41 protein-coding genes and 3 pseudogenes (2 of these 44 running past the window's edge) are annotated in these 57,671 nt (G+C 59.4%); 22 read left to right on the top strand and 22 right to left on the bottom strand.

What is annotated here, in order from left to right:
* The 9 genes in view from hutH to CKW32_RS23195 are tightly spaced (at most 9 nt apart) and all read right to left on the bottom strand, a layout consistent with a single transcriptional unit that may run on beyond the window.
* A protein-coding gene (gene hutH, locus CKW32_RS23235; protein WP_095186113.1) for a histidine ammonia-lyase crosses the window boundary here: on the bottom strand, positions 1-84 show its beginning. The gene continues 1,458 nt to the left of window position 1, outside the view; only the first 84 of its 1,542 coding nucleotides appear in the window; its start codon is at positions 82-84; its stop codon lies off the left edge, out of view.
* Complete coding sequence (locus CKW32_RS23230; RefSeq protein WP_032890320.1) at positions 68-1,003, bottom strand: glycosyl transferase; 936 nt, start codon at positions 1,001-1,003, stop codon at positions 68-70. Before CKW32_RS23230 ends, hutH begins: the two co-directional genes overlap by 17 nt.
* Complete coding sequence (locus CKW32_RS23225; RefSeq protein ID WP_095186112.1) at positions 1,000-1,734, bottom strand: glycosyltransferase family 2 protein; 735 nt, start codon at positions 1,732-1,734, stop codon at positions 1,000-1,002. Before CKW32_RS23225 ends, CKW32_RS23230 begins: the two co-directional genes overlap by 4 nt.
* Positions 1,727-3,397, bottom strand: a complete 1,671-nt coding sequence (locus CKW32_RS23220; protein WP_095186111.1) for an acyl-CoA synthetase family protein — start codon at positions 3,395-3,397, stop codon at positions 1,727-1,729. Before CKW32_RS23220 ends, CKW32_RS23225 begins: the two co-directional genes overlap by 8 nt.
* A complete protein-coding gene (locus CKW32_RS23215; protein ID WP_032890326.1) occupies positions 3,394-3,939 on the bottom strand; it encodes a membrane protein in 546 nt (181 codons plus the stop codon). Before CKW32_RS23215 ends, CKW32_RS23220 begins: the two co-directional genes overlap by 4 nt.
* Positions 3,936-4,190, bottom strand: coding sequence for an acyl carrier protein (locus tag CKW32_RS23210; RefSeq protein ID WP_003187949.1), 255 nt, complete (start codon positions 4,188-4,190; stop codon positions 3,936-3,938). The genes CKW32_RS23215 and CKW32_RS23210 overlap by 4 nt, the downstream gene beginning before the upstream one ends.
* A gap of 9 nt (positions 4,191-4,199) precedes the next feature.
* Complete coding sequence (locus tag CKW32_RS23205) at positions 4,200-4,469, bottom strand: phosphopantetheine-binding protein (protein ID WP_010563239.1); 270 nt, start codon at positions 4,467-4,469, stop codon at positions 4,200-4,202.
* Positions 4,447-5,259 carry a 1-acyl-sn-glycerol-3-phosphate acyltransferase gene (locus CKW32_RS23200; RefSeq protein WP_032890329.1) on the bottom strand — a complete coding sequence of 271 codons (813 nt, stop codon included), beginning with the start codon at positions 5,257-5,259 and terminating at the stop codon, positions 4,447-4,449. Before CKW32_RS23200 ends, CKW32_RS23205 begins: the two co-directional genes overlap by 23 nt.
* The gene (locus tag CKW32_RS23195; RefSeq protein ID WP_032890331.1) at positions 5,235-5,954 is read right to left on the bottom strand and encodes a beta-ketoacyl synthase chain length factor; all 720 of its coding nucleotides are present in this window, start codon (positions 5,952-5,954) and stop codon (positions 5,235-5,237) included. Before CKW32_RS23195 ends, CKW32_RS23200 begins: the two co-directional genes overlap by 25 nt.
* A gap of 337 nt (positions 5,955-6,291) precedes the next feature.
* Between CKW32_RS23195 and CKW32_RS23190 the strand changes: the two genes are divergently transcribed.
* Complete coding sequence (locus tag CKW32_RS23190; protein WP_032890333.1) at positions 6,292-7,062, top strand: ParA family protein; 771 nt, start codon at positions 6,292-6,294, stop codon at positions 7,060-7,062.
* Between the two features lie 470 nt (positions 7,063-7,532).
* Complete coding sequence (locus CKW32_RS23180; RefSeq protein ID WP_095186109.1) at positions 7,533-7,748, top strand: DUF6124 family protein; 216 nt, start codon at positions 7,533-7,535, stop codon at positions 7,746-7,748.
* Between the two features lie 88 nt (positions 7,749-7,836).
* On the opposite strand, the gene trxC is transcribed toward CKW32_RS23180, so the two are convergent.
* Positions 7,837-8,271, bottom strand: a complete 435-nt coding sequence (gene trxC, locus CKW32_RS23175; RefSeq protein WP_065925687.1) for a thioredoxin TrxC — start codon at positions 8,269-8,271, stop codon at positions 7,837-7,839.
* Between the two features lie 81 nt (positions 8,272-8,352).
* Between trxC and CKW32_RS23170 the strand changes: the two are divergent.
* From CKW32_RS23170 to CKW32_RS23160, 3 genes and pseudogenes are all read left to right on the top strand, one after another.
* Positions 8,353-8,753, top strand: a pseudogene (locus CKW32_RS23170) (type II toxin-antitoxin system HigA family antitoxin).
* Positions 8,754-8,972: 219 nt separating this feature from the next.
* Complete coding sequence (locus CKW32_RS23165; RefSeq protein ID WP_095186108.1) at positions 8,973-10,226, top strand: putative phage abortive infection protein; 1,254 nt, start codon at positions 8,973-8,975, stop codon at positions 10,224-10,226.
* Positions 10,219-12,561, top strand: a complete 2,343-nt coding sequence (locus CKW32_RS23160) for a DUF262 domain-containing protein (RefSeq protein ID WP_095186107.1) — start codon at positions 10,219-10,221, stop codon at positions 12,559-12,561. Before CKW32_RS23165 ends, CKW32_RS23160 begins: the two co-directional genes overlap by 8 nt.
* 144 nt (positions 12,562-12,705) lie before the next feature.
* Here the strand turns inward: CKW32_RS23160 and selO are convergent, their stop codons facing one another.
* From selO to CKW32_RS28920, 5 genes and pseudogenes are all read right to left on the bottom strand, one after another.
* On the bottom strand, positions 12,706-14,169 hold the full coding sequence (gene selO, locus CKW32_RS23155) for a protein adenylyltransferase SelO (protein WP_095186106.1): 1,464 nt from the start codon (positions 14,167-14,169) through the stop codon (positions 12,706-12,708).
* Between the two features lie 48 nt (positions 14,170-14,217).
* Entirely contained in the window at positions 14,218-17,601 is a 3,384-nt protein-coding gene (gene mscK / locus CKW32_RS23150) for a mechanosensitive channel MscK (protein WP_032890337.1), read from the bottom strand.
* Positions 17,602-17,653: 52 nt separating this feature from the next.
* Positions 17,654-19,396 carry a potassium/proton antiporter gene (locus CKW32_RS23145; protein WP_032890339.1) on the bottom strand — a complete coding sequence of 581 codons (1,743 nt, stop codon included), beginning with the start codon at positions 19,394-19,396 and terminating at the stop codon, positions 17,654-17,656.
* A 233-nt stretch (positions 19,397-19,629) separates the two neighbouring features.
* Positions 19,630-20,229, bottom strand: a pseudogene (locus CKW32_RS28925) (methyl-accepting chemotaxis protein); the annotation flags it as partial.
* Positions 20,230-20,532: 303 nt separating this feature from the next.
* Positions 20,533-21,189 (bottom strand): annotated as a pseudogene (locus tag CKW32_RS28920) (MCP four helix bundle domain-containing protein); the annotation flags it as partial.
* Between the two features lie 344 nt (positions 21,190-21,533).
* On the opposite strand from CKW32_RS28920, the gene CKW32_RS23135 reads away from it, so the two are divergent.
* Positions 21,534-21,764, top strand: a complete 231-nt coding sequence (locus CKW32_RS23135) for a hypothetical protein (protein ID WP_032890343.1) — start codon at positions 21,534-21,536, stop codon at positions 21,762-21,764.
* Entirely contained in the window at positions 21,761-22,051 is a 291-nt protein-coding gene (locus tag CKW32_RS23130) for a cell division protein ZapA (RefSeq protein WP_032890345.1), read from the top strand. Before CKW32_RS23135 ends, CKW32_RS23130 begins: the two co-directional genes overlap by 4 nt.
* On the opposite strand, the gene CKW32_RS23125 is transcribed toward CKW32_RS23130, so the two are convergent.
* Both CKW32_RS23125 and putA read right to left on the bottom strand, forming a co-directional pair.
* Positions 22,048-23,850 carry an acyl-CoA dehydrogenase gene (locus tag CKW32_RS23125; protein ID WP_095186105.1) on the bottom strand — a complete coding sequence of 601 codons (1,803 nt, stop codon included), beginning with the start codon at positions 23,848-23,850 and terminating at the stop codon, positions 22,048-22,050. The genes CKW32_RS23130 and CKW32_RS23125 overlap by 4 nt on opposite strands.
* 228 nt (positions 23,851-24,078) lie before the next feature.
* Positions 24,079-28,032 (bottom strand): trifunctional transcriptional regulator/proline dehydrogenase/L-glutamate gamma-semialdehyde dehydrogenase, encoded by a 3,954-nt coding sequence (gene putA, locus CKW32_RS23120; RefSeq protein ID WP_095186104.1) that lies wholly within the window; start codon positions 28,030-28,032, stop codon positions 24,079-24,081.
* Between the two features lie 461 nt (positions 28,033-28,493).
* Here putA and putP point away from each other — a divergent pair, with 461 nt between their 5' ends.
* The 3 genes from putP to CKW32_RS23105 all read left to right on the top strand — a co-directional run bounded on the left by putP (position 28,494) and on the right by CKW32_RS23105 (position 32,904).
* Complete coding sequence (putP, locus tag CKW32_RS23115) at positions 28,494-29,978, top strand: sodium/proline symporter PutP (RefSeq protein ID WP_032890351.1); 1,485 nt, start codon at positions 28,494-28,496, stop codon at positions 29,976-29,978.
* A gap of 169 nt (positions 29,979-30,147) precedes the next feature.
* On the top strand, positions 30,148-32,163 hold the full coding sequence (locus tag CKW32_RS23110) for a type VI secretion system tip protein VgrG (RefSeq protein ID WP_095186103.1): 2,016 nt from the start codon (positions 30,148-30,150) through the stop codon (positions 32,161-32,163).
* A gap of 15 nt (positions 32,164-32,178) precedes the next feature.
* Positions 32,179-32,904, top strand: a complete 726-nt coding sequence (locus CKW32_RS23105) for a DUF4123 domain-containing protein (RefSeq protein WP_095186102.1) — start codon at positions 32,179-32,181, stop codon at positions 32,902-32,904.
* Here CKW32_RS23105 and CKW32_RS23100 read toward each other — a convergent pair.
* Positions 32,890-34,167 (bottom strand): O-acetylhomoserine aminocarboxypropyltransferase/cysteine synthase family protein, encoded by a 1,278-nt coding sequence (locus CKW32_RS23100; protein WP_032890357.1) that lies wholly within the window; start codon positions 34,165-34,167, stop codon positions 32,890-32,892. The two genes, CKW32_RS23105 and CKW32_RS23100, sit on opposite strands and share 15 nt — an antisense overlap.
* A 174-nt stretch (positions 34,168-34,341) precedes the next feature.
* Between CKW32_RS23100 and CKW32_RS23095 the strand changes: the two genes are divergently transcribed.
* The gene (locus tag CKW32_RS23095; protein ID WP_016975658.1) at positions 34,342-35,178 is read left to right on the top strand and encodes a 23S rRNA (adenine(2030)-N(6))-methyltransferase RlmJ; all 837 of its coding nucleotides are present in this window, start codon (positions 34,342-34,344) and stop codon (positions 35,176-35,178) included.
* A 125-nt stretch (positions 35,179-35,303) separates the two neighbouring features.
* Here the strand turns inward: CKW32_RS23095 and msrA are convergent, their stop codons facing one another.
* The 4 genes from msrA to aceE form a co-directional block, all read right to left on the bottom strand.
* Positions 35,304-35,951 carry a peptide-methionine (S)-S-oxide reductase MsrA gene (gene msrA / locus CKW32_RS23090; protein WP_032890360.1) on the bottom strand — a complete coding sequence of 216 codons (648 nt, stop codon included), beginning with the start codon at positions 35,949-35,951 and terminating at the stop codon, positions 35,304-35,306.
* A gap of 72 nt (positions 35,952-36,023) precedes the next feature.
* Positions 36,024-38,717, bottom strand: coding sequence for a bifunctional diguanylate cyclase/phosphodiesterase (locus CKW32_RS23085; protein ID WP_032890362.1), 2,694 nt, complete (start codon positions 38,715-38,717; stop codon positions 36,024-36,026).
* Between the two features lie 303 nt (positions 38,718-39,020).
* Complete coding sequence (gene aceF / locus CKW32_RS23080) at positions 39,021-40,679, bottom strand: dihydrolipoyllysine-residue acetyltransferase (RefSeq protein WP_095186101.1); 1,659 nt, start codon at positions 40,677-40,679, stop codon at positions 39,021-39,023.
* Positions 40,680-40,690: 11 nt separating this feature from the next.
* Entirely contained in the window at positions 40,691-43,336 is a 2,646-nt protein-coding gene (gene aceE, locus CKW32_RS23075; RefSeq protein WP_095186100.1) for a pyruvate dehydrogenase (acetyl-transferring), homodimeric type, read from the bottom strand.
* A 383-nt stretch (positions 43,337-43,719) separates the two neighbouring features.
* On the opposite strand from aceE, the gene glnE reads away from it, so the two are divergent.
* The 11 genes from glnE to CKW32_RS23020 form a co-directional block, all read left to right on the top strand.
* On the top strand, positions 43,720-46,659 hold the full coding sequence (gene glnE / locus CKW32_RS23070; RefSeq protein WP_095186099.1) for a bifunctional [glutamate--ammonia ligase]-adenylyl-L-tyrosine phosphorylase/[glutamate--ammonia-ligase] adenylyltransferase: 2,940 nt from the start codon (positions 43,720-43,722) through the stop codon (positions 46,657-46,659).
* A 54-nt stretch (positions 46,660-46,713) separates the two neighbouring features.
* Positions 46,714-47,748, top strand: a complete 1,035-nt coding sequence (gene waaF, locus CKW32_RS23065) for a lipopolysaccharide heptosyltransferase II (RefSeq protein WP_095186098.1) — start codon at positions 46,714-46,716, stop codon at positions 47,746-47,748.
* 1 nt (position 47,749) lies between these two features.
* Complete coding sequence (gene waaC, locus CKW32_RS23060; RefSeq protein WP_032890371.1) at positions 47,750-48,811, top strand: lipopolysaccharide heptosyltransferase I; 1,062 nt, start codon at positions 47,750-47,752, stop codon at positions 48,809-48,811.
* Positions 48,811-49,935 (top strand): glycosyltransferase family 4 protein, encoded by a 1,125-nt coding sequence (locus CKW32_RS23055; protein WP_032890373.1) that lies wholly within the window; start codon positions 48,811-48,813, stop codon positions 49,933-49,935. Before waaC ends, CKW32_RS23055 begins: the two co-directional genes overlap by 1 nt.
* Complete coding sequence (gene rfaP / locus CKW32_RS23050; RefSeq protein WP_032890375.1) at positions 49,932-50,738, top strand: lipopolysaccharide core heptose(I) kinase RfaP; 807 nt, start codon at positions 49,932-49,934, stop codon at positions 50,736-50,738. Before CKW32_RS23055 ends, rfaP begins: the two co-directional genes overlap by 4 nt.
* On the top strand, positions 50,738-51,472 hold the full coding sequence (locus CKW32_RS23045; protein WP_095186097.1) for a lipopolysaccharide kinase InaA family protein: 735 nt from the start codon (positions 50,738-50,740) through the stop codon (positions 51,470-51,472). The genes rfaP and CKW32_RS23045 overlap by 1 nt, the downstream gene beginning before the upstream one ends.
* Positions 51,469-52,221, top strand: coding sequence for a lipopolysaccharide kinase InaA family protein (locus CKW32_RS23040; RefSeq protein ID WP_095186096.1), 753 nt, complete (start codon positions 51,469-51,471; stop codon positions 52,219-52,221). The genes CKW32_RS23045 and CKW32_RS23040 overlap by 4 nt, the downstream gene beginning before the upstream one ends.
* Complete coding sequence (locus tag CKW32_RS23035; RefSeq protein WP_095186095.1) at positions 52,221-53,663, top strand: lipopolysaccharide kinase InaA family protein; 1,443 nt, start codon at positions 52,221-52,223, stop codon at positions 53,661-53,663. The genes CKW32_RS23040 and CKW32_RS23035 overlap by 1 nt, the downstream gene beginning before the upstream one ends.
* A gap of 573 nt (positions 53,664-54,236) precedes the next feature.
* Positions 54,237-55,223 carry a sugar ABC transporter substrate-binding protein gene (locus tag CKW32_RS23030; protein ID WP_032890384.1) on the top strand — a complete coding sequence of 329 codons (987 nt, stop codon included), beginning with the start codon at positions 54,237-54,239 and terminating at the stop codon, positions 55,221-55,223.
* The gene (locus CKW32_RS23025) at positions 55,223-56,746 is read left to right on the top strand and encodes a sugar ABC transporter ATP-binding protein (protein ID WP_095186094.1); all 1,524 of its coding nucleotides are present in this window, start codon (positions 55,223-55,225) and stop codon (positions 56,744-56,746) included. The genes CKW32_RS23030 and CKW32_RS23025 overlap by 1 nt, the downstream gene beginning before the upstream one ends.
* On the top strand, positions 56,739-57,671 hold the 5' portion of the coding sequence (locus CKW32_RS23020; protein ID WP_095186093.1) for an ABC transporter permease. Its footprint extends 18 nt past the window's final position; 933 of the gene's 951 nt are visible here — the first part of the coding sequence; the start codon lies at positions 56,739-56,741; its stop codon lies off the right edge, out of view. Before CKW32_RS23025 ends, CKW32_RS23020 begins: the two co-directional genes overlap by 8 nt.

The following is a 57,671-nucleotide window of genomic DNA, read 5'->3' as shown; positions in this document are numbered from 1 at the left end:
CGCCTGGCGGTTGGCCAGGGCCAGCACGTCTTCGATGCGCAGGGGGCGTTCGCCAAAGGTTACCGGCTCAAGATGCGTCGTCATCGGTCTTCCAGAAAGGGTAAAAGTTGAACCATTGTTGGGGCGCTTCCAGGCAGAACTGGCCCAGGCGTGCGGCGTAGCGTGAGGTCCACTGAGCGATGACCTGCTCGCGGGTGCTGCGCTTCCATTCGATCAAGGGTGTGAACGGTTCGATAGTCAGGCGATAACGCCCAGTGTGCTTGAGGCACATCAGCAGGTTGACCGGGCATTTGAGCAGGCCGGCCAGCAGCCACGGGCCTTGGGGGAATGCGGCGTCATGGCCGAGGAAATCCACGCGCACCGTGCGCCCGCCGTGCAGCGGCACGCGGTCGCCCGCAATCGCCAGCCACTCTCCCTCGTCCAGGCGCTGGCTCAGCAGCAACATCGTCGCCGGGTCCAGCTCGCTGACCTGGATCAGGCGCAGATGACTCGCCCCGGCTTCGCCCAACAGGCGGTTGAATTGTTCGGCGTGCTTGGTGTGCACCAGCACGTTCATGGTGACCTTTTCGCCGATTTCCGCCAGCGCGCGGCACACTTCGAGGTTGCCCAAATGTGCGCCGACCAGCATCTGGCCGCGCTCGCCGCGCAGTTGCCCGCGTAGTTTCGCCGGGTCGTTGATTTCGATTTGTTCCAGGCGCAGCTTGCCGTTCCACACGTCGAGTTTGTCGAGCAGGGAATCGGCAAAGGCCATGAACTGGCCGAATACTTTGCGGTGGCTGGGGCGTAACTCATCGCGCCCGCTCCATTCGGCCAGGCGCTGCTGGTATTGCCAGGCGCTCTGGCGCGCGCTTCGGCCGAACAGGAAAAAGTACAGCACGATGCCGTACAGCACCGGGCTCAGCAGGCGTCGGCCGAGGACTTTGGCCGCGAAGGCGGTGAATTTCATCAGCCAGTAGCTGCCGCGTTCTTCGCGGTCGGCCCAGTGTTGCGTGTTGTCGCTCATGCCTTCCACCGTCGCCACAGGATCATCGGCGCGCGCACCAACATGCCGAAAAACAGCCGCGTATGCATGGCGCTGATACGCACGTTGTCGTGGAACAGGCGAAAGTGCGACAGGCCGTCGGTGGGGTAATGCACTTTCGTCGGCAGCCAGCGCATCGGCTGATTACGCCATGCCAGGCGCACCAGGATGTCCGAGTCGAAGTCCATGCGCGTGCCAATGTAGGCCGAGTCCATCAGCGCCAGCACCGGTGTCAGCGGGTAGACGCGAAAGCCGCACATCGAGTCGCGGATCTGCAGCGACAGCGTGTTGATCCACACCCACACGTGGGTCAGGTAGCGCGCGTACAAGCGGCCTTTGGGCACGCTTTCATCGTATTCGGGGTAGCCGCAGATAATAGCGTCGGGGTGCCTGCGCGAGGTATCGACAAACGTTTCGACTTCGCGCAAATCATGCTGACCGTCGGCGTCCACTTGCAGGGCGTGGGAATAGCCAAGGCGTGCAGCTTCGCGGAAACCCGCCATGACCGCGCCGCCCTTGCCTTGGTTGTGTGGCAGGGTCAGCAGAGTCACGTTATTGAGGGTCGCCAATTGCGCCAACACCGCCGCGCACGCCGGGCTGCTGCCGTCGTCGACCAACAGGCAGGGCAGGCCGCTGTTCAACAGGCTTTGGACCACGGCGGGCACGGCGGCTTCGTGGTTGTAGACCGGGATCAGGGCGCAGGGGTTATGCATCGACAGTCTCCAGCAGAATCCGCCCACTGGAGCAGGCCGCGACGCCGTTGCGGTAGGCGAAATACAGCTTGCCGCGCTCTTGGTCGAAGCGCAGGTGCAATTCGATACGATCGCCGGGGCGTATCAGTTGCTGGAACTTGAGCACTTCCATCCCGGCAAAGGTCGCGGGCAGGTCGAGCAGGTGCTGGCCCAGGTTGAACGCCCATTCCACTTGCACCACGCCCGGCAGCACGGGGGTGACCGGGAAGTGCCCGCTGAAGTAGGCCAGGTCCGGCGGCACACTCAGTTGCACGGTCCATTCGCCATCGGCTTCGATCTGCCCCAACACCTCCGGCGCCTTTGGCCGTGGCGCCAGCAGCAGCGCGGCCACATCGGCCTGGGGCAGTTTGCCCTGGGCGTTCAACGGCAACTGTCGCAGCAGGCGCCAGCGACGGGGCAGGGCCAGGGCTTCGCAATGCTGGCTCAGATGCTGGCGCAGGGTTTGAGTGAGGCTGCGGCGGCCCTGGTTGCGCAGGGCGTGTAGGCCTTCGGCGCTCAATACCACTAGGGCACCGAGTGACGCGCGGTTTTCTTGCACCACGCCCAGGCGCGTTTCCGCGACCCATGGGTGGGCCATCAGCGCTTGTTCCAGCATCGGCAGGGAGATGCGTTTTTCTTCCAGCTTGACGATGCGGTCCAGGCGACCCAGCAGCTCGAAGCGACCATCGGCATGGATATGTGCAGCGTCAGCGGTCTGTTCAATATGCCCTGCTGGCAGGTAAGGCGAGGCGATGCGCAGAGCGCCGTCGGCGTCCTGGCTCAGTTGCACATCGGCAAACGGCTGCCAGGGTTGCGCGCCCTGGCGCCAGGCGATGCCGCCGGTTTCCGAGCTGCCGAGAATTTCCGTCGGCCATTGGTGCAAACGCTCGTAAAGACTGGCGGCGGCTTCGACGGGCAAGGCGCCGCCGGAAGAGAACACTCGCGACACCTGGCTCAGCGCGGGCCAGTCGAGGTTGTCGCCCATGCGTTTGAGCAGTGCCGGGCTGGCCACCCAGGCAAATTGAGGGTGTTCGCGGCTGGCGCGTTGCAAGTCTTCGGGAAAGGCCAGTTGCTTGCGCACAAAGGTACGACCGGCGCACAACGGCCACAGCACCCGGAACAGCAACCCGTAGATGTGCTGGGTGGCGACGCTGCCGATGATGCAGGCGTCTTTAAGGTCCGCACCCCACAAGGCTTCCAGCGCTTGAACCTCGTTGGCTAATTGGCGCAGGGTTTTGTCGATACGCTTGGGCTCGCCGCTGGAGCCGGAGGTGCACAGGCTCAGTTGGCACGTGTCCAGGTCGAGCGCGGCAGCAGGCAACGGCGCCTGGTACAGCGCGTCGAGATCGGCGGGTTCGACCAGCCAGGCGTCGACGGCATCGGCCCAGCGTTGGCGGGTCTGGGGCTGCAGATCGGCGGGAAGCAGTACGCTGACCCCTGCGCGCCAGGCGCCCAGCAGGGCGATCGCCAGCACGCCGGCATCTTCCAGATGCACCGCCAGACGCCGAATACCGCGCGCTTGCAGGCCCGCGGCCAGGCCGAGTGATTGTTCCCACAGTTGGGCGTGATTCATTGCAGGTTCGGTGGTCACCAAACGCTGTTGCAGCGGCTCAAGCAGCAAGTGCTCAAGTTTCAACCCATTCATATGCGGCCTCGAACCCTTTGTCGTACAAGCCATTCCACGGCAAACAACAGCCCCATCAATCCGTAGGCGATCAGGCCGTTGTACAACGTCCACCAGCTCAGTGGCGCCCATAAGGTTAGGGCGGCAGCGAGCAGGCCATTACACAGAAAAAACACGCTCCACACCACGGTGACCTGGCGGGTATACACAATCGCGTTGGGCGGTAACTCCGGGTCGGTCATGCGTGCCAGGCGCTCCACCATCGGCGGGCCGTATTTCAGGCTCAGGCCAAACAGCGCGAGCATGAAGGCACTGACCAGGCTCGGGTACCAGCGCAGCAAGTGCGGGCTGTCGAACCAAGCCAGTAACAGGCAAAACACGATCATCGCCAACGCCATCCAGCGACTGCCGGGACGTGGTGCGCCGATGAACGCGCGCAACAGCCAGAGGCTGCCCAGCAGCAGCCCGAATTGCCACGGCGCAAAATGCTCAGTGCCGTAATACACCGCAAAGGGGTACAGCAGCCCCGCCAACAACAGGCCAAGGCCGATCAGCCGGCTCATGCGGCGGGTTGGACCAGACGGTACACCGCCTCTACCACGTCGTTCACTGTGCGCACGGCCTTGAACTCTTCGGCGGCAATCTTCTTGCCGGTCTGGCGCTTGATATGGTCGATCAGGTCTACGGCATCGATGCTGTCGATTTCCAGGTCCTGATACAGGTTGGCGTCAAGGGTGACGCGCTCTGGGGGTAGTTCAAACAGTTCCACCAAGGCATCGCGCAGGGTGTTGAAAATATCGTCACGAGTTTGCATGGTCCGGTCTCAAGCTGCCTGTCTGGCCGTAACGAACGCCGCAAGGCTCGCCACGTTGGTGAAGTGATTACGGGTGTCCTTGGCGTCGGCATCGATTTTGATGCCGTATTTTTTTTGAATCGCCAGACCCAATTCCAGGGCGTCTACCGAATCCAGGCCCAGGCCTTCGCCGAACAGGGTTTGGTCGCTACCGATGTCGTCGGCGCTGATGTCTTCCAGACCCAGGGCCTCGATGATCAGCGTCTTTATGTCGTGCTCAAGGCGGTGTTGGTCGCTCATCTTCGGCGAGCTCCTTAATGAAATAGTGGTGCAGGTGATCGTTGAGCTTGCGTGAAGCCTGAGGCGCGGGCCCCAGTGCTGCGAACGCCTGTGGTTCTATATCGGCACCCACCCGCAAACTGAAGTGAAAGCGGCGTTTCGGGATGCGATACCAGGGTTCGGCTTTGGTCAAGGTGGTTGGGCTGACCTTGATCACCACGGGGGTGATGATTGTCGCACCCCGCAGCGCAATGGCGGCGGCGCCGCGATGAAAGGCGGGCGCCGCGCCGGGTGTGGTACGAGTGCCTTCAGGAAAGATGATCAGCGTCTGGCCTTCGCGCAGGGCGTCGGCGGCGGCATCGAGCATCTCCGCGCTGCCGTCATTGCTGATATAGCCCGCATCGCGTATCGGCCCCCGGGTGAACGGGTTCTGCCACAGGCTTTGCTTGACCACGCAGTTGGTCTGGCGCATCAGGCCGATCAGAAACACCACATCGATCAGCGACGGGTGGTTGGCAACGATCATCTGGCCGGGGCGGCCGAGTTTCTCGGCGCCTTCGACGCTGTAGGTCAGCACGCCAGCGCGATGCATCATGCGGATAAAGAACCAGAACAGCTTGCTGATGGTGTGACGGGCACGGCGCTGGTGCTTGTCGGCACTGCCCGGCAGGCAACTGAGCACCGGAAACACCAGCAAACGCAGGCACAGCCCGCCGACACCAAACAGGAAGAAGCTGGCGGCGGTGGCAAACAGGCGCCAGTAGTAGGCGTCCCGTGGCTTGTCAGTCAGAGCTTGCGTTGCCAGTTCCATACACGGTTCTTCCAGGCATGTTGGCAGGCGCCCTGTTCGGTGAGCAGGGTGCGCAGCAGGTTCAGGGCGTGGGGCCACTGGGTTTGATTGGCTTGGACAGTGCCGGGTGTGAGTTCCAGTTGCCACTCGTCGCCTGGTGTGAGCAACAGGCCGAGGGCGTAGGGGAAGGGCACGTCAACGATCCAGCTGGCGTAGGCCTCGGGCGGCTGTTCTTCGGTGATCACCAGCAATACCGCCGGGGCGCCTTCATTGAGCAGCGCGGCGGCTTCGAGCATGCCGTGCTCCAAGCCATCGCCGGCGGCGGCGAGGGCGGTCATTTCACTGGTTTCATTACGCAGAATCGACCAGAGGCCAATCACTGCGTTATGCACAGACAGGCTGAACTGGGTCGGGGACAGCGGCTGCTCGTTGGCCAGGTCGCTGAGGATGTCTAGAGTGCGTGGGGTTTCGCCGTGCCGGGAAATAAACACCAGCGGAAGGTCTTGCAGGCCTTCTGCAAGGGGCCAGCCCACGCTGAAGGCCATGCGCGCCAGCCGGCTCAGGCGGCGGCGCTGCATGGCGGGCAAGAAGGATACGTCGGGCGAGGCATCGCTGGCGGGCAGCAGCACCGGCGCCTGGCACCATGCGCGCCATTCGTCCGCACTTTCCAGCCCTGGGGCCCAGGCACGCCATTGGGCAATGTTGAAGTTGATCACTGAGAAGTTATCCCGCCCCTGCGGGCTTCCATGTGCGGCTTTTGGCCCCGAATACCGGGACAGGGAGCAATAGCCGAATGGCGCGCATTATCCCGGTGCCGCGGGGTTCTAGCAAACTTTGGTAAAGATTTGTTCACGGCTGAATACAATTTGTTGGTAAGGATTTACAGATTGTCCTTTATCGATGGCTAAGTTGGATTGTCGGACCGTTCCTATTCGTTTGTGCGTGAGGTGCGACGACCTGTCTAGAGTGCGGCAATGGATGGATGAACGAGGTAGCTAACAGGCGCTTTTGCCCTCTACACTCGGACATTCATTGATACACGGAGGTTTTTCCATGCGGCGTGTGGTGTTCAATCAGAAAGGCGGCGTTGGCAAGTCCAGCATCGCCTGCAACCTGGCGGCGGTCAGTGCCAGCGAAGGCTATCGAACCCTGTTGGTGGACCTCGATGCACAAGCCAACTCAACCCAGTACCTCACCGGGCTGACCGGCGACGACATTCCCATGGGGATCGCGGACTTTTTCAAGCAAACGCTGTCTTCCGGGCCATTTTCGAAGAAGAACAAGGTCGATATCTACGAAACGCCCTTCGATAACCTGCACGTCATTACCGCGACGGCCGAACTCGCGGACTTGCAGCCCAAGCTTGAAGCCAAGCACAAGATCAACAAGCTGCGAAAGCTGCTGGATGAGCTGAGCGAAGATTACGACCGGATTTACCTGGATACACCGCCAGCCCTGAACTTTTATGCGGTTTCGGCGCTGATTGCTGCTGATCGTGTGCTGATCCCCTTCGATTGCGACAGCTTCTCGCGGCAGGCCCTGTATGGCCTGCTGGCCGAAATCGAAGAATTGAAGGAAGACCACAACGAAGGCCTCGAAGTCGAAGGTATCGTGGTCAACCAGTTCCAGGCCCGAGCGAGTCTGCCGCAGCAGATGCTGGAGGAGTTGATCAACGAAGGGTTGCCGGTGCTTCCGGTATACCTGGCCAGTTCGGTGCGCATGCGCGAGTCCCATCAGGAGAACAAGCCGCTGATCCACCTCGATCCACGGCACAAGCTGACCCAACAGTTCGTGGAATTGCATAACTTGCTGGAAAACGCCTGACCTCGAAGGCAACAAAGAATCCCTGTGGGAGGGGGCTTGCTCCCGATTGCGGTGTATCAGTCACGAATACTTTGACTGACTCACCGCCATCGGGAGCAAGCCCCCTCCCACATTTGAATTGCATTTCAGTCGGGGATTGGATTTTTCCCACAGAGGCTGTAGGAAGGGTCTGGCTAGAGGGGGTGTGGCTTGTATCGTTGCCTACAGGTACGCCAGAATCCGCCGGCTTGTGCGTCTGGATGGGCATCTCTAAGGTTCTGCGGTCACTGAATGTTCAGTGATCGGGTTTAGTAGCCCGAGGTGAGACGTACGGCAATTCGTCGATCAGGAGCTTCCTGAATTTGATGGTGGCTGTACGGAGGGCGCTTTCGAGCGCGCCGGTTGCGTCTCCCCGGTCTACTAACCTGCGTACAGCTGCCACCCTCCGTTTAGTAGCGGCCGGTTGCGGCTCCACTACTCGGAGACGATCCATGGTTAACCTCTATACCGTTACACCCAACCTCCCCACCGAAGCGCTCGTGCTCAACAGCTACGAAACCTTCTCCTCCGTCCGCACCCTGTTACTCAACCTGTCCAACGACCTCACCGGCGAACACCGCGACGTGGCCCTGGCTATCCACCAATTGAGCGAACTTGGCGTAATGCTGGTCGGCCAGATAATGGACCGCGAAGCCCCCGTGGCCTGAAGATAACACTCGGTCAAATGTGGGAGGGGCGGTGCGACGATTCGACTTGCCCCCTCCCACACTGTCCAGCCTTGTTCTCAAGGCCCGGTTACACCCCCTGGCTACGCAACCAACTCATCAACTGCGGCAACGGAAACGCCCCGCTCTGGCGCGCCACTTCGCGGCCGTTCTTGAACAGAATCAGACTGGGGATCGACCGGATCCCCAGTTGCGCCGACAGCTGCTGGTTGGCCTCGCTGTCCAGCTTGGCCAACCGGCACTTGCCTTCCAACTGCCCGGCCGCCTGCTCGAACACCGGCGCAAACGACTTGCACGGCCCACACCAATCGGCCCACACGTCCACCAGCAACGGCAAATCGCCCTTGATCTGACTGGCGTAGTCGCCTTGCTTCAGCTCGAAAGGCTTGCTCAGTAGAACCGGTTGCTTGCAACGCCCGCACTTGGGCGTATCACCCAGGCGTTCGCCGGGGATGCGGTTGAGGCCGTTGCAATGGGGGCATGGGATAACGAGAGGGTCGGACATAGGGGGGCCTCAAGGTGTAGCCGAAAGTTTCAATCTGGAGCCCACAATGCTGTTTATCAATAACAAAATAAAGGATGACTGATGGGCGACGACTTCAAACGGGCCATTGCACATTGGCCCTTTGTTTCACCACTGCTGACCAAACCTCAAACTGAGGCGGACTATGACAGGCCGGTCATGGCCCTCAATCTGTTACTGGATATCCTTGGAAAGGACGAAGCTCACCTACTAAATGAGCTTGAGGAAATCATCAACGACTGGATCGAAGCCTACGATCGTGAGCATCACCCAATGCCCCTCGCCAGTGGCGTCGATGTGCTGCGCTACATGGTGTGTGGGCATAATCTTACTCAAATCGACCTTCCGGGGGCGGCACGCAGCCGGTCGTTTCTGAGATCTTGAATGGGAAGCGCCAGCTCAATAGAGGGCAAATTCGCTGGTTGGCGGGACGGTTTGGAGTTTCAGTGAGAACGTTTATCTAGGTCTAAGGGCTAACCGGCGACGCCCATCTACTCATAACAAATCTGCCGCGGGGCGTGGCGGTTGCAGCTGGTAGCAAGCCATTGCGCGGTGTTCGAGTATGTCTTGCTAGCTTTTTGAGGTGTTGTGGCACTATATTGCCAGTATTCGGTGTATGTGGTCTGCATATATTCTGCTTATCACTAGCTCAGGTAATAAATTAGATAACTGGTGAAGCTTCCATGGATTTGGGTTCGGTAAACGTTGATAGGGTAGTTAAATTTGCACTTTATAGTTTCTTTTTAATTGTTCCACTGACGGTTTTATTTTTGTGGAAGATTGATTTGGATACTTCTCTTCAGATAGATAGTGCCAAGTTTGGCACATTTGGGGATTTTATTGGCGGAGTACTGGGCTCTATTTGGTCTCTTTGCGGTGTTTTAATATTTTATATTGCTTTGAAAGAACAGCGTGATGATTTTAAAACTAATAAAGATGCTTTTGTAAAGCAAGCTGAGGCCTTAGATCTTCAGATTGAAGAATTTCGTCTCCAGCGCGATGAGCTATACCAGTCAAGGCAGGTGTTTATCGAACAATCGCGGACACTTAAACAGCAGAGAATGTCGTCGATGTATTTTTCTTTAATCGATTTGTATAGAAAAATCGTGGATGGCCTAAATGAGCAATGCGCTGAAGGAAACTACTTTAAAACCCTTAGGCGGTCGATGTTAGATGATTTTGTTTGGTGCGTTAATCCTGATAGCTGTCATAAAAAGGCAAAAGAGCATTATGTGACGTTGTACTATTCACGAAAAGAAGAATTGTCGCACTATTATAAAATTATATATAGAATTTTTAAGGTTGTTGATGAGTCTGATTTGGATGAAAGTGATAAGTTTCAGTATATAACAATTTTGCGATCTCAGCTGTCGGAGAATGAGATGCTTGCGATATACTATAATTCACAGTCTCGGTATGGTGAACAGCTCTACAGGTTTATACTTAGATATAACTTCCTAAAGCATTTGCCATCAATATCAAAGCCGGAGTTTAAAGGCTATCTAACAGGTCAGATTAATTTTTCTGACTTGTTGGGGTTCAATACTACGTTATTTTCCGTAATATCGGAGGTCATCCAGAAGCTGGAGGTGTCGATAAGAGGTGAAGACTTTGAAGAGGAAAAGGTTTCTTTCTCTATTATAGAGCAGAATAATATTACGCTTTCGGTAAGGGCTAGTGAGTTGAATGAGATGCAAATTGATTTCTCATATCCATTACCTTCTTCGGAAATGCAAATATTGAACTTTAATGTTGAGGATTTCTCTTCTTACATGAGCTTTCTTTTATACGACTTTTTTGTTTGTTCTCGATATCAAAACGAACCGTTTTCTGATTTCGTAAAGGTCTGTGTTGGTGAGAATGATGTTTCTTTTATAATTGTTAGTCAAAATATTCTGCGTTTAAATGGCGATGCTGATGGGGTAAAAAATGTCTAATCCAAATTTGTATTTGAATAAAGATCAGTTTGAGAATGTATTTAAAAAACATATTAAGACAAGTGTATACTCCTTGTCCATCAAGACGTTGTTTGGCGAGCGGATGACTCGCAAAATAAATTATAAACCTTATTATCAGCGCAATTATGTTTGGGACTTAGCTAAAGCCTCGTTCTTTATAGAAAGCATTTTGCTTGGTACTGATATTCCTCCCCTCATATTTTTTCTAAGCGGAGCATCAATTGAGGTTATAGATGGTCGCCAACGCTATGAAACAATTAAGCGTTTCCGAGAGGGTGACATCAAGTTGAATCTGAATGGTTTGACAAAGCTTACCCAACTCAGAGATCAGACTTACTCTAAGCTTGATGAAGATATTAAGAGTATATTGGATAATGCGAAGATACGTATATTTGAGTTTGAAGTCATAAATGAACCGAAGCTCGAAACAATTTTAGAAGATAAAATAAAGAAAGAAATTTTCCGACGTTATAACTCTGGTATTACTCCGCTAAATAGTGCGGAAATTGATAATGCTACATACGATGATGATGATATTACTAATAGACTAAAGGAGCTGTTAGGCACTGATAAAGAGCTAATTAGTGATGTGGCGGAGAAATTTATTGGTAGGCAATTGTCAGATATGTCGCCAAATAACGCGACGGTTCTCCAATTTCTACGTAAGTATTTAGTGTTGTCCTCGTTTCCAATAAACACCTATGCGACAGGTGTGAATAGATCTGAAATTATCGATCTCTTATATAATGTGAAGAGTAGTAATACCGATGATGTGAATGAGCTTTGTGAGTTTTTGGCTTTGAATTTGAAAGCCTGCGCTTCGTTGATTAATTCTTTTGCTGATGAATCAATCAAAGCTAACAAGCTTGTAAATGAATCACTACTTTGGGGGCTGTGTATTCTTGTTGAAAATGATATTCCCCGAGAGGCTATTCTCGAAGAGTCCAAGTCAAAAATTATCGAGGCGTCCATAAAAAAGCTACTTCCGGAATTTATTTCTGAAAATAGCCATCATTACAAGTCAATAATAAATAGGCATCAAGCTGCTGCTAAAGCTTATGAAAATGCTTTTTCTTTCAGTTTTTCTTCGTTTTTTAAAGATGAAAATTTCAAAGGCGTCGTTAAAACTTTAAGGCAGAGTGAGAAAGAAGCTAAGCTCAAAATCGCAGAGTTATCCTCACTTCGCGTTCAGAAGCCAGAGCCCTCTCTTATCCCGATTGAAGAAATAATTAGCGAGATTAGTACGAATAAGTACCAGTTGAGGCCCACTTACCAGCGGCAAGAAAAAATAAATCTGTATAAGGCCTCTGCAATCATCGAAAGTGTCATATTGGGGATTAATTTGCCACCAATATTTATTTTTAAAAATAAGTCTGGTGTGAAAGAAGTTATCGATGGGCAACAGCGCTTGCTATCTATTCTGGGTTTTTTAGGGAAGCAGTATCAGAATGAGGTAGGGGATTTTGTATATCCTAAGAATGTTAATTACAAATTAAATCGTTTGAAAATTTTGAGTGAGCTAGATGGGAAATCTTACACCGCTCTAGATGTGAATACTCAAGAAAAAATTCTTGACTTTAAACTTAGTGTTATTGAAATTGACTATGCTCTAAACAATAATTTCGAGCCTGTAGATTTGTTTATTCGTTTGAACAATAAGCCTTATCCCATCAAAGAGAACTCCTTTGAAATGTGGAATTCTTTCATGGATCGAGATGTGATAAAGAAAATCAGAGACATAACAGATGAAAATATCTCTTGGCTTTTTATTAAGCAAAGGGATACGAGCTCTGGTGTGGATCGGATGCTGAATGAAGAGCTTATTGCTCTGCTGTCTTACATCGCACACTGCACTGAGCACCGGAAGGACTTTAAGAGTATCGGATTTTATCTTCGTGATAAAAAAATCAACTGCCGAATTAGTGAGAAGAAAGATGTCTCTAACCTGCTAGAGCGTATCTCAATGGATGTAGAACTTAAACGTTCTTTTATGGGCAGTCTTGAAAGTATTGAAAAATACATTAATTTGCTAAAGTCTAAGCTTGACCCGGCCGATTTTAAGGCATCGCTTAATTCGTTGATTAATAAAGAGCAATCAACGTATAAACGCTATTTGGTTGATTTTTATATATTGTTTCAAATACTGCAAAGATACTCTTACGAGGATTTAAGTCAGATATCTTTCAATGAGATAAAGGGGAAAATGGCGTTAGTTCAGAAAGAAATTAAAAATCCGTCAAAAATCGACGATGCGCAAACCTATCAAGAACATTTCAGTGAGCTATTGAACTCGGCCACTAAAATTGAGGTTTAAGAGCAGCGGTTTTTGATTTTTATGTGGCCATGGTATCGAAAGTCCTGGCCATTTATCATATAAGCGTAAATTTTAGGGGCGTGCGGATATTTTAAATTTCAAGGATGTATATCCTATTTTAATTAGCCCCTCATATGCATAAGTCTACGACGAACAACTGATCTCCAAATGCTTGCCCCAATCCGGCGGTCGCTGGGCATATTGCTCCATCCCCGCCTGCTCCTCGAACGGTTTGGAAAGCACCTCATGCAACCGCTGCACTTCGCTGTAGTCGCCTGATTCGGCGGCAGCGATAGCGTTCTGTGCGAGGTAGTTACGCAGGATGTACAGCGGGTTCACTGCGTGCATCCGCTCACGGCGCTGTTCCTCGCTGTAATCCCCATCCCGCTCAACACGAGCCTTGTAAAGTCCTGCCCAGGCATCAAAGCCGGCGAGGTCGACAAAATCATCGCGCAGCTTCGCCACCGCCATCTCTGCCGATTCGTCGCCCAGGCGCCGGAAGAACAAGGTGTAATCCACACCGCTGTTCTGCATCAGTTTCAGCAGGCGCTCCACCAGTTGCTGGTCGTCGTCTTCGGCGGTGGTGAGCCCGAGTCGGCGACGCATCAGGTCCAGGTAGTGCGCCTGGTACAGCGGCAGGTACAGGCCGAGGGCCTCCTTCAAGGCATCGACGCTGATAAACGGCGTGAGCGCCTGGGCCAGCGCACTGAGGTTCCACTGTCCAATCGGCACCTGATTGCTGAAGGAGTAGCGCCCTTCATGGTCCGAATGGTTGCAGATGAAGTGCGCGTCAAAGTCATCAAGAAACGCGAACGGCCCGAAGTCGAAGGTGATGCCCAGGATCGACATGTTGTCGGTGTTCATCACGCCATGGCAGAAACCATAGGCCTGCCATTTGGCGATCATCTCGGCGTTGCGCTCGACGATTTCACGGAACATCGCCAGGTACGGTTCGAGCTGTTCGCGGCACTCGGGGTAGTGCAGGTTCAGCACATGCTCGGCCAGTTCGGCTTGCTGCTCGGGCTTCTTGGTGTAGTAGAAGTATTCGAAATGCCCAAAGCGGATATGGCTGGGCGCGAGGCGCAACACCATGGCACCCCGCTCCTGTTTTTCCCGCCATACCGGCGTGCTGGAGCCGATTACACACAGCGCGCGGCTGCTGGGAATGCCCAGCGCGTGAAGTGCTTCGCTGGCGAGGAATTCACGAATCGAGGAGCGTAAAACCGCGCGGCCATCGCCCGTCCGCGAGTAAGGCGTCATTCCGGCGCCCTTGAGGTGCAGGTCCCAATGTTCGCCGGCCTCGTTGTACACCTCGCCCAGCAACAACCCACGGCCGTCGCCCAGCTGAGGGGTATAGCCGCCGAACTGGTGCCCGGAATAGATCATCGCGCGCGGTTCTGCTTCGGCCCACAGCTTGTGGCCGCTGAACAGTTCGGCGAATACCGGCGTTTCGGCCACCGCCGGGACGAGGTCGAGCAGGGCCATGGCGGCGTTGCTCGCCACGACAAGGCGAGGCTCGTCGAGGGGTTCGGGCAAAACGTGGGTTGAGAACGCGTCGCCCAGGCGTGCGAAGCGGTTGTCGAAGGTCAGTTCGTCGAGGGCTTTCACCGGCCATCTCCAGCAGAATGTCCGAGCATTCTGCTGGGGATAGACGCTTTAGTCGAGTTTGCTGGGCGGCGGTTCCGGCGCATCGTCGACTTTGCCGGGCGGCGGCTCGGGGGCGTCCTGTTCGGTGGCGGGCCCGGCGATGGTCTTGCGATCATCCTCGACCGGCACCAGTTTGTACTCCTGGCCATGCATGTTCTTGAGGTACACCTCCATCTGCCGGAACGAGATGTTGATGTGCTGCTTCTTGAACTCACGGTTGATGTAGCGGTTGACCTCGTCGAGTACCGGGTTGCGGTCACCCAGGTCGCGCACGTGCATACGCAGCTCGTGGTCGAGGGTGCTTTCGCCGAAGTTGAGGAAGTACACGTGAGGTTCCGGTTCCTTCAGCACCCGTGGATTTTCCCTCGCGGCCTTGAGCAGCAATTCCTTCACCAGGTCTAGATCGGAGCCGTAGTCCACGCCCAGTTTCAGAGTGACGCGGGTGATGGTGTCGGTCAGCGACCAGTTAATCAGTTGCCCGGTAATGAACGTCTTGTTCGGGACAATGATGTCCTTGCGGTCGAAGTCGGTGATGGTGGTGGCGCGGATGCGGATTTTGCTCACCGTGCCCGACAGGTTGCCGATGGTGATGGTGTCGCCGATACGCACCGGGCGTTCGAACAGGATCATGATGCCGGAGATAAAGTTGGCGAAGATCTCCTGCATGCCGAAGCCCAAGCCCACCGACAGCGCGGCGACCAGCCACTGCAGCTTGTCCCAGCTCACGCCGAGGGTAGACAGGGTGGACACGAAGCCGACGCCGGCAATCACATAGGACAGCAGCGTGGTGGTGGCGTAGGCGCTGCCCTGTGCCAGATCCAGTTTGGACAGCACCAACACCTCCAGCAGACCGGGCAGGTTGCGCGCCAGGGCGAAGGTGATACCGATGATGATCAGCGCGCCGAGCAAGTCGCCGATGCTGATGGGCACCATGCTGATATTGGCACCGGTGCCGCTGGTGTATTCGTACAGCGTGACGTTATCCAGGTACGAAAACACCGAGATCAGGTCCGACCACACCCAGTACAACGCGGCGATAAAGCCGCCCAGCAGGGCCAGGCGAATCAGGCGCATGGACTGTTCGTTGACCTGCTCGATGTCCAGGGTCGGCTCTTCGATTACCGCTTCGCCGTCACCTGCTTCCTTGGCGGCCTGGCGTTTGGCCAAGGCGCGGGAATAAGCCAGGCGCCGGGCGGCAACGCCTAGGCCGCGGACGAAGGTGGCTTCGATGACCAGCCAAAACATCAACAGGTACAAGGTGTTGATCAGTCGGTCGCTGAGCTTGAGGGCGGTGTAGTAGTAGCCAAAGCACACGGCAATAAACAGGGCGATCGGCAGCGCGGTGAATACCAGGCCCACGGACTTGCGGAACAGCGAGGCTTTTTCGTGGGTCGGGCTGTGCAGCAGCAGGCGCCCGAGCAGCCAGGCCATCAGGGCGTAGCAGGTCAGGACCACGGCGATGCCCAGCACGTCGTCCGCCAGTGCCGCCGGTTGATGCTCGGCAATCGCCACCACGGCCACCAGAGCCAATACCACCAGCCCGAGTTTGCGCACCCAACCCTGGAGGAATTCGACCTGGGGTTTTTCCCAGCGGAAGTGCAGTTCCGCCACGCCGCCCGGCGCCAGGATGCGGTAGGCGGTGTAGAACACCAGCCACGCCTGGGCCAGTTGCAGCAGGGCTGAACCCAGGTTGGCGTTTTGCCCACGGGCGTCGATCTGCAGCGCGTAGCCGCACAGCGCCAGTCCCAGCGATACGGGCATGGCCAGCAGGATATTGATCAAGATGGCTTGCGGCGTGTGCCACTGGCTGTCGCGCTTGAAGTGCCCGATGTCCAGGTGGACCTTGTTCAGGCGTTGGTACAGGGCCTTGCGTCGCCACAGCAGTGCGCCGATCAACAGCAGCAACGGCAGGAACAGCAGCGGGCGCTGGGTCAGGCCGTCGTACAACTCACTGACGCTGGAGGCCCAGGGCAGGGTGGTGACTTGCTTGCTCAAGTGCGCCGGCACGGTTTCCAGCCACTCGGTGTCCAGCGGCTTGTTACTGGGGATCCAGAACATCTGTTCATCCAGCGTTGCGCGCAGGGTGGTCGCGGTGCTGAGCAGTTGTTTCTGGTTCAGTTGCAGGGTGATGGACTCATTGAGCAGCGCGCTCAACTCACGACTCAGGCGCTCCAGCAGGTCGCTGCGGGTAATCGCCAGTTCCAGCAGGGTTCGGCGCAGTTGCGGGGTGATGTCATCCGGTGGCTGGTTGGCCAGCAGATTGTCCACATAGGTGCTGGGGGAACTGATCAGCTCACGCTGTTGGTTGACCTCAAACTGGTACAGGCGAATGTTGGCGATGTCGTCCGCCAGGTCGCGGTCCACCGTCAGGCGTGGCAGCGCTTGTTTTTGCTTATACAGAATCTTCGACAGCAGCAGGCTGCCCTTGAGCACGTTGATCTGCTCGTCCAGGGCCGAGTCGCTCTGGGTCACGGTGTCCAGTTGCTGCTTGGTCTGCAGGTTCTTCTGGGTCAGGTCGTTGAGGCGGTCGGTGCTTTTGAGCAGGTAGTCGGACAGCTTCAGGTTGGCCGCGCTTTCGGTGGCCAACAGGCTGCTGCCACCGGCCTTTTGCGCTTCGATCGACTGCTGGGTGACGGTCTGTTGGGACTGGGCCAGGCGTTTCTGGTTGATCAGGGTTTGCAGGTCCTGGATTTCTTGTTCCAGGCGCGCGGTCTTTTCCACCACGAGGTCGTGCTGGCTGTTGCCCAGGTCTTGCAGTTGACTGTTGCCGGCCAGTTCCTGGCGGCGCAGGGGGATCAGGGCATTGAGCGCAGCGAGTTCGGCATTCAGTTGGTTGCGCTGGTCGCCGCTGAGGGCTTTGCCATTGTCTTTACCGGCCTTGAGGGTCGCGTTGATCTGCTGGATGCGCGTCTGGCTGCTGCTGATTTCGGTCTGCGCGCGTTCGGGGCGTGTTTGGGCAGCGATGGTCAGGCTGTTGGCTTCGGCCAGGTCTTTTTGCAGGTCGCCTTGCTGGGTGGTGCGTTGCACCAGCAATTGCTCAAGCTGTGGCACGGGCAGCGTGGCATAGCGTTGGGCCACCGGGATGATTTTGGTGGCCTTGAGCCGGGTCAGCTCGCGCTGGTTTTCGCTGGTCTGGCGCGGCGCGTCTTCCAGCTGGCGCTTGAGGTCAGTGAGGCGCTGCTCATAATCCTGCTGGTTGCCCAGGTAGGTCAGGGTCTGTTGCAGGATCGACTGCAGCGCCTTCATGTCGGCGTCGGGCAGTTTGCGATCAGGCAGCTTGTCCAGGGTTTGCTGAATGGCGTCGGCGCTGGGCGGCTCGGCGGCGTAGACGCTGCCGACACAAAGGGTCAGGCCCAGCAGGGCAGTGGCGAGAAAAGTGCGCAGGGTTGGCATAGAGACCGGTCTTGCAAGGTGAAGAATCGGGAGCGTGCTGTCGCTCCGCAGTTTAGAGGAAGAGTCCGGGGCCCGGGCGACTTCCTTCGGGGAATCTGACGCCCACTTTGCCGATCTTGTTCCCGTCCATGACCGCGACGGTCCAGATGGTGTTGTTCCACTCCACCTGGTCGCCGACGATAGGGGCGCCGCCGACTTTCTGGTTGATGAAGCTGCTCAGTGGCATGTCCGGGTCGATACCCTCCAGCTTCAGGCCGTAAAGGGCCGAAACCGCGCCCAGTTGGGCGTCGCCTTCCAGCACGAAGTCGCCGAAGAAGCGCAGATCGAGGCCGCGTTGTGGTGCCTGGCTGAACAGTTTGCCGAGGGCTGGCAGGTTGTGTTCATGGCCGATCACACAGAGCAGATCGTCGACTTCCAGCACCGTACTACCCGACGGATGGAGCAGTTGCTGGCCCCGGAACAGCGCAGCAATCCGCGTGCCTTCAGGCATTTTCAGTTCGCGCAGCGCTGCCCCGATGCACCATTTTTCGGCGCCCAGGCGGTAGACGAAAAGCTCCCACTCGCTGGTGACGTGTACTTCCAGGGCGGCGCGAGAGATCGGAGCGGGGTCCGGCGGTACGGTCACTTTCAGCAACTTGGCCACCCACGGCAGGCTCGTGCCCTGCACCAGCAGCGAGACCAGCACGATAAAGAACGCCAGGTTGAAGTACAGCTGTGCGTGGGGCAGTCCGGCCATCAGCGGGAATACCGCGAGAATGATCGGGACTGCGCCGCGCAGACCGACCCAGGCGATAAAGCCTTTTTCGCGACCGTGGAACGCTTTGAACGGCAGCAGGCCGACGATCACCGACAGAGGACGCGCAAACAGGATCATCCACAGCGCCAGGCCCAGGGCCGGCAGAGCGATTGGCAGCAAATCATGGGGCGTGACCAGCAGGCCAAGCACCAGGAACATGCCGATTTGCGCGAGCCAGGCCATGCCGTCGAGCATGTGCAAAATGCCATGCCGACTGCGCACCGGGCGGTTGCCGATTACCAGGCCGCACAGGTACACGGCAAGGAAGCCGCTGCCGTGCAAGGCGTTGGTCAGTGCGAAGACGAACAGGCCGCCGGCGATCACCAGGATCGGATAAAGGCCGGTCGCCAGATTGATACGGTTGACCATCTGCAGCATCAGCCAACCGCCGCCCAGGCCGACGATGCCACCGATGCCGAATTCGCGTACCAGATGAGTCAGCAGGCTCCAGTGCAGACCGGTCTGACCGCTGGCGAGCATGTCAATCAGGGTGACGGTGAGGAACACCGCCATTGGGTCGTTGCTGCCGGATTCGATTTCCAGAGTGGCGGTGACCCGTTCGTTCAGGCCCTTGCCGCCGAGCAGCGAGAACACCGCCGCAGCGTCTGTGGAGCCGACAATCGCGCCAATCAGCAAGCCTTGAATAATATTGAGGTCAAACAACCAGGCCGCCGCCATGCCCGTGAGGCCGGTGGTAATCAACACCCCCACCGTGGCCAGGGACAGTGCTGGCCAAAGCGCCACTCGGAAACTCGCCACCCGCGTGCGCAACCCGCCGTCGAGCAGGATTACGGCCAGTGCGAGGTTGCCCACCAGGTAGGCGGTTGGGTAGTTATCGAAAATGATGCCGCCGCCATCGACGCCGGCGACCATGCCCACGGCCAGGATGATCACCAGGATCGGGATGCCCAGGCGCGACGAAAGAGAACTCACCAGAATGCTCGCACTCACCAGCAACGCGCCGATCAAGAACAGGCTGTTGATGGTCGTCGCATTCAAAGGCAGTACTCCATGAGCAAATAAGACGGGACGCAAACTGACCATGCAGTCTGCGTGCCAGGGATTCTAACCTGTTGAATTGCTGTGCTGTCAAAAAGCTTTTAACGCCGGGCGCAGATCTGAATGTGGGAGGGGGCTTGCCCCCGATGGCGGTATGTCAGTCAGCTTATCTGTAACTGACCCACCGCTATCGGGGGCAAGCCCCCTCCCACATTTCAAGCCAGTGCAGGCAGTTAGAGGCGAAAGCGGCCGACCATCCCATTCAAATCCACCGCCAGGCGCGACAGCTCACTGCTGGCCGCACTGGTCTGGCTGGCGCCGGTCGCCGACTGCACCGACAGGTCACGAATGTTCACCAGGTTGCGGTCCACTTCCCGCGCCACCTGCGCCTGCTCTTCCGCCGCGCTGGCGATCACCAGGTTGCGCTCGTTGATCTCGACAATCGCCGTGTTGATGGTGTCCAGCGACATCCCGGCACCTTTGGCGATGTTCAGCGTCGACTCAGCGCGCTCGGTGCTGTTGCGCATCGAATCCACCGCGTGCTCGGTGCCGGCCTGGATACTGCCGATCATCCGCTCGATCTCGCTGGTGGACTGCTGGGTGCGATGGGCCAACGCCCGTACTTCATCGGCAACCACCGCGAAACCACGCCCGGCTTCGCCGGCACGCGCGGCTTCAATCGCCGCGTTCAGGGCCAGCAGATTGGTCTGGTCAGCCAGGCCGCGAATCACGTCCAGCACTTTGCCAATATCACGCGACTCATTGGCCAAGTCGCCAATCAGGGTGGCGGTGGCTTGTACATCGCCGCTCATGCGCTCGATGGCGCTGACAGTTTCCTGCACCAGGTCACGGCCGTCACCGGCTGAGGTGGTGGCGTTGCGCGAGGCTTCAGAGGTGCTCACCGCATTGCGCGCGACTTCTTCGACGGCGCTGGTCATCTCATTGACGGCGGTGGCGGCTTGCTCGATCTCGTTGTTCTGCTGGGTCAGGCCACGGGCGCTTTCGTCGGTGACGGCATTCAGCTCTTCGGCGGCGGAAGCCAACTGGGTGGCAGAACCGGCGATGCGTTGCAGGGTGTCGCGCAGCTTGTCCTGCATCTTGGCCATGGCGGCCAGCAAGCGTCCGGCTTCGTCGTTGCCGTCGACCTTGATCGGCCGTGTCAGGTTGCCTTCGGCGACTTCTTCCGCCGCTTCTAGCGCTTGGGAAATCGGCAGGGTGATGCTGCGGGTCAGCAGCCAGGCGAACAACATCGTCAGCGCCGTGGCGATCACCAGCAGGCCCACGACCAGGTTGAACGCCAAGTTGTATTGGTCTTCGGCCTCCTGATTTGTGGCGAGGGCCATCTTGTTATTGAGGTCCAGCAGGCGCGTCAGCACGGCGTTGACCTGCTCGGAGTTGCTCAGCAACTCGGTGTTGAGCAGGCTGCGCAGCTCGTCCACCTGGTTGGCCCGTGACAGGCTCTTCATGCGTTCTTCAATTTGATGGTACTGGCCAAGCAAGCGCACGTACTCGTTGTAGGTGGCGCGCTCTTCGCTGCCTTCAATCAGTTTTTCGTAAATGCCCTGGGCTGTGCGGATCTGCTGGTTACGCAGTTCGAAGGCTTCCAGGGTCTTTTGCTGCACGTCCGGCTCGCGGTTGGTCAGCAAGCGGTACGACAGCACTCGCAGGCGCAAGGTCAGTTGGGTGAATTCATCAAGGGCACGAATGCTTGGCACGCTGGACAAGGTGATGTCTTCAGTGGCAGCACGGATTTTGCTCATCTGGTTGAGGGCGAATACACCGAGAAACAGCATGAGTGCACCAATCAACGCAAAACCGAGGAATGCCCTCGGAGCGATATTCATATTACGAAGCGACATGCGGGAATCCTGGGGAGAAGCGCGATCCGTGCGAGGGGTGAGACGGGGTGTGCATCTCTATCGGTCGTACGACTAAAGTCTAAAGGGGCGTGTGCGTTTTTGTCGCATCTGACGAGGGGTTTGGCCGATTCAGGAACCAGATCGGGTAAATGCAGTCACTAAGGCTCGAAAGTGCGGCCCGGCCCCTAAAAATCGGGCTGCGCGCCGGGGATAACCCTGGCATCCGAGGTGAATTTTCTTTATCGTCACCGCCCTTTGAAAAAGCCCGAGAAATCAAAATGTTAGAAGCATCCCTCAGCCAATTGGAACAACTGGTCAACGACCTCGTACAGCAGAATCAAGACCTGCTGAGCAGCAACGAATCCCTCAAGGCCGAACTGGCCAACGCCAAGGATGAGAACGACAGCCTGCAACTGAGCTTGATGGAGCAGGAAGAAAAACACGGCGCCACCGCTGCCCGTATCCAGGCGTTGGTTGAGCGTGTGAGCGCAGGGCCTGTCGGCGCATGAATGAAGGGATAAAGGTCGTTTCGATTCTCGGAGAGGATTACTCGATCAAGGCGCCAGCCGGGGAAGACAAGACCCTGATGCACGCCGTGACCATGCTCAAGGCCTCCCTGGCCACCACCAAGAAAAAGTACCCGACCCTGATCGGTGACAAATTACTGGTGCTGGCGGCGCTGAACCTGTGCGCCGAGCAGATTGAACTGCAGCAGGCTCATCAGCAGGAACTCGACCGTTACCAAGAGCAAGTCAGCGCCACGGTCGAGGTGATTTCCAAGGCTATCCAGCCTTAGAACCACGCATCCTGCATCCCCAGGCACGTATCATCCCGTGCCTCCAGAATCGCCAGTTCATGATGGCAGCCCGGTACTTCCCAGGTCAGGAAGTAACGGGCGGCCTGGAGCTTGCCTTTATAGAAGGCAGCATCCGCCGCATTGCCCTTGGCCAGCCCTTCTTCGGCGCGAATCGCCTGTTCCAGCCAGCGCCAGCCAATTACCGTATGCCCGAATACCTTCAGGTACAGCGCCGAGTTCGCCAGGCTGCTGTTGACCTTGCCGTGGGCGAGATCCGTCAGCAGGCCCAGGGTGACGTGTTGCAGGCGCGCAACCAGTTGTTCCAGAGGTTCTCTCAAGGCGGTGAGTGATGAGTATTCCTGGGCGCGGGCGCCGGTTTCGGAGATCAGGCGGATCAGTTGCTTGAGCCCCGCGCCGCCGTTCTGTGCCAGCTTGCGGCCCAGCAAATCCAGAGACTGGATGCCATGGGTGCCTTCATGGATCGGGTTCAGGCGGTTGTCGCGGTAGTACTGCTCCACCGGGTATTCACGGGTGTAGCCGTGGCCGCCGAGGATCTGGATCGCCAGTTCGTTGGCCTTGAGGCAAAACTCCGACGGCCAGGATTTAACGATGGGCGTGAGCAGGTCCAGCAGTTCGTGGGCCTGTTTGCGTTCGCTCTCGGTTTCCAGCGTCGTGGTGTCATCGAACAGGCGCGCGGCGTACAGGCCCAGGTCGAACGCGCCTTCTACGTAAGCTTTTTGGGTCAGCAGCATGCGCTTGATATCCGCGTGCTGGATGATCGAGACCGGCGCGGTGCTTGGGTCTTTGCTGTCGGGCAGACGACCTTGCGGGCGTTCGCGAGCGTATTCCAGGGAATACAGGTAGCCGGCGTAACCGAGCATGACCGCGCCCATGCCGACGCCGATGCGTGCCTCGTTCATCATCTGAAACATGCAGCTCAAGCCCTGGTGTGGTTTACCCACCAGATAGCCGACGCAGTTGCCGTTATCGCCGAAGTTAAGCGCGGTCGACGTGGTGCCGCGCCAGCCCATCTTGTGAAACAGCCCGGCCAACAGCACGTCGTTGCGTGCACCGAGACTGCCGTCATCGTTAACCAGGAATTTGGGCACGATGAACAGCGAAATGCCCTTCACCCCGGCCGGCGCATCCGGCAGCTTGGCCAGCACCATATGCACGATGTTTTCCGACAGCGGGTGGTCGCCTCCGGAGATAAAGATCTTGTTGCCCTTGAGTCGATAGCTGCCGTCAGCCGCAGGTTCGGCGCGGGTACGAATATCCGACAGCGATGAGCCCGCGTGGGGTTCTGTCAGGGCCATGGTGCCGAAGAAACGCCCGTCGATCATCGGTTGTAGGAAGCGCTGTTTTTGCTCCTCGGTGCCGAAGCTTTCGATCAGGTTGGCCGCGCCCATGGTCAGGAATGGGTAGGAAGTGGATGCCGCGTTGGCGGACTGGAAGTGCGCAAAGCAGGCCTGGGACAGCAAGGTCGGCAACTGCATGCCACCCGCTTCGAAACTGCGGGCGGCATTGAGGAAACCGGCTTCCAGGAACGCATCCACGGCCGGTTTGACTTCCGGAATCAGGATCGCCTTGCCGTCTTCGTAGCGCGGTTCGTTTTCGTCGTTTTTGCGGTTATGCGGCGCGAAATATTTTTCGGCGATGGAGCGCGCGGTGCTGATGGCCGCATCGAAGGTTTCGCGATTGTGCTCGGCAAACCGCTCGCGCTGGGTCAGGCCCTCGGCATCGAGGACTTCGTACAGCTCGAAAGCCAGATTGCGGGAACTGAGCAGCATCTCGGACATGGCGGCTTACCTTTGAAGGAATTGGCCTGAGTCTAAGTGCGCGAATTAAGGGTGAACAGCAAGATTGATCTAAGTGATGGAGTGGCAAAACACAGATGATCATTTGAAGTGCGATCAAATGTGGGAGGGGGCTTGCCCCCGATAGCAGTGGGTCAGCCAGAGATAAGTTGACTGATCCACCACAATCGGGTGCAAGCCCCCTCCCACATGTTTACCGCGTTTCGCCAGTTAGCCGATGGTCATCAGGCTGGCGTTACCGCCCGCTGCAGCGGTGTTAACGCTCAACGCCCGTTCGATCACCAGGCGCTCCAAGGCAATGGATGTTTCGCCCTGAGACAAGCCATGCACCCCGACAATCGCCCCACCGCGCTGCGCCACTTGCTGGCACACCGCACGCAGTTGGTCTGAGTCACCGTGATGCAGGACGGCGTCAAACACCACCTCGTCCTTGGTCCAATCCGCCACGCGCTTGATCTTCGCTTGAATTTCCTTCGGCAAGCGTAGGAACACGGCTTTTGTCAGGTCAGTTTCCGGCCATACCGCCGAACCGCCGACGGCCAATACCGCCGCCAGTTGAGTCAACAGATCGCCTTCCACTTCCGCCAGGCACAGTACGTGCTCGCGGGGCAGGATGGCGTAGCTGTTGCGCTCGCCGGTCGGACCCGCCAACTGACGGGTGATCCCGCTTTGGGATTGTGCGGCGAACTGGCTGCACAGAGCACTCAGCTCGCTGAACGAATTGCTGTCGGCCCAGGTTTTCAGGGCGGTCAGCGGTTGGCTCATGGCGTCGCGCAGACGTACATCCGGTGCAGTCAACGTGTCGCCACGTACGAAGGATTGCTCGATCGCATCGGTAGGACGGGTCGACAGCAAGCGGTACAGGTACAGCGGACCACCGGCTTTCGGGCCTGTGCCCGACAGGCCTTCGCCGCCGAACGGTTGCACGCCGACCACGGCACCCACGATGTTGCGGTTTACGTAGACGTTACCGGCATTGACGTTGTCGATCACCTTGGCGATGGTCTCGTCGATACGGGTGTGCACGCCCAGGGTCAGGCCGTAGCCGGAGGCGTTGATCTGGCCGATGAGCTGGTCGATCTCTTTGCGCTTGTAGCGCACCACGTGCAGTACCGGGCCGAAGATCTCGCGTTGCAGTTCGTCAAAGCTTTCCAGTTCGATCAGGGTTGGCATCACGAAGGTGCCGCGCTTGATTTCTTCACCGTCGGCAATTGCCACCTGGTACACATTGCGGCCTTTGTCGCGCATGGCCTGGATGTGTTTCTCGATGCCGGCCTTGGCTTCGGCGTCGATCACCGGGCCGATGTCTACCGACAGGCGCTCCGGGTTGCCAAGGCGGCATTCAGCCATGGCGCCCTTAAGCATTTCGATGACGCGGTCTGCCGAATCTTCCTGCAGGCACAGTACCCGCAGGGCCGAGCAACGCTGGCCGGCGCTGTCGAAGGCCGAGGACACCACGTCGATGACCACTTGTTCGGTCAGTGCCGAAGAATCCACGATCATCGCGTTCTGGCCACCGGTTTCGGCGATCAGCGGGATCGGACGGCCCTGGGCATCCAGGCGGCCGGCGACATTGCGTTGCAGCAGGCGCGCGACTTCGGTGGAACCGGTGAACATCACGCCTTTGACGCGATCATCACCGACCAGGCGGGCACCCACGCTTTCGCCCTGGCCCGGCAGCAGTTGCAGCACGCCTTCCGGAATACCGGCTTCCAGCAGGATGCGCACGGCTTGTGCAGCCACCAGCGGGGTTTGCTCGGCAGGTTTGGCCAATACCGGGTTGCCGGCGGCCAATGCGGCTGCGACTTGACCACTGAAAATCGCCAGCGGGAAGTTCCAAGGGCTGATGCAGACCACTGGGCCCAGCGGACGGTGGGCATCATTGGTGAAGTCGTTACGGGCCTGTACGGCGTAGTAACGCAGGAAGTCCACAGCTTCACGCACTTCGGCGATGGCGTTGGCGAAGGTTTTGCCGGCTTCGCGAGCCAGCAGTCCCATCAGCGGTTGGATCTCGCCTTCCATCAGGTCGGCGGCACGTTCCAGAATCGCGGCACGCTCGGCGGGCGGGGTGGCCTGCCAGATCGGGCCAGCGTTGATGGCGCATTGAATCGCGTTGTCGACGTCTTCGACGGTAGCTTCTTGAACCTGACCAACCACATCACGCAGGTCAGACGGGTTCAGTACTGGCGCAGCCGGTTGATCACTGGTGGCGCAACCCAGCATCGGCGCGGCTTTCCAGTTGTTGTGTGCGGTTGCCAGCAAGGCGCAGGACAGCGACGCCAGGCGGTGTTCGTTGGCCAAGTCGATACCGGCCGAGTTGGCGCGGTCGCTGCCGTACAGGTCGCGTGGCAATGGAATACGCGGGTGCGGCAAGCCGAAGCCGCCTTCCTGCGTGGCCATTTGCTCGATGCTGGCCACTGGATCAGCCACCAGCTCCTGAATGGAGATGGACTGGTCGGCGATGCGGTTAACGAACGAGGTGTTGGCGCCGTTTTCCAGCAGGCGACGCACCAGGTAAGCCAGTAACGTTTCGTGGGTGCCGACCGGTGCGTACACGCGGCACGGACGGTTCAGTTTGCCTTCGGAAACCTTGCCTACGACCTGCTCGTACAGCGGCTCACCCATGCCGTGCAGGCATTGGAACTCGTACTGGCCGGGGTAATAGTTCTGACCGGCGATATGGTAAATGGCGGACAGGGTGTGGGCGTTGTGCGTGGCGAACTGCGGGTAGATGACTTCCGGCACCGACAGCAGCTTGCGTGCACAGGCAATGTAGGAAACGTCGGTGTACACCTTGCGGGTATACACCGGGTAGCCTTCCAGGCCTTCGACTTGGGCGCGTTTGATCTCGCTGTCCCAGTACGCGCCTTTTACCAGGCGGATCATCAGGCGATGGCGGCTGCGGCGCGCCAGGTCGATGACGTAGTCGATTACATAGGGGCAACGCTTTTGGTAGGCCTGGATCACGAAACCGATGCCGTTCCAGCCGGTCAGTTGCGGCTCGAAGCACAGGCGCTCCAGCAGGTCGAGGGACAGCTCAAGGCGGTCGGCCTCTTCGGCGTCGATGTTCAGGCCGATGTCGTATTGCTTGGCCAGCAAGGTCAGGGACAGCAGGCGCGGGTACAGCTCGTCCATCACGCGCTCGTACTGCGCACGGCTGTAACGCGGGTGAAGTGCCGACAGCTTGATGGAAATACCCGGGCCTTCATAAATCCCACGGCCGTGAGACGCTTTGCCGATGGAATGAATCGCTTGTTCGTATGACGCCAGGTATTTCTGGGCATCGTGTTCGGTGAGTGCGGCTTCACCGAGCATATCGTAGGAATAGCGGAAACCTTTGGCTTCGAACTTGCTGGCGTTGGCCAAGGCTTCGGCGATGGTTTCGCCGGTGACGAACTGCTCGCCCATCAGGCGCATGGCCATGTCGACGCCCTTGCGGATCATCGGCTCGCCGCTTTTGCCGATGATGCGGCTCAGGGACGAGGTCAAGCCGGCCTCATTATGGGTGGCGACCAGTTTGCCGGTCAGCAGCAGACCCCAGGTGGCAGCGTTGACGAACAGTGACGGGCTGTTGCCCAGGTGCGGATGCCAGTTGCCGGTGCTGATCTTGTCGCGGATCAGCGCGTCACGGGTGCCCTTGTCCGGGATGCGCAGCAGCGCCTCGGCCAGGCACATCAGGGCCACGCCTTCCTGGGATGACAGGGAAAATTCCTGCAGCAGGCCCTGAACAATGCCGGCGCGACCGCCAGCACTTTTCTGATTGCGCAGTTTTTCGGCAATCGAGGCGGCGAGCTTGTTGGTGGCTTCAGCCATTGGAGCCGGCAGACGCGCCTGCTCGATCAGCATCGGCACCACTTCCGGCTCTGGGCGACGGTAAGCGGCAGTGATGGACGCGCGCAGTACGGACTGCGGCAGGATGCTCTCGGCGAATTCAAGGAAGCACTGGTGCGCATGGTCGGCCTGGACTTCACCCGCGTCATCGGCATCCTTGCTGCTCAAACCGTTGAGTTCGGTCAGGGTTGCACCACCCTCCAGTTTCTCCAGGTAATTGAAAATCGCCTGCTTGATCAGCCAGTGCGGCGTGCGATCAATGGAGGTCGCGGCTGCCTTCAGGCGTTCGCGGGTCGGGTCGTCAAGTTTGACCCCAAGGGTGGTCGTCGCCATTTTCTTATCCTCATGGGTGCCACTACCGAGTGGCATTAGCTGGCGGCAAGATTAGCTTTGCGCATGCAGAGGTGCAACCGGGTGCAACCCTTTTTATCCATGAAATTTTCGACGCTTCATCCGAATTAATTTTGACGCCAGCAGAATGCGCTTTGTCTTGGTGCTTTTACTTCTTAGATCGGCTGTTCTTGCTCCGAAAGGGAGCAAAAACAGGGTGTTTTGCGGATTTTGTACTCAGGTGCAACTTATTCCCCAGAAACTGGTTGCACCTTATTTGCTTTGTTGAATAGCATTCGCGGCCAAGGTGCAACCATCCGTAAACCGGGGTTCATCGGCTGACGGCTTTCCTGGGGAAACGTCAGTCATAAATGCGCGGCATGCAGCTACGTTTACCCACTGACCAGTGGGTGGCCGTCTGACAGACCGCCGCTACATAAAAACAAAGCCAGGGCGTCACTCAAATGAGCGTAAGTAATCCAACTCTGATCACATTCGTGATCTACATCGCAGCAATGGTGCTGATCGGCTTCATGGCCTATCGCTCCACCAACAACCTTTCCGATTACATTCTTGGCGGTCGCAGCCTCGGTAGCGTGGTGACAGCGTTGTCCGCCGGTGCTTCCGATATGAGCGGCTGGTTGTTGATGGGCCTGCCGGGCGCAATCTACATGTCCGGTCTGTCGGAAAGCTGGATCGCCATTGGCCTGATCGTCGGTGCCTACCTCAACTGGCTGTTCGTGGCCGGTCGCCTGCGGGTACAGACCGAACACAACGGCGACGCCCTGACGCTGCCGGATTACTTCTCCAGCCGTTTCGAAGATAAAAGCGGCCTGCTGCGGATCATCTCCGCCGTGGTCATCCTGGTGTTCTTCACCATCTACTGCGCTTCCGGCATCGTGGCCGGTGCCCGTCTGTTCGAAAGCACCTTCGGCATGTCCTACGAGACCGCGCTGTGGGCCGGCGCTGCGGCGACAATTGCCTACACCTTCGTCGGTGGTTTCCTGGCAGTGAGCTGGACTGACACCGTACAAGCCACGCTGATGATCTTCGCGCTGATCCTCACGCCGATCATCGTGCTGCTGGCCACCGGTGGTGTCGATACGACCTTCCTGGCGATCGAAGCGAAGAACCCTGACAACTTCAACATGCTGAAAAACACCACCTTCATCGGCATCATTTCGCTGATGGGCTGGGGCCTGGGCTACTTCGGCCAGCCGCACATCCTCGCGCGTTTCATGGCGGCGGATTCGGTGAAGTCGATTGCCAACGCACGCCGTATCTCCATGACCTGGATGATCCTGTGCCTGGGCGGCACTGTGGCCGTGGGCTTCTTCGGTATCGCTTACTTCTCGGCGCACCCGGAAGTGGCTGGCCCGGTCAACGAGAACCACGAACGTGTGTTCATCGAACTGGCCAAGCTGCTGTTCAACCCATGGATCGCGGGCGTACTGCTGTCGGCCATCCTCGCGGCCGTGATGAGTACCCTGAGCTGCCAACTGCTGGTGTGCTCCAGCGCCCTGACCGAAGACTTCTACAAAACCTTCCTGCGCAAGACCGCCTCCCAGGTTGAACTGGTCTGGGTCGGCCGTCTGATGGTGCTGCTGGTGGCGCTGATCGCCATCGCCATGGCTGCCAATCCAAACAACCGCGTCCTTGGCCTGGTCAGCTACGCCTGGGCCGGTTTCGGCGCGGCGTTTGGTCCGGTGGTACTGATCTCGGTGATCTGGAAAAACATGACCCGCAACGGCGCACTGGCCGGCATCCTGGTCGGCGCGATCACCGTGATCGTGTGGAAGCACTTCGAACTGCTGGGCCTGTACGAAATCATCCCAGGCTTCATCTTCGCCAGCCTCGCGATCTTCTTCGTGAGCAAGATGGGCGCCCCGACCGCCGGTATGGTCGAGCGCTTTGATGCGGCGGAAAAAGACTACAACCTCAACAAGTAATTCGCCGGGCGTTAAGCGCTCTACGAATTGAAAAAAGGCCCGCGTCCTACGGATGGCGGGCCTTTTTTTGCGCGTGTGTGTAGGGAGTTGCTGATTTATCGGGCGTGCGCTCTGCCGTGCAAAACAGTGGTGCAGAATCCACCGCCTACTCCTCGCAGAGAAACACCGGATGTTCGCTCCTGCCAATCAAAGTGCTTTTACCCTGACCCTCGACGGGGAGCCCAGTGAACTCAACGTTTTTGAGTTTCACGGTGCGGAAGCCATCAGCCAGCCGTATTGTTTTGACCTTGAACTGGTCAGTGAGCAGCCTGACCTCGACCTGGAAAGTTTGCTGCATCGCCAGGTTTATCTGCGTTTCGATGAGCTCGGCCATGGCGTCCACGGCCTGGTCTATCGGGTGGCGCAGGGCGACTCCGGGCGGCGCCTGACGCGTTATCAGATCAAGCTCGTGCCGCAATTGGCCTACCTGGCCCACAGCAGTCACCAGCGCATTTTCCAGCATCAAACAGTGCCGCAGATTGTTACGCAGGTGCTGGTGGAGCAGGGGGTCCATGCCGATCAATTCGAATTTCACCTGAGCGGTGTTTACCCCGAGCGCGAGTATTGCGTGCAGTTTGCTGAAAGCGACTTGGCGTTCATTCAGCGGCTGTGTGCCGAGCAGGGGATTCACTATCACTTCCAGCACTCGCCTGAACGGCACTTGCTGGTATTTGGCGATGATCAAACAGTATTCGCCCAACCCAATCAGCCAACGCCCTACATGCCAGGCTCAGGGATGGTGGCGGATACACCCGCGATCAAGCGCTTTGCCGTGCAACTGGAAACCCGCACCACGGCGGTCAACCTGCGTGACTACGATTTCCGTAAACCTAGCCTGGTGCTGGAGAGTGACGTGGCCAGCGAACAGCTGCCACGTCTTGAGGCGCAGGGCTATCCCGGCCACTTTTGCGACCGGTCCCACGGCAAGTACCTCGCGCAACGGGGGTTGGAGCGGAACCGTAGCGACTATCGAATTGCCCGCGGCAGCGGTGATGAGCCGGCATTGGTCAGCGGCCATTTCCTTACGTTGACCGGTCACCCGCGTGATCCATGGAATGACTTGTGGTTGGTGACTCACGTCACTCACGAAGGCAAGCAACCCCAGGTGTTGGAGGAGGCGGTGACCGAGGTCGCCGGTGGCGATTTTCGTCAGGGTTATCGCAACGAGTTTGTTGCTGCGCCGTGGGACGTGATTTTCCGACCGCCTTTGCCCGAGCAACCGCGGCCGACATTGGCGGGTTATCAAAACGCAGTGGTGACTGGCCCCGCCGACAGTGAAATCCACTGCGATGAATACGGGCGGGTCAAGGTGCAACTGGCCTGGGATCGAGCCGGGGAGCACGACGATCATTCCAGCTGCTGGCTGCGTGTCGCCAGCGGTTGGGCCCATGACCGCTATGGTGCGGTGCTTATTCCGCGAGTGGGTATGGAAGTGCTGGTGGGGTTCGTCAATGGTGATATGGACATGCCGCTGGTGGTGGGTTGCCTGCCCAACGCTGCGACATCGCTGCCCCTCGACCTGCCGGCCGACAAAACCCGCAGCATCTTGCGCAGTCGTAGCAGCCCCGGTGGCGGTGGCTACAACGAACTGCGCATCGAAGACCGCAAGGGCTCCGAGGAAATTTACCTGCGCGCCCAGCGAGATTGGACCCAGCACGTGCTGCATGACCAGCGGGTGGCGGTCGACAATCAACGTCGTATCAGGGTGGCGGGCGAGTCGCACCATGAGCTTCAAGGCGAAGAGCTGCGCATCACTCACGGCAATCGGCTCACCGAACTCAAGCAGGATGATCACCTGGTGATCGGCGGCTCGCAGCAGGTAAAGGCTGGGCTGACCATTCAGATCGGTGCAGGCCAAAGCGTTGTTATTGATGCGGGGGCCATCGTGACGATCCAGGCGGGAGGGCAGTCGATCACGTTGTCTGCGGGCGGTATTTTCAGCAGTGTGCCGATTCAGTTGGGAAGTGGTCCTGCTCCTGTGGCAGCGCCGTTGATGCCTGGAGTGAAGGAGAAGCTGTTGGCGGTTATCCCCGCGCCCCTGAGCCTGGTGCAGGTGGCTAGCCTCAAGCGTAGCGCTCCCTTTTGCGAAGAGTGTGAGCGCTGTAAGAGAGGGCAGTGCGATATCGCTCATTCAGCTCAGCCTTAAAAGGAAGTTATCCCCATGTCTGAACGGTTGATCCCCAGCGCTTGGCTTACACAATTCCCTCTGCTTCCCAATGAGCAGCTCTTCGTGGTGTTGGGCGCTGCCAGCGACGCCAATCCGCTTGCTGCCTGGCGAGCCACCTCAGCCGCATCGCTGCCCCAATCAATTTGGACAGGCACGGCTTACGCCGAATGGGAGGAGGTCATGCCTTACTTGGGCATCGTCGAACCTGACAGCGCCTTTCTTGAATGGGCTGCAACCACTGAAACAATGGATTGGGGGTGGCTGGCGGTATCTTCCAGTCCGTTAGACGTCGTCATCGCGCACCTCCAAAGTTTGACCAAGGTCTATCTGCCGGATGGCCAGGAAGTGTTTTTGCGATTCTGGGATGGCACCCAGTGTCTGCCGATGTTGCAGGGGCTAGGCGATGAGGCGGCAAAAGTATTGCCGGTGTTCCAGCGCTACTTGATCAACGGCCAGCCGCTGACGGTCGCGACGGGGCCTGCGACCGAGGCCAACACCAGCCCTTGGTGGCGAGTCCCCGCATCGCTCTTGGCACACCTGGCAGAGCAAGCACCGCAAACCTTGATCGACAACCTCTTGCAGTGGCTGCAAGAGCAGCGGCCCGACCTGTACACCGCCTTCACGTTGGCGACCTTGCAGCACAAGGTCGCTTATTTCGCTCGTCGGCCGGATGTCACCCATGGGGCGTTGGCCGAATATCTGGCCTTAGAGTTGAGTTGAGCCCAGCGCCTGTTGCAGGTCCTCGATCAAATCTTCAATCGCCTCGATGCCCACTGACAGGCGAATCATCTCCGGCTTCACGCCGGCCTTGGCCTGTTCCTGTTCGTTCATTTGTCGATGGGTGGTGGACGCGGGGTGGCAGGCCAGGGACTTGGCGTCGCCAATATTCACCAAGCGTTTGAAGATTTGCAGGGCGTCGTAGAAGCGCACACCTGCCGCGTACCCGCCCTTCAGGCCGAAGGAAAGGATCGCCGAGGGTTTGCCTTGCAGGTATTTCTGCGCCAATGCGTGATGGGGGTGATCCGGCAGCCCCGCATAGCTGACCCATTCCACATCGGCATGGCCTTGGAGGAATTGCGCGACCTTGAGGGCATTTTCCGTATGGCGCTCCATGCGCAGGGCCAGGGTTTCCAGGCCCTGGAGCAGCAGGAAGGCGTTCATGGGCGCCAGTGCTGCGCCGGTGTTACGCAACGGTACGGTACGCGCGCGAGCGATGAAGGCGGCGGGGCCGAACTTTTCGGTGTAGACCACGCCGTGGTAAGCCGGCTCGGGCTGGTTGAGGCCGGGGAATTTTTCCGGGTATTGGGTCCAGGGGAAGGTGCCGCTGTCGACGATCGCCCCGCCCAGGGAGTTGCCATGGCCGCCGATGTATTTGGTCAGCGAGTGCACCACAATGTCGGCGCCGAACTGGATCGGCTTGCACAGGATCGGTGTGGCCACGGTGTTGTCCACCATTAGCGGCACGCCGCGGGCATGGGCGACCTCTGCCAGGGCTTCGATGTCGATGATATTGCCCGCCGGGTTGCCGATGCTTTCGCAATACACCAGCTTGGTGTTGTCGTCGATCAGTTCGGCGATGGCCGCGGCACTGTCGTCGCGGGCGAAGCGTACGTCGACGCCAAAGCTGGGCAGCAAGTGGGCGAACAGGGTGTAGGTGCCGCCGTAGAGCTGTGGCGTGGTGACGATATTGTCGCCGGCGCGAGTGAGGGTCTGGATCGCATAGTGAATGGCCGCGCTGCCGGCCGACACGGCCAGTGCCGCAATACCGCCTTCGAGGGCGGCGATGCGTTGCTCCAACACATCATTGGTGGGGTTCATGATGCGCGTGTAGATATTGCCGGGCACGTCGAGGTTGAACAGGTCGGCACCGTGCTGGGCGTTATCGAATTCGAAAGCGACGTTCTGGTAGATCGGCACGGCCACGGCTTTGGTGGTCGGGTCCGACTTGAAGGCGTGGTGCAGTGCGATGGTGGCGTCTTTCATGATTGTTATTGACCTCCCTGGATGGTGGATGGCCACAATAAATCCGCCTTGGCGCCAGCATTTAGATTTTTTTCAGTCCCCGTCCTGCTTTTACGACATAAGCACCGCCCGGCATGCAGCCCTGCACCTTTGCGCCCGTAGAAGGTAAACTTCGCCCCCTGCGCAGGAGCAACCATGAATTATCGTCACGCCTTTCACGCCGGCAACCACGCCGATGTCTTCAAACACCTGACCTTGACCCGCCTCATCGCCCTGATGTCGCGCAAGGAGCAGCCTTTCGCCTACCTCGACACCCACGCAGGGATTGGTCTGTACGACCTGCAAGGCGACCAGGCCAATCGCACGGGTGAGTATCTGGAAGGCATCGCGCGCCTATGGGGCGAAAGCGACCTGCCGCCGCTGACTGCCGATTACATGCGCGTGCTTCACGAGATGAATCCTGACGGTCAGTTACGCTACTACCCTGGCTCGCCGGAACTGGCGCGGCGCCTCACACGCCCACAGGACCGCGTGTTGCTCAATGAAAAGCACCCGGAGGACGGCGTGCTGCTCAAAGACAATATGAAGGGTGATCGCCGCGTCAAAGTGCACTTGGGCGAAGGCTGGCATGTGCCGCGTGCCTTGCTGCCTGTGCCGGAAAAACGCGCGCTGATGCTGATCGACCCGCCGTTTGAAAAGCTCGACGAGATGCAACGCTGCGCCGCCTCCCTCAAGGAAGCCGTCAGCCGCATGCGCCAAACCGTCGCGGCGATCTGGTACCCGGTGAAGGATCAACGCATGCTGCGTCGCTTCTACCAGGACCTGGCCGGCACCGGTGCGCCGAAGTTGCTGCGTGTGGAATTGCTGGTGCATCCGCTGGACACGCCCAACACCTTGACGGGCTCGGGCCTGGCGATTGCCAACCCGCCTTGGGGTCTGGAAGAGGAATTGCGTGAACTGCTGCCGTGGCTGTCCAAGAAGCTTGGCCAGACCCAGGGTGGGTGGCAGATGGATTGGCTTATCGCCGAATAATCCTCGGCGCTGATCAAGTGTGGGAGGGGGCTTGCCTCCGATAGCGGTGGGTCAGCTACAGATGTACTGACTGACATTCAGCTATCGGGGGCAAGCCCCCTCCCACATTTTGATCTACGTCGGCTTTAGATCGGGCAGGTCACGCCGGTCCCGCCGATCCCACAGTAGCCCTGCGGGTTCTTCGCCAAGTATTGCTGGTGATACGCCTCGGCGAAGTACACCGTTGGGGCTTCTTCGATTTCCGTGGTGATAGCACCCAGGCCGGATTTGGTCAGCTCTTGCTGATAAGTCTCGGCACTGGCCTTCGCCGCCGCCAATTGCTCAGGCGTGGTCGCATAGACCACCGAACGGTACTGGCTGCCGATATCGTTGCCCTGGCGCATGCCCTGAGTTGGGTTGTGCAATTCCCAGAACATCTTCAACAGGTCTTCGTATTTCACTTTGGCCTGGTCATAAACCACCAGCACCACTTCACTGTGACCGGTCAGGCCGGAGCAAACTTCTTCGTAAGTCGGGTTCGGCGTGTAGCCGCCCGCGTAGCCGACCACGGTGCTGACCACGCCCTCGCGCTGCCAGAACCTGCGCTCCGCACCCCAAAAGCAGCCCAGGCCGAAGATGGCAAAACCCACGTCATCGACGAACGGGCCGAGCAGTGGGTTGCCGTTGACGAAGTGCGTCTCCGGCAGGTTCATTGGGGTTTCACGACCAGGCAACGCTTGTTCTTGAGTAGGCAACACGTTTTTGTTCACCAGAATTTCCGAGCGCAAGACCATGATCAGTCCTCTCAGTCAGATTGAGTAAGGTAAGAATTCAGACAGCCAGTGTGCCCGAGTGTTACCGCGCTGTCAGGCGATTGGCCCGCGCGGGTAGCGTTTGAGCTTCTCAAGCAGCTCTGCGCCGGGGATTGGCCGGTCGAACAGGTAGCCCTGGCCCACGTCGCAGCGATGCCGACGCAGGAACGCCAGTTGCTCGGCGGTCTCGATGCCTTCGGCCACGACCTTGAGCTTGAGGTTGTGAGCCATGGCGATCACGGCCGAGGTGATTTCCATGTCGTCCTGGTTGTCCGGAATTTCATGGATAAAGCTGCGATCGATCTTAATGATGTCGATGGGGAATTTTTTCAGGTAGCTCAGCGACGAGTAACCGGTACCGAAGTCGTCCATGGCCAGGGTCAGGCCAAAACTCTTCAACTGATCCAGTTGCAGGCGCGTGTCTTCAGTGGCTTCCAGCAGCAGGCCTTCGGTCAGCTCCAGCTCCAGCAGGTTGGCCGGCAGCTCTTCTTCCTTGAGGATTGTGGCAATCGAGGCCACCAGGTCCGGGTCGGAGAACTGCTTGGGTGACAGGTTGATCGCCACCTGCAGGTTGCCCATGCCGGCGGCGCTCAGTTGCTTGCTCATGCGGCAGGCCTGGCGGGCGATCCATTTGCCGATAGGGATAATCAGCCCCGTCTCTTCGGCCACGCTGATGAACTGATCGGGACGGATCATGCCCTTTTCCGGGTGATTCCAGCGCAGCAGCGCTTCCATGCCCAGTAACCGGCCGCTGCGCAGGCACAGCTTGGGCTGGTAGAACACGTCCAGTTCGTTCTGGGTCAGGGCGCGACGCAGGTTGTTTTCCACGAACAGCTTGTAGCTAGCCTCGGCGTTCAGCGCCTCTGTAAACACCTGAACCTGGTGTTTGCCGTTGGCCTTGGCCTTGTGCAGGGCCAGGCCGGCGTTGCGCATCAGGGTCTGCGGGTCGCGCCCGTGCAGCGGCGCGCAGGCCAGGCCCACGGAACCGGTGACGCTGATCAATTGGTTGTCGACGAACATCGGTTTGTCGAGCGTCGCCAGCAATTGGCTGGCGACCTGCTGGCCGCTTTCCAGGTCGGTGTCGTCCAGCAACACCGCAAACTCGTTACTGGCAAAGCGCGCCAGGCTGCCGCTGGCACTCAGGCTGTTGCGCAGGCGGCGGGCGAGGCTGATCAGCAGCTTGTCGCCGGTCTGGTGGCCAAGGCTGTCGTTGATGCGTTTGAAGTTGTCGATGTCTACCAGCAACAGGCTGATCGGGCTATCGCTGTCGCGTGCAAAGCGTTCATCGAGGTTGCGGATAAACGCCGGGCGGTTGCCCAGGTTGGTCAGGTTGTCGGTATACGCCAGACGCTCGATGCGCTGCTGGGCGAGCTTGGTCTGGGTGATGTCTTCGTAGATGCCGATGTAGTGCGTCAGCTCACGGTTGTCGCCATACACCTTGGAAATCGACAACTGGCCCCAGTAGGGTTCGAGGTTCTTGCGCCGGCTCTTGAACTCGCCCTGCCAGCTGTTGCTCTTGGCCAGGCTCGATGGGGCGTCGAACAGCAATTCGCTGAGGTTTTCCAGGGCGGGCAATTGCGCCAGGCGGTGGCCGTGGACTTCTTCGGCGCTGTACTGGGTGATCGCGGTAAAGCTTGGGTTCACGTACTCCACCACGCCGTCGCAATTGACCAGCAGAAAGGCGTTGGCGCTTTGCTCCACCGCACGCTGGAACAAATGCAGGGCGCTGGTGGCAGTACGGCGGTTGTGGTTGTTGATCACTTGCGCGAACTGGTCAGCGAGCTCGCCGGCGAAGGCGATCTCGTCAGCCTGCCAGTCACGCGGGCTGCCGCACTGCTCCAGGCACAATACGCCGACCACTTGGCCGTCGACGCGGATGCTCGCATCGAGCATGGCGTGGATGTCTCTGTTGCGTAGATTCTCGGCCATTTCGCGGGTGCGCGGATCGCGCATGGCGTTGGTGGCGTCGATGGCGCGGCTGCTTTGCAAGGCTTCCAGATAATCCGGGAAGCGGCTGGCATCGATGGGTTCGGGCAGATGGTGCTGTTGGTTGTCGCGGTGGTAAGCCGAGATTGGCACCAGGCGCTGGTCTTCGAGGTTCCAGATGCTGGCGCAGTCGATCTGGTAGATATCGCAGGCGCTGCGCGTGATCAGCTCGGCGGCTTCCTGAAGCGAATTGTTGGCGGTGTAGCGCTGGCGGGCCAGCAACAGGATCAGTTCCTGCTGGGCGCGCACTCGTTCCAGGTGCTGCAATTGCTCCTGCTGGGCGCGCTGGTTCAGCTCCAGGGCGATTTGCAGGCGGCTGTTCTGGCTTTCCAGATCCTCGGTCGGGACGGGTAAGGGAAGCTCGCTGAACAGACCATCGACCACCATCAGGTAGCCGCGCAGCAGATGGCGATTGTGTTGTTTGTAGGCTTCGCCCATTTCCAGCAGGCTCAGGGGGCCGTCACTGGTGTGCAGGGTGTAGCGCACCAGGTAATGAGGGCTCTGGGTCAATTGCTGCTGGATGATGTCGTGCAGTTGATAGCGGGCCTGGGGTTCCATCAGGCTGGCGTAGGGCGTGCCGAGCAGGGCACACAACTCGACCGCAGGCAGGCCGAATTGGCGCTCGCAATTGGGGTCAAGGTACAGGAGAGCCCAGCTTGCCTCATTAAGCCGCTCGAAACGCAGCATACCGAGGCGCGAAGGCACCGGTAACTGCGTCACTACCTCGGCCGCCATACGGGCGACATCGGGTTGGCTTTTCATGGGGAGACTCACTTCAAAAAACGCGCACGGCGCAGGGCTCACGCCCTCTTTTTTTGTTGCCTGTGGCAAGGTTGCATCATGCGGCACAGACTGACAAGAGAGGATGAAGGCTAAGTGCTATAAGGGGGTTATCGGCCGTGCGAGGGATTTCTTCAATCGAGATGACAGAAGGTGTACAAACCTGTTCTGTCTGTATCGAAAAGCAAAAAAAGCCCCGCCAAATTGACGGGGTTGAGGTACGAGCGTGGCGCTCGGAAATCGGTGCAACCAAGTCTCCCCGGTGAAGGGGAGACCTGATCTGGCTTACAGCAAGATGGTGCGGATGTCGTTCAGCAGCTGGCTCAGACGCTGGGTAAAGCGTGCAGCGGCCGCGCCGTTGATCACACGGTGATCGTAGGACAGCGACAGTGGCAGCATCAGCTTCGGCTGGAACGCTTTACCGTCCCAGACCGGCTGGATGGTTGCCTTGGAAACACCCAGGATCGCCACTTCCGGCGCGTTGACGATTGGCGTGAAGCCAGTGCCGCCAATGTGACCGAGGCTGGAGATCGTGAAGCAGGCGCCTTGCATGTCGTCTGCGGTCAGCTTCTTGTCGCGGGCCTTGGCAGCCAGCGCAGCCGCTTCGGCAGCGAGTTGCAGCAGGCTCTTCTGGTCGACGTTCTTGATGACCGGTACCAGCAGGCCGTCAGGGGTGTCTACAGCGAAGCCCACGTTGACGTATTTCTTGCGAATGATCGCTTTGCCGCTTGGCGCCAGTGAGCTGTTGAAGTCCGGCAGTTCCTTGAGCAGGTGTGCACACGCCTTGAGCAGCAGTGGCAGCACGGTCAGTTTCACGCCAGCCTTCTCGGCCACGGCTTTCTGCGCAACGCGGAAAGCTTCCAGGTCGGTGATGTCGGCCTGGTCGAACTGGGTAACGTGCGGAATGTTCAGCCAGCTGCGGTGCAGGCTCGACGCGCCGATTTGCATCAGGCGAGTCATTGGCACTTCTTCGGTCTCGCCGAAGCGGCTGAAGTCCACGACCGGGATCGGTGGAATGCCTGAGCCGCCGGTAGCAGCGCCGGCAGCCGGAGCTTCCTTGGCTTTCTGCATCATGGCTTTGACGTAAACCTGCACATCTTCCTTCAGCACGCGGCCATGTGGGCCAGTGGCCGACACAGCGTTCAGCTCGACGCCGAATTCACGGGCCAGTTGGCGTACCGCCGGGCCAGCGTGAACCTTGGCACCGCTTGGCGCAGGTGCAGCAGCAGCTGGAGCCGGTGCGGCCTCGGCTTTTGCAGCAGGTGCAGGTGCAGCGGCCGGTGCAGCTTCAGCTTCAGCTTTGGCAGCAGCCGGAGCAGCGGCGGCGGGGGCTGGAGCGGCAGCCGGTGCGGCGCCTTGTACTTTCAGCTTGAGGATGAAGTCACCGGTGCCGACTTCGTCCTCCAGCTTGACTGCGATGCTTTCCACCACGCCGGCAGCCGGCGAAGGGATTTCCATGGAAGCCTTGTCGGATTCCAGGGTGATCAGCGATTGGTCGGCTTCGACGGTGTCGCCAACCTTGACCAACAGCTCGATGATCTTGGCCTTGCCCGACGAACCGATGTCCGGAACATGAATGTCCTGAACAGAGGCGGCGGCCGGTGCAGCAGCCGGGGCCGCAGGGGCCTCGGCTGCAGCGGCAGGCTTTTCAGCGGCAGGCGCTGGTGCAGCAGCGGCAGCAGGAGCCGCCGCAGGTGCAGCATCAGCGGCACCTTCGATTTCCAGCTCCAGCAGTTCGTCGCCTTCTTTCAGGCGGTCGCCCAGCTTCACTTTCAGGCTCTTGACCACGCCGGCCTTGGGAGCAGGGATTTCCATGCTCGCCTTGTCCGACTCCAGGGTCAGGATGCTCTGGTCGGCTTCGACTTTGTCGCCGACCTTCACAAACAGCTCGATTATTTCACCTTCACCGCTGCCGATGTCAGGTACGCGAATGAGTTCGCTCACAAAAAATCTCCTCAGCAGTCCAGTGGGTTGCGTTTTTCCGGGTTGATCCCGAACTTGACGATAGCGTCAGCCACCACCTTAGGTTCGATCTCACCACGGTCAGCCAAGGCTTCCAAGGCTGCCAACACCACGAAGTGACGGTCGACTTCGAAGAAGTGACGCAGCTTCTTACGGCTGTCACTGCGGCCGAAACCGTCGGTACCCAGGACTTTGAATTCCTTGGACGGGACCCACTGGCGAATTTGTTCAGCGAACAGCTTCATGTAGTCGGTAGAGGCAATGACTGGACCTTTACGGCCGGCCAGGCACTCTTCGACGTAGCTCTTCGCGGGTTTCTGACCAGGATGCAGGCGGTTGCTGCGCTCTACGGCCAGGCCTTCGCGACGCAGTTCGTTGAAGCTGGTAACGCTCCACACGTCGGCGCCGACGTTGAATTCGTCACGCAGGATCTTCGCTGCTTCACGCACTTCACGCAGGATGGTGCCGGAGCCCATCAGCTGTACGTGGTGCGCTGCTTCCTTGGTGTCTTCTTCGAGCAGGTACATGCCCTTGATGATGCCTTCCTCGACACCGGCCGGCATGGCTGGCTGCTGGTAGGACTCGTTCATCACGGTGATGTAGTAGAAAACGTCCTGCTGCTCTTCGGTCATCTTCTTCATGCCGTCCTGGATGATCACCGCCAGCTCATAGCCGTAGGTTGGATCAAAGGTGCGGCAGTTCGGGATGGTGGCAGCCAGGATGTGGCTGTGACCGTCTTCGTGTTGCAGGCCTTCGCCGTTCAGCGTGGTCCGGCCGGCGGTGCCGCCGATCAGGAAGCCACGGGTACGGCTGTCGCCTGCTGCCCAAGCCAGGTCGCCGATACGCTGGAAGCCGAACATCGAGTAGAAGATGTAGAACGGCAGCATCGGCTGGTTGTGGCTGGAGTACGAAGTACCGGCAGCGATGAAGGAGCTCATGGCGCCCGCTTCGTTGATGCCTTCTTCGAGGATCTGGCCCTTCTTGTCTTCCTTGTAGAACATCACCTGGTCTTTATCGACTGGCTCATAGAGCTGGCCGACGGAGGAGTAGATGCCCAACTGACGGAACATGCCTTCCATACCGAAGGTACGGGCTTCGTCCGGGATAATCGGAACGATGCGTGGACCGATTTCCTTGTCCTTGACCAACTGCGCGAGGATCCGCACGAAGGCCATGGTGGTGGAAATTTCACGGTCGCCCGAACCGTCCAGGATGGCCTTGAGGGTGCTCAGGTCCGGGGTCGGTACGGAGAAACTGTTGGCGCGGCGCTGTGGTACGAAACCGCCCAGTGCAGTGCGGCGCTCGCTCAGGTAGCGGGCTTCGGCGCTGTTTGGCTCTGGCTTGAAGAACGGCAGGTTTTCCAGCTCTTCGTCCTTGACCGGGATGTCGAAGCGGTCGCGGAACAACTTCAGGCTGTCGACGTCGACTTTCTTGGTGTTGTGCGCAGTGTTCTTCGCTTCGCCAGCACCGGTGCCATAACCCTTGATGGTCTTGGCCAGGATGACGGTTGGTTGTTCTTTGTGGTTGACCGCTTCGTGGTACGCCGCGTAGACCTTGTACGGGTCGTGGCCGCCACGGTTGAGTTTCCAGATCTCGTCGTCGGACAGGTCTGCAACCATTGCCTTGAGTTCAGGCGTGTTGAAGAAGTGTTCACGTACGAACGCGCCGTCTTTGGCTTTGTAGTTCTGGTACTCGCCGTCGATGACTTCGTCCATGCGACGTTGCAGGATACCGTCAACGTCCTTGGCCAGCAGTGGGTCCCAGAAACGGCCCCAGATGACTTTGGTCACGTTCCACTGAGCACCGCGGAACACGCCTTCGAGTTCCTGGATGATCTTGCCGTTGCCGCGAACCGGGCCGTCGAGGCGCTGCAGGTTGCAGTTGATGACGAAGATCAGGTTGTCCAGCTTCTCGCGGCCGGCCAGGGAGATGGCGCCCAGGGATTCCGGCTCGTCGCACTCGCCGTCGCCCAGGAAGCACCAGACTTTCTGCTTGCCTTCAGGGATGAAGCCACGGGCTTCCAGGTACTTCATGAAACGTGCCTGGTAGATCGCTTGAATTGGACCCAGACCCATGGAAACGGTCGGGAACTGCCAGAAATCAGGCATCAGCCAAGGGTGCGGGTAGGACGACAAGCCGCCACCGTCGACTTCCTGGCGGAAGTTGTTCATCTGGTCTTCGGTGATGCGACCTTCCATGAACGCGCGGGCATAAACGCCTGGCGAGGTGTGACCCTGGAAGTAGATCAGGTCGCCGCCGTGTTCGTCGGTCGGGGCCTGGAAGAAGTAGTTGAAGCCGATGTCATACAGGGTTGCGCTGGAAGCGAAGCTGGAGATGTGACCGCCCAGGTCCGAATCTTTCAAGTTCGTGCGCATTACCATCGCCATGGCGTTCCAACGTACCAGCGAGCGAATGCGGCGTTCCATGAACAGGTCGCCAGGCATGCGTGCTTCGTGGGTAACGGGGATGGTGTTGCGGTATGGCGTGGTGATGGCGTAGGGCAGTTGCGAGCCGCTGCGGGTCGCGAGTTCGCCCATACGGGTCATCAGGTAGTGAGCACGGTCTTCGCCTTCTTTGTCGAGAACCGATTCCAGGGCGTCCAGCCATTCCTGGGTTTCGACGGGATCGAGGTCTTGCATGGCTTGCTCCAGGGCGGAAAGGCTACCAGAATCGGTTGCCTGAAGTTTGCGACTGGCCTTGTGGGCAGACGACATAAATTCTTGGATGGCCGAAGGTTGCTTCGGCGTCCTGTAGTTTTACTACAAATCGTCGGCCATTTCAGCCTTTCGAATGTATATACGAGTAGTAAAACTACACAAGACCGAGCGTATGGCTCGGTCTGGCTGGTGAGCATAATCGTTATTGTTGATCTTTTGCGAACAAGAAAAGGTAGAAGTTTAATGTTGTCTGCCAAAAACTATAAATTTTCAGCTATTTATAACCTTTGTTCGACAGTCCTTCATCGAGCGTGCTTCTTGCGTTCGCAGCAACAAGCCCATTACGCGCCGATCAAGGATAGACCATGAGCCTTCCAATGCTGGCCGAATTGCCGGCCATTCTCCTCCCAATTGCCCAGCGGGCCGAGCAGTCATTTCGTGACGCAGTGGCCGCGCTGGACGACGATCATGGACTTTGTACGTGGACGCCGCAACGCTGGGCCGACTTCACCCGGGTGTGCGCCGCCAGTGATTTCGTCATTGAACAGAGTGTTCGTGACCCTTTGATGTTGCTGGAGCTGGTGGCCTGGGGCGAGCTGGACCGCAGCTTTGCGCCGGGCGAGCTGTGCGGGCAAATTGCAGGCGCTGTGCAACAGGCCGAAACCGAAGACGAACTGGGCCGCGTATTGCGTCGCCAGCGCACGCGCCAGCAAGTACGGATTATTTGGCGCGACCTGACCCGTCAGGCTGATCTGGTGCAGACCTGTCGTGATCTGTCCGACATGGCTGACGCCTGCATCGACCAAGCCTACCAATGGCTGTACCAACGCCACTGCGTGCAGTTCGGCACGCCCACCGGCCGGCGCAGCGGCGAGCCGCAGCACATGGTCATCCTCGGCATGGGCAAGCTCGGCGCGGTGGAGCTGAACCTCTCGTCGGATATCGACCTGATCTTCGCCTACCCCGAAGGCGGCGAAACAGTGGGCGTGAAGCGTTCACTGGATAACCAGGAGTTCTTCATTCGCCTTGGTCAAAAACTGATCAAGGCCCTCGACCCCATGACCGTCGACGGTTTTGTGTTCCGCGTTGATATGCGCCTGCGTCCCTACGGTTCGGCCGGAGCGCTGGTGCTCAGCTTCAATGCGCTGGAGCAGTACTACCAGGATCAGGGCCGCGACTGGGAACGCTACGCCATGATCAAGGCGCGCGTAGTGGCAGGCGACCAGGTGGCCGGTGCGCAATTGCTCGATATGCTGCGACCGTTTGTGTACCGCCGCTACCTGGACTTCTCCGCCATCGAAGCGCTGCGTACCATGAAGCAGTTGATCCAGCAGGAAGTGCGGCGCAAAGGCATGGCCGACAATATCAAGCTCGGCTCGGGCGGTATCCGCGAGGTGGAATTCATCGCTCAGGCCTTCCAGCTGATTCACGGCGGTCGCGACCTCAGCCTGCAACAACGCCCGCTGCTCAAAGTGCTCGGTACCCTGGAGGGCCAGGGTTACCTGCCGCCGGCGGTGATCGCCGAGTTGCGCAATGGCTACGAATTCCTGCGCTACACCGAGCATGCCATCCAGGCAATAGCTGACCGCCAGACCCAAATGCTTCCGAGCACTCCGGAAGATCAGGCGCGCATTGCCTTTATGCTGGGCTTTGCCGACTGGGCCGCATTCCATGAGCGCCTGATGCACTGGCGTGGTCGGGTGGACTGGCACTTCCGCCAAGTGATTGCCGACCCCGATGAAGAAGAGGGCGAAGAAAGCGAGTTGGTAGTGGGCGGTGAGTGGTTGCCGCTCTGGGAAGAGTCCCAGGATGAAGACGCCGCCTGCCGCCAATTGACCGAAGGCGGCTTCACTGACGCGCCCAGGGCGCTCAAGGCCCTGGCTGGTTTGCGCGGCAGCCCGCAGTTACGTGCGATGCAACGCCTCGGTCGCGAACGGCTGGATGCGTTTATCCCGCGCCTGTTGGCCCAGGCGGTCGAACACGCCAACCCGGACCTGGTGTTGGAGCGCGTGCTGCCGCTGGTGGAGGCCGTCGCCCGTCGCTCCGCTTACCTGGTGCTGCTCACGGAAAACCCCGACGCCCTGCGCCGCCTGTTGACCCTGTGCGCCGCCAGCCCGTGGATTGCTGAGCAGATCACCCGTTTCCCGCTGTTGCTGGACGAGTTGCTCAACGAAGGCCGCCTGTTCAAGCCGCCGCTGGCGCCGGAGTTGGCCGCCGAATTGCGCGAGCGCCTTACGCGTATCCCCGAGGACGACCTTGAGCAGCAGATGGAAGCGCTGCGTCACTTCAAGCTCGCCCACCGCCTACGCGTGGCCGCTTCGGAAATCGCCGGCAGCCTGCCGTTGATGAAAGTCAGCGACTACCTGACCTGGCTCGCCGAAGCCATCCTCGAACAAGTGCTGGCCCTGGCCTGGCGCCAGACCGTGGCGCGCCACGGCTCGCCGCAGCGTCTGGACGGCACCCTGTGCGATCCTGGGTTCATTATTGTCGGTTATGGGAAAGTCGGCGGGATCGAACTGGGGCATGGTTCGGACCTGGATCTGGTGTTTATCCATGATGGCGATCCGCAGGCCGAAACCGATGGCGCCAAGCCGATTGACGGCGCGCAGTTCTTCACGCGCCTTGGCCAGCGCATCATTCACCTGCTGACCACCCAGACCAACTCCGGTCAGTTGTATGAAGTGGACATGCGCCTGCGACCTTCCGGTGCGTCCGGTTTGCTGGTCAGTTCGCTGGGTGCATTTGATCGCTATCAACAAAATGAAGCGTGGACCTGGGAGCATCAGGCCCTGATCCGCGCGCGGGTGCTGGTTGGCAGTCAGGATGTGGGCCGTGCGTTCGAGCAGGTACGGGCTAAAGTGTTGGGGCGTGAGCGGGATCTGGCGAAACTGCGCCAGGAGGTCAGCGAGATGCGCACCAAGATGCGTGACAACCTGGGCACCAAGGCCACCACAGCCGGTACCGGCGCCAATGCCTTCGACGCCGCGGCCGTGTTCGACCTCAAGCAGGACGCCGGAGGTATCGTCGATATTGAATTTATGGTGCAATACGCGGCTTTGGCGTGGTCTGCCCAGCACCCATCGTTGCTGCGCTACACCGACAATATCCGCATTCTGGAAGGCCTGGAGCAGGTGGGGTTGATGCCCGCCGCCGATGCCCACCTGCTGCGCGAGGTGTATAAGGCCTACCGTTCCGCTGCGCATCGCCAGGCCTTGCAAAACGAGGCCGGTACGGTGGCGGGGGATCAGTTCGCCGACGAACGGCGACAGGTGATGCGCATCTGGCAGGAGCTGGGGTTGAGCTGAAACACTATTAGGGCGGGGAGGCATAAGCCTCCCCGCATCGTTTGTGGAAACTACATGAATATTCTGATCGTTGGGCCCAGTTGGGTCGGTGACATGGTGATGGCACAGACACTGTTCCAGTGCTTGCGCCAGCGCCACCCAGACTGCCAGATCGACGTGCTCGCTCCTGAGTGGAGCCGGCCGATCCTTGAGCGCATGCCCGAAGTGCGCAACGCCTTGAGCTTCCCGCTCGGCCACGGCGCCCTGGAGCTGGCAACCCGCCGTCGCATCGGCAAATCCCTGGCCGGCCAGTATGACCAGGCGATCCTGTTGCCCAACTCGCTGAAGTCGGCGCTGGTGCCGTTTTTTGCTGGCATCCCCAAGCGCACCGGCTGGCGCGGCGAGTTTCGCTACGTACTGCTTAACGATGTGCGCACGTTGGATAAGGCGCGCTACCCGCTGATGATCGAACGCTTCATGGCGTTGGCGTATGAGCCGGGCACGGAGCTACCCAAGCCGTACCCGCGCCCGAGCCTGCAGATCGACCCAGTAACCCGCGACGCGGCCCTGGCCAAGTTCGGCCTGACGCTGGATCGCCCGGTGCTTGCCCTGTGCCCTGGCGCCGAGTTTGGCGAGTCCAAGCGCTGGCCAGCGGAGCACTACGCCAAAGTCGCCGAGATGAAGATTCGCGAAGGCTGGCAGGTGTGGTTGTTCGGCTCGAAAAAAGATCATCCGGTGGGTGAAGAGATTCGCCAGCGCCTGATTCCTGGCCTGCGCGAAGAGTCGGTGAACCTGAGTGGCGACACATCGCTGGCCGAGGCGATTGACCTGCTGTCCTGTGCGGATTCGGTGGTGTCCAACGACTCCGGCCTGATGCACGTGGCCGCAGCGCTGAACCGCCCATTGGTGGCGGTGTACGGTTCGACGTCTCCAGGGTTTACCCCGCCCCTGGCCGACAAGGTTGAAGTGGTGCGCCTGGGCCTGGAATGCAGCCCGTGCTTTGACCGTACTTGCCGTTTCGGCCACTACAACTGCATGCGCCAGTTGCTGCCTCAGCCGGTGAACGAGGCTTTGCAGCGGTTGCAGGGCATTGCGGTCGAGGTTCACTGAGTTGCGGGTACTGGTAATCAAGACCTCATCCCTGGGCGACGTGATTCATGCGTTGCCGGCACTCACCGACGCGGCGCGGGCGATCCCCGGCATTCAATTCGACTGGGTGGTGGAAGAAGGCTTCGCCGAGATCCCGACCTGGCACCCGGCCGTAGACAAAGTGATCCCGGTGGCGATCCGCCGCTGGCGCAAGAACCTCTGGCAGACCATCAAAAGCGGCGAGTGGCGGCGTTTCAAGCAGCAGATCCAGTCGACCAAATACGACCTGGTGATCGACGCCCAAGGCCTGCTCAAAAGTGCCTGGCTGACCCGCTATGTGCGTGCTCCGGTAGCGGGCTTCGATAAGAACTCCGCCCGTGAACCCATTGCGGCGCGCTTCTACTCGCGACGCCTGGCCGTGGCCCGTGGGCAACACGCGGTGGAGCGTCTGCGCCAGCTGTTCGCCGTGGCGCTGGGTTATGACTTGCCCAAAGGCTTGGGCGACTACGGCCTGAGCACCGAAAAACTGCTCGGCCTGCCGCCGAAAAAACCGTTTGTGCTGCTGTTGCACGGCACCACCTGGGACACCAAACACTGGCCCGAAGCCTATTGGCGCGAGCTGGCTGAGCGCATGGGCCGCTTGGGTGTGGACGTGAAATTACCTTGGGGCAATGCCGCCGAAAAAGCCCGCGCCGAACGCCTGGCCCAAGGCCTGGGCAACGCCGAAGTGCTGCCCAAACTCAACCTGGCCGGCGTCGCTCGGGTATTGGCTGGCGCCCGTGCCTGCGTCGCGGTGGACACCGGTCTCGGCCACTTGGCTGCCGCGTTGGACGTGCCGACCATTTCCCTGTTCGGCCCCACCAACCCCGGCCTGACCGGCGCTTACGGCAAGGGCCAGATTCACTTGGGCAGCGACTGGTCGTGCGCACCGTGTCTGCAAAAGCAATGTACATATCAACCCACGGCCGACGACCTGCGTCGGTTCGACATCAAGCGCGAGTCGCCCCTGTGCTTTACGCGCCTGAACCCTGAGCGTGTGGCAAGCCGGCTGAGCACGTTGTTATTGGCTGAGGAGCTGCACTGATGCAACTGGCTTTTGTTCTGTACAAATACTTCCCCTTCGGTGGCCTGCAGCGCGACTTCATGCGCATCGCCCTGGAGTGCCAGCAGCGCGGCCATCAGATTCGTGTCTACACGCTGATCTGGGAAGGCGACATCCCGCCCGGCTTCGAAGTGCTGGTGGCGCCGGTCAAGGCGTTCTTCAACCATAAGCGCAACGAGAAGCTCAGTGCGTGGATGGAGGCCGACCTCGCCAAGCGCCCGGTGGACCGCCTGATCGGCTTTAACAAGATGCCAGGCCTGGACGTGTACTACGCCGCCGATGGCTGCTTTGAAGACAAGGCGCAAAACCTGCGCCATTCGCTGTACCGCAGCTTTGGCCGCTACAAGCACTTTGCCGAATACGAGCGTGCGGTGTTCGCCAAGGACGCCAAGACTGAAGTCCTGATGATCTCCGAGGTGCAGCAGCCGCTGTTCATCAAGCATTACGACACCCCGCTGGAACGCTTCCATCTGCTGCCGCCGGGCATTGCCCAGGACCGTCGCGCGCCGCCGAACGCGGCTGAAATCCGCGAAGGTTTCCGCAAGGAATTCAACCTCGGCGATGACGATCTGTTGCTGGTGCAGATCGGCTCTGGATTCAAGACCAAGGGCGTCGACCGCAGCCTGAAAGCCTTGGCCGCGTTGCCCTCTGAACTGAAGAAACGTACGCGCCTGTTTGTAATCGGCCAGGACGACCCCAAAGTATTCCAACTGCAAAGCGCCACTCTTGGGCTGGGCGACAACGTGCAGTTCCTCAAGGGGCGCAGCGATATCCCGCGTTTCCTGCTGGGCGCCGACCTGCTGATCCACCCGGCGTACAACGAAAACACCGGCACCGTGTTGCTCGAAGCCCTGGTGGCGGGGTTGCCGGTGCTGGTTTCTGCCGTGTGTGGCTACGCCCACTACATCGCCGAAGCCGACAGTGGGCTGGTGCTGGACGAGCCGTTTGAACAGGCTCAGTTGAACCAGTACCTGGCGCAAATGTTGACCGATTCTGCACAGCGCGCGGCCTGGGGCCGCAATGGGTTGGCCTTCGCCGAGACGGCCGACCTCTACAGCATGCCGCAGCACGCTGCGGATGTGATTCTGGCGGAGCCAAAACGATGAAGTTGATTCTTGCCGAACCGTTCAAGACGTTATGGGCCGGGCGTGATGCTTTCGCCGAAGTCGAGAAACTGCAAGGCCAGGTATTCCGTGAACTGGCAGCGCGTCGCACGCTGCGCACCGAGGTGGATGGCCGCCCGTATTTCGTGAAGATTCATCGCGGTATTGGCTGGGCAGAAATCTTCAAGAACCTGATCACCGCCAAGTTGCCGGTACTGGGCGCCGGCCTGGAATGGGATGCCATTCACCGCTTGCAGGAGATCGGCGTACCGACCATGACCGGCGTGGCCTTCGGCGAAAAAGGCAGCAACCCGGCGGACCAACACTCGTTCATCATCACCGAAGAACTGGCGCCGACCCTCAGCCTTGAAGACGTGACCCTCAACTGGGCCGCCGAGCCGCCCGCACCTGCCTTGCGTCATGCCCTCACCGCAGAGCTGGCGCGCATGGTCGGCGACATGCACCGGGGCGGCGTAAACCATCGCGACTGCTACCTGTGCCACTTCCTGCTGGACACGTCCAAGCCGATCGACGCGCGTGACATCAAACTCTCGGTGATCGACCTGCACCGCGCCCAAATGCGGGCCCATTTGCCGCTGCGCTGGCGCGACAAGGACCTGTCGGCACTGTATTACTCAGCGCTGGACATCGGCCTGACCCGTCGCGACAAACTGCGCTTCCTCAAGGGCTATTTCCGCCAGCCGCTGCGCCAGATCCTGACCGAGCAATCGGCGTCCCTGAGCCTGATGCAGCGCAAGGCCGACAAGCTGTACGCACGCAAGCAACGCTACGGGGATGCGATCTGATGGCGGGTTGGAACCTGGAACCTGCTTATGCCGCCCTGGCGGATGATTTTGGAAGCCTCGACGCGGTGTTCGCCCTGCAAGGCGAGCGGCTGACCCGCGATCCGTTATCGGAAGTGATCCGGGTGCAGCGCGGCGGGGTCAATTACTACGTCAAGCGCTACACCGGCGCCGGCAAGGGCCTGCGGCGTTATCTGGGCAAGCCGCGGGTAAAGTCCGAATGGCAGAACCTAAAGCGCTTCGCCAAGTGGGGCATTCCCACCGCCGATGTGGTGGCTTGGGGTCTGGAGCGCAATGGTCTGGCCTACGACCGTGGTGCGATGATCACTCGTGAGTTGCCTAATACCGAAGATCTTTCGGTGGTGGCCGAGCGTAAAGATGCGCGCCTGCGCGACCCCAAGTGGGTCGATGTCGTCAGCCGCCAACTCGCCGAGTACACGCGCACGATGCACGACCAGCGCTTTACCCATAACGATTTGAAGTGGCGCAACCTGCTGATCGACGACCAGCAGACCCTGTACCTGATCGATTGCCCCAACGGCGATTTCTGGCGCGGTTTCTGGCTCAAGTACCGCATCACCAAGGACTTGGCCTGTCTCGACAAGGTGGCCAAGTATCACCTGTCGGCTACCCAGCGTCTGCGTTTCTATATGCAGTACCGTGGGTGTCGGCACCTGAGCGATTCGGACAAGCGGCGGATCCGCCACGTAGTGAAGTTTTTCGAGGGACGCGAATGAGTGATTTTCTGGCGGCTGAAGACCGTGCCTTGCTGGAGCGCCACGGCCTCGCGACATTCGACGCGCTGTGGGCCAAGCAACTGGACGCGGTGGACGAGCCCAACACCAGCCGTGGCGGCTGGAGTAGCGTGTTTCGTCTGGAGCTCGATGGCCACGGGTATTACCTAAAGCGCCAGAGCAACTACCTCACGCGCAGCTTGCACCGACCGCTGGGCGAGCCGAGTTTCTCCCGTGAGTTTCGCAATATCAGTCGTTACCGCGCGCTGGGTATCCCGGCCTTGCAGGCGGCGTTTTACGGGGAGCGCAAGGTCGCCGGTGAACACCGCGCAATGCTGCTGACCCGCGCTCTCGACGGCTGGAATGACTTGGATTCATTGCTGGAGCAGTGGCCGCAACTGAGCGACGCCCAGCACCGCGCGATCCTGCTGGCGTGCGGCCAATTGGCGCGCCGGTTGCACAGCCTCGGCCAGGTCCATGGCTGCTTTTACCCCAAGCATATTTTCCTGCAGGCGACCGGCGACGGTTATGCCGCGCAGTTGATCGACCTGGAAAAAACCCGCCCGCTGCTGTTCGGCTGGCGTGATCGGGTCAAAGACCTGGAACCGTTGTTGCGTCGTGCACGGCAGTGGTCGGACGTGCAGGTGCGTCAACTGCTGGCGGCCTACCTCGATCAGCCCGAAGACAGCGCGCTGGTCGCGACCTGGCTGCAACGCCTGACGGTCCGGCGTAGCCACAAGGAGAACCGCTGATGCGCCTGTCCGAGCTGAAAAGCGCCGGCCGCACACCGAGCCTGCCCCTGACCCTTGACCTGGCGGATGCCGCTGGTCCCGGCCAACTGCAACTGCTGAGCCTTTTACGCGTGTTACCGGGCGAGCGTTACGTGGGCGCGGCAGTCTGGCGCGGGCGTCCGGTGCTGGCGAAGTTATTGGTGGGCAGCAAGGCCGCGCGGCACTTTCAGCGTGAACTGAGTGGCGTACGACTACTGGCCGAACAAGGCCTGACCACGCCGCTGTTGCTCGCCGATGGCCTGCTGGAAGGCGAAGGCGGCTGGCTGCTGTTTGAATTTATCGAAGGCGCCGAAAGCCTGGCCGATGCCTGGCATGCCGTCGAAGGCCTGCCACCGTTGGCTGACGAGCAAACCGCCGTGCTCGCCGAAGCACTGGGCGCGATTGCCCAGATGCACACCAAAGGCTTGTGGCAGGAAGACCTGCACCTGGACAACCTGCTGCGCCAGGACGGCAAGCTGTACCTGATCGACGGTGCCGGTATCCGCGTCGAAGAGGCCGGCAAGCCGCTGTCGCGTAACCGCGTGCTGGAAAACCTCGGCGTGTTTTTCGCCCAGTTGCCGAAAAACCTTGAGCCGTTTACCGAAGAGTTGCTGGTGTATTACCTGCTGAGCAACGGCGAACACGCCTTGCCGCTGGAAGCCCTGGAGAAGCAGGTGCGCAAGGTCAGCGCTTGGCGCTTGAAGGACTTTTTGAACAAGGTCGGCCGCGAATGCACGTTGTTCAGCGTGGTACGCGGCGCCTTTGGCTTGCGCGCGATTCGTCGCGAAGAAGAGGCCTCGATGCTGCCGGTGCTGGAACAGGCCGATGCACTGCTCGACCAGGGCCACTTGTACAAGACCGGTGGCGCCGCGAGCGTGGCCAAGGTCGAGGTAGCCGGTCGCCCGCTGGTTATCAAGCGCTACAACATCAAGGGCTTTGCCCACTGGCTCAAGCGCTTCTGGCGCCCAAGTCGCGCCTGGCATTCCTGGCGCGAAGGCAATCGCCTGGCGTTCCTTGGTATCGCCACGCCGAAGCCTTTGGCGGTGTTGGAAAAGCGCTTTGTGTGGCTGCGCAGTCGGGCTTATCTGATCACCGAATACCTGCCGGGCCCGGACATCATCGAGCGTTTCGCGCCCTATATTGAACACGGTGATGCACCGGAAGGTGAGCTGCTGGCACTCGACAAGCTGTTTGCCGAACTGATCCGCGAACGCATCAGCCATGGCGATTTCAAGGGCCATAACCTGTTCTGGGACAAGGACCGCTGGTCGCTGATCGACCTCGATGCAATGTGCCAACACACCTCCGCCGCCAGCTTCGCCACGGCATACGCGAAGGATCGTGCGCGGTTTATGCGTAATTGGCCGCAGGACAGTGCGTTGTACAAACTGATTGATCAGCGACTGCCTAAAACCATCGACTGAACACGTGCTTCCCGTGGTGAGCGGTCTTCCTGTGGTGAGCGGGCTTGCCCCGCGCTGGGCTGCGTAGCAGCCCCACTAGAAGCACCGCAATGCTTCAGGTAAATCGCAGCGGCTGGTTTTGGGGCCGCTGCGCAGCCCAGCGCGGGGCAAGCCCGCTCACCACAGTTATGGTGCTCTCCTTAAGTGTTGTGTCAGCAAAAGTGCTTGGGCATTTGTGAGTGAAGAACGACAGCGCTTACACGTGGTGAGCGGTCTTCCTGTGGTGAGCGGGCTTGCCCCGCGCTGGGCTGCGCAGCAGCCCCACTAGAAGCACCGCAATGCTTCAGGTAAATCGCAGCGGCTGGTTTTGGAGCCGCTGCGCAGCCCAGCGCGGGGCAAGTCCGCTCACCACAGTTATGGTGCTCTCCTTAAGTGTTGTGTCAGCAACAGTGCTTGGGCATTTGTGAGTGAAGAAAGACAGCGCTTACGCACTCAGTATTTTCTATCTGACTGATTTTTATAGATAAAAAACCTGGCATGGCCTCTGCAAAGTCTCCTGGTGAACCCTTTCACCAGCCGCCCGCGGAGTCTTGTATGCCTTCCAGCCTTTCCTCGCTTACCCGTTTGATTTGCCTCGGCGTTGCTGTGCTGCTGGGCCACGCTGCCGTCGTCCACGCTGCCGAAGGCGATGATGCCGTGCCGTCCCTGGCCGGCAAGCGCATTGCGGTGAGCATGACCGGCACCAGTCATTATTTCGATATCAAGGCGTTCCAGGCCCAGGTGGATGAGATCAAGCGCCTGGGGGGTACGCCGATCACCCTCGACGCCGGGCGCAATGACAAGAACCTGGTGACCCAACTGCAAACCGTGGTCACCCAGAAGCCCGACGCGGTGATCCAGACCCTCGGCACCCTCAGCGTGATCGACCCGTGGCTCAAGCGCATCAGCAAGGCCGGGATTCCGCTGTTCACCATCGATGCGCCGTCGCAGTACAGCCTCAATAACACCACTTCGGACAACGTCGCCACCGGCAAAGCCCTGGCCGATCAACTGATCAAGGACGCTGGCGGCAAGGGCAAGATTCTGGTGTTCAACGGCTTCTACGGTGTGCCGGTGTGTGCGATTCGTTATGACCAGTTGAAGCTGGCGCTCAAGGATTATCCGCAGCTGGAAATCATCCAGCCCGAGCTGCGCGATGTGATCCCCAATACCGTGCAGGACGCCTACTCCCAAGTGTCGGCGTTGCTCAACAAATACCCGGCGGGCAGCGTGTCGGCGATCTGGTCGGCCTGGGATATTCCGCAGTTGGGCGCGAGCAAAGCGTTGATCGATGCCAAGCGCACCGAGATCAAGACCTACGGCGTCGATGGCACCCCCGAAGTGCTGGCGCTGCTCGGTCAGGCGAACTCGCCGGTGGGCGCGGTGGTCGCGCAGCAACCGGCGCTGATCGGCAAGACGGCGGTGCAAAACGTGGCGCGCTACCTGGCCGGGCAACGTGACCTGCCCAAGGAAACCCATGTCGCCACCTTGCTGACCACCGCCGGCAACCTGGCACAGGTTCAACAGTTGCGGGGTGACTGATGGCGGCATTGCACCTGCAACACCTGCGCAAGCGCTTTGGCGCCACCCAGGCGCTGGATGATGCGAGCCTTAAGGTCGAGCGTGGCAGCATCCATGGGCTTGTGGGCGAGAACGGCGCGGGCAAGTCGACGTTGATCAAGATACTCGCCGGTATCCACACGGCCGACGCCGGGCAGCTGAGTATCGACGGCCAGGCCTATGCAGCTCTGTCGCCGCGTCAAGTGGACGCATTGGGCGTGCAGTTCATCCATCAAGAACGCCTGCTGCCCGCCAGTTTTACCGTGGGCGAAGCGCTGTTTTTTGGGCATGAGTTGCGCCGGGGGCCGTTTGTGGACCGGCGGCGGCAACAGCGTGAAGCGCAGCGCCTGCTGACGGAATACTTTGACCTGCAACTGCCGCCTGGTGCCTTGGTCGGTGAGTTGAACAGCGCCGAACGCCAGGTACTGCAAATCACCCGGGCGCTGATTCGCCAGCCGAAGATCTTGGTGTTCGACGAGCCCAGCGTGGCGCTGGTCAAGCGCGAGGTCGACCAGTTGCTGCGCATCGTCAAGCGCCTGCGCGACCAGGGGCTGTCGATCCTCTACATCTCCCACTACCTGCAGGAAATCGACAGCCTGTGCGATGACGTCACGGTGCTGCGCAACGGTCGGGATGTGGCGGTGGTGCAGCCACGGCACACATCGAGCGCAGAGATTGCACGGCTGATGGTCAACCGCGACGTGCAGGAGATGTACCCCAAGGCCAAGGTCGAGTTGGGGGCGCCGCTGTTGCAGGTGCGCGGGCTGAGTCTGGCACGGCGTTATCGGCAAATTGACCTGGAGGTGCGGCGCGGAGAAATCGTCGGCCTCACCGGATTGGTCGGTTCCGGCGCGAAGGAATTGTTCAAGACGCTGTTTGGTGTCGAGCGGGCCGACAGCGGCAGTGTGCATCTGGACGGGCGCTTGCTGCGCCTGCGTTCACCGGGCCAGGCGATTGCCGACGGCATCGCGCTGGTGCCCGAGGAACGGCGTAGTCAGGGCATCTCGCCGGTGTTGTCGGTGCTGGAAAACCTGACACTGGCGGGGCTCTCGCGGTTCAGCCGCTGGGGCTTGCTGAGCCGGCGCAGCGAGCAGACGGAAACCGCGCGGTTGATTGAAGAGCTGGCGATCAAGACGCCTGGGCCTCACGCCGCCGTTAGCCAACTGAGTGGGGGTAATCAGCAGAAAGTCGCCCTGGGTAAATGGCTCAGCCGCCGCTCGGCGGTGTACCTGCTGGATGAGCCCTGTGTGGGCGTGGACGTGGGCGCCAAGGTGGAAATCTATCGCCTGATTGGGCGCCTGGTAGAAGAGGGCGCAGCGGTGTTGGTGCTGTCATCGGATTTGCAGGAATTGCTGGGGATCAGTGATCGAATCCTGGTGCTGCATCGCGGCGAGATTGCGGGTGAATTTCGTGCGGGGGAGGCTGACAGCGATCAGTTGCTCGCCTGTGCTACAGGCGCCGTGCCCGCTGCTGCTGTGCCGGTGCGGGAGGTCGAGCATGCTTGAGGTACTACTGAGACGGGGGGCGGTGGGCGTATTCCTGGCGATTTTGCTGGGGTTTGCCCTGGCGGCGCCGGGGTTTCTGTCGCTGGGCAACGTGGCCAATGTGTTCAGCCAATCAGCGATTCTCGGCGTGCTGGCCTTCGGGTTGACCTGCGTGATTATCGGCGGCGGCTCGAATGTGCTGGCCGGTGGGCTCGACCTGTCGCTGGCGGCCAATCTGGGGTTGTGCGCGGCCGTGTTCAGCCGCCTTAACAATGCCGGGCTGGAGCTTTGGCTCACCCTGCTGTTGACCTTGGGCTGCGGCCTGGCAGTCGGTCTGGTCAACGGCTTGGCCGTGGTGTTGCTGCGCTTGCCGCCCCTGTTGGCCACACTGGCGAGCATGAATGTGCTGGCGGGACTGGAGTTGGTGCTGACGGAAAATACCGTGGTTTCCACCGACTCGCCGTTGCTGGACGTGCTCAGCGGCGGCAGTTGGCTGGCGGTGCCGGCACTGGCCTGGGTGTTGCTGCTGACGGCCGGGTTGCTGACCCTGTTGGTCCAGCATTCGGCCTACGGCCTGCGCCTGCATGCAGTGGGTGAATATCCCCAGGCGGCGCAAGCAGCAGGCATTCGCGTACGGGCTTATGGGGTGTCGAGTTACGCGCTGTCTGGCCTGTGCGCTGGTGTGGCGGCGTTATGTTCGGCAGCGTTTTTCAGCGGCAGCACCACGGGCTCCGGTGACATGTTGCTGTCGGTGGTGGCGATTGCCTTTCTGGGCGTGGTGTTTTCGCGGCGGCTGGTGGCAAGTATTCCTGGGACGTTGTTGGCGGCGTTGCTGATCGGTTTTCTGATCAATGGATTTCAGCTGCTCAACCTGTCGAATTTCTGGGTCAACGGTGTGCAGGGCGTGCTGATCCTGCTGGTGGTGGCCGCGTCCAGCGCATTGAAT

The sequence above is a fragment of the Pseudomonas sp. Irchel 3H9 genome, from assembly GCF_900187495.1.
Taxonomy (GTDB): Bacteria; Pseudomonadota; Gammaproteobacteria; order Pseudomonadales; family Pseudomonadaceae; genus Aquipseudomonas; species Aquipseudomonas sivasensis.
The sequence above is the reverse complement of the archived record's forward strand: the minus strand, read 5'-3'. Positions and strand labels throughout refer to the sequence as shown.

What these genes read in the sequence shown, in the direction of transcription:
- CKW32_RS23230 (WP_032890320.1), bottom strand. Translation starts at nt 1,003, where the DNA reads ATGAGCGACAACACGCAACACTGGGCCGACCGCGAAGAACGCGGCAGC.
- CKW32_RS23225 (WP_095186112.1), bottom strand. Translation starts at nt 1,734, where the DNA reads ATGCATAACCCCTGCGCCCTGATCCCGGTCTACAACCACGAAGCCGCC.
- CKW32_RS23220 (WP_095186111.1), bottom strand. Translation starts at nt 3,397, where the DNA reads ATGAATGGGTTGAAACTTGAGCACTTGCTGCTTGAGCCGCTGCAACAG.
- CKW32_RS23215 (WP_032890326.1), bottom strand. Translation starts at nt 3,939, where the DNA reads ATGAGCCGGCTGATCGGCCTTGGCCTGTTGTTGGCGGGGCTGCTGTAC.
- CKW32_RS23210 (WP_003187949.1), bottom strand. Translation starts at nt 4,190, where the DNA reads ATGCAAACTCGTGACGATATTTTCAACACCCTGCGCGATGCCTTGGTG.
- CKW32_RS23205 (WP_010563239.1), bottom strand. Translation starts at nt 4,469, where the DNA reads ATGAGCGACCAACACCGCCTTGAGCACGACATAAAGACGCTGATCATC.
- CKW32_RS23200 (WP_032890329.1), bottom strand. Translation starts at nt 5,259, where the DNA reads ATGGAACTGGCAACGCAAGCTCTGACTGACAAGCCACGGGACGCCTAC.
- CKW32_RS23190 (WP_032890333.1), top strand. Translation starts at nt 6,292, where the DNA reads ATGCGGCGTGTGGTGTTCAATCAGAAAGGCGGCGTTGGCAAGTCCAGC.
- CKW32_RS23180 (WP_095186109.1), top strand. Translation starts at nt 7,533, where the DNA reads ATGGTTAACCTCTATACCGTTACACCCAACCTCCCCACCGAAGCGCTC.
- trxC (WP_065925687.1), bottom strand. Translation starts at nt 8,271, where the DNA reads ATGTCCGACCCTCTCGTTATCCCATGCCCCCATTGCAACGGCCTCAAC.
- CKW32_RS23165 (WP_095186108.1), top strand. Translation starts at nt 8,973, where the DNA reads ATGGATTTGGGTTCGGTAAACGTTGATAGGGTAGTTAAATTTGCACTT.
- CKW32_RS23160 (WP_095186107.1), top strand. Translation starts at nt 10,219, where the DNA reads ATGTCTAATCCAAATTTGTATTTGAATAAAGATCAGTTTGAGAATGTA.
- mscK (WP_032890337.1), bottom strand. Translation starts at nt 17,601, where the DNA reads ATGCCAACCCTGCGCACTTTTCTCGCCACTGCCCTGCTGGGCCTGACC.
- CKW32_RS23135 (WP_032890343.1), top strand. Translation starts at nt 21,534, where the DNA reads ATGTTAGAAGCATCCCTCAGCCAATTGGAACAACTGGTCAACGACCTC.
- CKW32_RS23130 (WP_032890345.1), top strand. Translation starts at nt 21,761, where the DNA reads ATGAATGAAGGGATAAAGGTCGTTTCGATTCTCGGAGAGGATTACTCG.
- CKW32_RS23125 (WP_095186105.1), bottom strand. Translation starts at nt 23,850, where the DNA reads ATGTCCGAGATGCTGCTCAGTTCCCGCAATCTGGCTTTCGAGCTGTAC.
- putA (WP_095186104.1), bottom strand. Translation starts at nt 28,032, where the DNA reads ATGGCGACGACCACCCTTGGGGTCAAACTTGACGACCCGACCCGCGAA.
- putP (WP_032890351.1), top strand. Translation starts at nt 28,494, where the DNA reads ATGAGCGTAAGTAATCCAACTCTGATCACATTCGTGATCTACATCGCA.
- CKW32_RS23110 (WP_095186103.1), top strand. Translation starts at nt 30,148, where the DNA reads ATGTTCGCTCCTGCCAATCAAAGTGCTTTTACCCTGACCCTCGACGGG.
- CKW32_RS23105 (WP_095186102.1), top strand. Translation starts at nt 32,179, where the DNA reads ATGTCTGAACGGTTGATCCCCAGCGCTTGGCTTACACAATTCCCTCTG.
- CKW32_RS23100 (WP_032890357.1), bottom strand. Translation starts at nt 34,167, where the DNA reads ATGAAAGACGCCACCATCGCACTGCACCACGCCTTCAAGTCGGACCCG.
- CKW32_RS23095 (WP_016975658.1), top strand. Translation starts at nt 34,342, where the DNA reads ATGAATTATCGTCACGCCTTTCACGCCGGCAACCACGCCGATGTCTTC.
- msrA (WP_032890360.1), bottom strand. Translation starts at nt 35,951, where the DNA reads ATGGTCTTGCGCTCGGAAATTCTGGTGAACAAAAACGTGTTGCCTACT.
- CKW32_RS23085 (WP_032890362.1), bottom strand. Translation starts at nt 38,717, where the DNA reads ATGAAAAGCCAACCCGATGTCGCCCGTATGGCGGCCGAGGTAGTGACG.
- aceE (WP_095186100.1), bottom strand. Translation starts at nt 43,336, where the DNA reads ATGCAAGACCTCGATCCCGTCGAAACCCAGGAATGGCTGGACGCCCTG.
- glnE (WP_095186099.1), top strand. Translation starts at nt 43,720, where the DNA reads ATGAGCCTTCCAATGCTGGCCGAATTGCCGGCCATTCTCCTCCCAATT.
- waaF (WP_095186098.1), top strand. Translation starts at nt 46,714, where the DNA reads ATGAATATTCTGATCGTTGGGCCCAGTTGGGTCGGTGACATGGTGATG.
- CKW32_RS23055 (WP_032890373.1), top strand. Translation starts at nt 48,811, where the DNA reads ATGCAACTGGCTTTTGTTCTGTACAAATACTTCCCCTTCGGTGGCCTG.
- rfaP (WP_032890375.1), top strand. Translation starts at nt 49,932, where the DNA reads ATGAAGTTGATTCTTGCCGAACCGTTCAAGACGTTATGGGCCGGGCGT.
- CKW32_RS23045 (WP_095186097.1), top strand. Translation starts at nt 50,738, where the DNA reads ATGGCGGGTTGGAACCTGGAACCTGCTTATGCCGCCCTGGCGGATGAT.
- CKW32_RS23040 (WP_095186096.1), top strand. Translation starts at nt 51,469, where the DNA reads ATGAGTGATTTTCTGGCGGCTGAAGACCGTGCCTTGCTGGAGCGCCAC.
- CKW32_RS23035 (WP_095186095.1), top strand. Translation starts at nt 52,221, where the DNA reads ATGCGCCTGTCCGAGCTGAAAAGCGCCGGCCGCACACCGAGCCTGCCC.
- CKW32_RS23030 (WP_032890384.1), top strand. Translation starts at nt 54,237, where the DNA reads ATGCCTTCCAGCCTTTCCTCGCTTACCCGTTTGATTTGCCTCGGCGTT.
- CKW32_RS23025 (WP_095186094.1), top strand. Translation starts at nt 55,223, where the DNA reads ATGGCGGCATTGCACCTGCAACACCTGCGCAAGCGCTTTGGCGCCACC.